This window comes from Kitasatospora sp. NPDC085895, from assembly GCF_040702125.1.
Lineage (GTDB): Bacteria > Actinomycetota > Actinomycetes > Streptomycetales > Streptomycetaceae > Kitasatospora > Kitasatospora arboriphila.
Genome location: NZ_JBFBJY010000049.1, coordinates 1 through 57,671, shown reverse-complemented (window position 1 = coordinate 57,671; position 57,671 = coordinate 1). Strand labels below are relative to the sequence as shown.

Sequence of the window (57,671 nt, the reverse complement as noted above, 5' to 3'; positions counted from 1 at the left end):
CCCGGGCCTGGCGGATCGGCGGGCGGATCTGGCGCTTCCTGGTGGTGCGGCCCTGGCGCTGGGTGCGGCGCGAGGTGTGGTGGCCGGCGAAGGCCGAGGTCGGGCGGGTGCTGCGGGAGGTCCGGCGGGCCCTGGTGGGGTGACCCGGTCCGGGCGGCGGGCCCGGGCGCGTACCCTTGTCCTGACAAGCAACCGGCCGGTACGGCCGGACGGGACACCGATCTAAGGACTGAGCAGCCCTGGCACGCCGCACGCCCGACGGTCCGCCGCCCGCGCCGACGGTGCAGCGCATCCGTCTCCGCTACACCAAGCGCGGCCGTCTGCGCTTCACCAGCCACCGGGACTTCCAGCGGGCGTTCGAGCGTGCGCTCCGCCGCTCGGCCGTTCCCATGGCGTACTCCGCCGGCTTCACCCCGCACCCCAAGGTCTCCTACGCCAACGCCGCCCCGACGGGCGTCGCCAGCGAGGCGGAGTACCTGGAGATCGGCCTCGCCGAGGCCCGTGACCCGGAGGAGCTCCGGGCCCGGCTCGACGGGTCGCTGCCGCTCGGCCTGGACGTCGTCGACGCCGTCGAGGTCCGCACCGCCAACTTCGTCGAGCGCCTGGAGGCCTCCGAGTGGCAGCTGCGACTGGCCGGCGTCGGGCAGGAGGAGGCGGCCCGCGCGGTCGCCGCGTTCCTGGCCGAGGAGGCCGTCGAGGTGCAGCGCACGACCAAGAACGGCGTGCGGGTGTTCGACGCCCGCGGGGCCGTCGCGTCGCTGCAGGTGCTCCCGTCGCAGGTGGGCGATGGTAACGACACTGGCACAGAGCGTGCCGACGATGTTCGTCCGGGCTCACCCTGTGCGATACTGCGGCTGGTAGTACGACATGCCACACCCGCCGTACGACCCGACGACGTTTTGTCCGGTCTCCGTGCGACGGCCGACCTGGCGCCGCCGGTCCCCGCTGAGGTGACCAGGCTGGCGCAGGGGCCGCTCGACGAGGAGACCGGCACGGTGACCGACCCGCTGGCGCTCGATCGCGCCGCGGCCCCGGCAGGCCGGTAGCGGCCGCAGGGCCGCGCGCCTCTGCCGACCGCCGAGTGGGCAGGGAGCCAGGGCTCACCACCGGGCCGTGGCTCCCAGGTCCCCGCGGCTTCCCAGGGGAGCGAGCGTCGTCGCACGCAGCCGGGCCCCCGCGGCCCGACCTGGACAACGAGAAGACTGGTCAGACCAGAAGACTTTCGGCATCCCGCACCGTGCGGGACGCCGAGCGAGACTACGAGCTCCTGTGCGGCCTCGCGTCCGCACGGCAGCACCGTGGAAGCCGGCACGCCATCACCGTGGCCGCCGTGAACCAGGTGCCGAGCCGTGCCCGGATGCGGAGCCCGGGGGCCTGACGGGAGATCCACCCGCATGCTCGAGAACACCGAACCGCAGTCCGCTGCGGAACCGGCCGACACCCCTGCCGACGGCGGTGCCGCGGCCCCGCCGCGCCGTCGTCGCCGTGCGGTCTCCCGCCCGGCCGGCGCCCCGCAGGGCGCCGCCGCCGAGGCGGCCGAGACCGTGCTGCCCGCCGAGCCGCAGCAGGACGGGGCCGCGGCCGCCGAGGCCCCGGCCGCCCCGGTCGAGGCGCCCGCCGCCGAGAAGCCGGCCCGGCCCCGCCGTACCCGCAAGCGCGCCGAGGCCCCGGCCGGCGCCCCCGAGGCCGCCGCGATCGTGGTGACCGAACCCGCCGCCGGCGCCGAGGAGCCCGCGGCCGAGGAGGCCGCCGCTCCGGTCGCCGAGGCGCCCGCCGCGGAGAAGCCCGCCCGGGCCCGCCGCACCCGCAAGCGCGCCGAGGCCCCCGTCGGCCCGCCGGCCGTCGAGGAGCCCGCGGCCGAGGAGGCCGCCGCTCCGGTCGCCGAGGAGCCGGTCGCCGAGGAGCCCGCGGCCGAGGAGGCCGCGCCCGCCCGCCGCACCCGCCGTCGCCGCGTGGTCGAGCAGGCCCCGGTCGTCGTCGAGGAGCCGGCCGCCGAGGAGCCCGCCGCGTCGACCGAGCCGGTCGAGGAGGAGGCCGAGGCCGCCGAGGAGCCCGCCGAGGCCGAGGCGCCCGCCGCCGAGGCCCCGGTCGCCGAGCCCGAGCCGTCGCACCGCGTCCGCCGCCGGGCGGTCCGCCCGTCCACCGCGCTCTTCCAGGCCCCGGTCTTCCAGGAGCCCGCTCCGTACGTCGCGCCGACTGCGCCCGCCGCTGCGGCCGCACCGGCCGCCGCCGCGGAGGAGGGCGGCAGCGAGGACGAGGAGTACGAGTACAGCGGCGTCGGCCGCCGCCGCCGGGTCCGCACCCCCGTCCGGGTGCAGACCCCGGCCCGTGCGCAGGCGCCCGCCCGTGCGCAGACCCCCGCCCGCGCCGAGGTCGCCCCCGCCGAGCAGGAGGCCCCCGAGGCCGCCGGCACGGGCCCCGAGCAGGAGGGCGAGTGGGAGGAGGACGGCCGTCCGTCGCGCCGCCGCCGCCGGGGCGGCCGTCGCCGCCGCCGCGGTGAGGGCGAGGAGCCGGAGGCCGCCGAGCTGTCGCAGGCCGAGGAGGACGCCTCCGCCGAGGAGGACACCTCCGGTGAGGCCGAGCCGGAGGAGGACGAGGACGAGGACGAGCTCGCCGCCGGGCTGTCCTCCTCGCGCCGCCGTCGCCGCCGCCGTCGCCGCAGCGGCGAGGGTGCCGCGGAGCCGGCCGAGACCACCGAGGACGGCGTCCGCACGGTGGTGAAGGTGCGCGAGCCGCGCCGCCGCTCCACCGAGCCGTCGTTCGACCCGGACGAGGTGCAGTCCATCAAGGGCTCCACCCGCCTGGAGGCCAAGAAGCAGCGCCGCCGCGAGGGCCGCGAGCTGGGCCGCCGCCGGGTGCCGATCATCACCGAGGCCGAGTTCCTGGCCCGCCGCGAGTCGGTCGAGCGCGTCATGGTGGTGCGCCAGAACGGCGAGCGCACCCAGATCGGCGTGCTCGAGGACGGCGTGCTGGTCGAGCACTACGTCAACAAGGAGCAGGCCACCAGCTACGTCGGCAACGTGTACCTGGGCAAGGTCCAGAACGTGCTGCCGTCGATGGAGGCCGCCTTCGTCGACATCGGCAAGGGCCGCAACGCGGTCCTCTACGCCGGCGAGGTCAACTTCGGCGCGCTGGGCGGCCACGGCGGCCCGCGCCGGATCGAGTCGGTCCTGAAGTCCGGCCAGTCCGTGCTGGTGCAGGTCTCCAAGGACCCGATCGGCCACAAGGGCGCCCGCCTGACCAGCCAGATCTCGCTGCCCGGCCGCTACCTGGTGTACGTGCCCGAGGGCTCGATGACCGGCATCAGCCGCAAGCTGCCCGAGAACGAGCGGGCCCGCCTCAAGCAGATCCTCAAGAAGATCGTCCCGGACGACGCGGGCGTCATCGTGCGCACCGCCGCCGAGGGCGCCAGCGAGGAGGAGCTGACCCGGGACGTCCAGCGGCTGCAGCAGCAGTGGGAGGACATCCAGAAGAAGGCCGCCACCGGCAACGCGCCGGTGCTGCTCTACGGCGAGCCGGACATGACCGTCCGGGTCGTCCGCGACATCTTCAACGAGGACTTCACCAAGGTCATCGTCAGCGGCGGCGACGCGTGGAACACCATCCACGACTACGTCTCCAACGTGGCCCCGGACCTCGCCGAGCGCCTCCAGCGCTGGACCTCGGACGTGGACGTCTTCGCCACCTACCGGATCGACGAGCAGCTGATGAAGGCGCTGGACCGCAAGGTCTGGCTGCCGAGCGGCGGTTCGCTGGTGATCGACCGGACCGAGGCGATGGTCGTCGTCGACGTCAACACCGGCAAGTTCGTCGGCCAGGGCGGCAACCTCGAGGAGACCGTCACCCGCAACAACATCGAGGCGGCCGAGGAGATCGTCCGCCAGCTGCGGCTGCGCGACCTCGGCGGCATCATCGTGATCGACTTCATCGACATGGTGCTGGAGTCCAACCGCGACCTGGTGCTGCGCCGCCTGCTGGAGTGCCTGGGCCGGGACCGGACCAAGCACCAGGTGGCCGAGGTGACCTCGCTGGGCCTGGTGCAGATGACCCGCAAGCGGGTCGGCCAGGGCCTGCTGGAGTCCTTCTCCGAGGCGTGCGTGCACTGCAACGGCCGCGGCGTCATCGTCCACATGGACCAGCCGCACACCCACGGCGGCGGCGGTGCCGCCCCGGCGGCCGGCGAGGCGGGCGGCGGCAAGCGCCGTCGGCGCGGCAAGGGCGGCGCCCAGGCCGAGCCGCAGGCCGAGGCCGCGGTCGCGACGGAGGCCCCGGAGGAGGCGCCCGAGGCGCTGGAGCTCCCCGAGGCCGCCGAGGCCGCCGAGGCCGCCGAGGCCGCCGAGGACATCGAGGTCGTCGACGTGCGCGCCGAGGAGCCGGCGCAGACCGCGCAGGCCCAGGCCGCTCCCGCGGAGACCGCCGAGGTGCCGGCCGAGGCCGTGGCGCAGGCCCCCGAGCCGGTCGCCGCCCCCGCGGGCCGCACCCGTCGCCGTGCGGTGCGCAAGGCGACGGCCCCCGCGGGTTCGCCGGCCGAGGCCGAGATCGTGGTGCTGCAGGCCCGGGCCGAGGCCGCCATGGAGGCCGCCCTGACCGCCGCCGGGCAGCAGGCCGTCGAGCCCGCCGCGGAGCCGGCCGCCGTCGAGGCGGTCGTGGAGGCGGCCGAGGCCGTCGCCGAGGCCGCGGAGGCCGTCGAGACCGCCGTGGTCACCGCGGAGGCCGCCGAGGCCGCCGGGGCGCCGGTCGAGGAGGAGGCCGCGGAGGCCGCGCCGAAGAAGCGCGCGACCCGCAAGACCGCCGCCAAGAAGACCGTGGCCGCGAAGAAGACCACCGCGGCCAAGAAGACCACCGCCCGCAAGACCGCCACCAAGCGGACGAGCGCGGCGGCCAAGAAGGCAGCGGCCGCCGAAGGTGACGGCGCCGCCGAGTGACGCCCCGCGCCCGGGGCGGCCGACGTGCCGCCCCGGGCCCGGTAGGGCCCGGTTTGCCCCCGCGCGGGCCGGTCCGTATTCTTGACCTTCGGCGTGTTACGCCATGCTCCCGAGCACATCACCTCCCGGATCCGTCCGCGGTTCCGGGGGAGGCCCCTGTGTCCGTACCCAGGGGCTGGCATCGGTGAGTTCCGACCGAGTACAGAAAGCAGGTACCGCATGTACGCGATCGTTCGCGCAGGCGGCCGCCAGCACAAGGTCGCCGTCGGCGACGTGCTGGAGATCGACCGCATCGAGGCCAAGCCGGGTGACTCGGTCGAGCTGTCGACCGTCCTGGTCGTCGACGGTGACGCCGTCACCTCCGACCCGTGGGTGCTCGGTGGCGTCAAGGCGCACGCCGAGGTCGTCGAGGAGACCAAGGGCGACAAGATCGTCATCCTCCGCTACAAGAACAAGACGGGTTACCGCCGTCGTCAGGGTCACCGCCAGAAGTACACCGCGGTGCGCATCACGAGCATCGACTCCGTCAGCAAGTAAGGGGATAGCGAGATGGCACACAAGAAGGGCGCAAGCTCTACCCGCAACGGCCGTGACTCGAACGCCCAGCGCCTCGGCGTCAAGCGCTTCGGCGGCCAGGTCGTCTCGGCCGGCGAGATCCTCGTCCGCCAGCGCGGCACCCACTTCCACCCGGGTGCCGGTGTCGGTCGCGGTGGCGACGACACCCTGTTCGCGCTGACCGCCGGTGCCGTGCAGTTCGGCAACCGCCGCGGCCGCAAGGTCGTCAACATCGTGGCCGTCGAGGCCTGAGTCTGACCCCACGTCAGGACTCGTCGTGAAGGGTGGGCCGGAATGTTCCGGTCCACCCTTCATGCTTTACCGCAGGACCCCATCTTTTCCGTCGTACTGGAGGCACACCCATGACCACCTTCGTGGACCGCGTCGAGCTGCACGTCGCCGCGGGTAACGGAGGCCACGGCTGCGCCTCCGTGCACCGGGAGAAGTTCAAGCCGCTCGGCGGGCCCGACGGCGGCAACGGCGGCGAGGGCGGCAGCGTCGTCCTCACCGTCGACAGCCAGATCACCACCCTGCTCGAGTACCACCACTCGCCCAAGCGCAAGGCCACCAACGGCAAGCCCGGCGCCGGTGGCAACCGCACCGGCGCCGACGGCCAGGACCTCGTCCTCGCGGTGCCGGACGGCACCGTGGTGCTCGACAAGAAGGGCAACGTGCTCGCCGACCTGGTCGGCCACGGCACCAGCTTCGTCGCCGCCGCCGGCGGCCGCGGCGGCCTCGGCAACGCCGCCCTCGCCTCCGCCCGCCGCAAGGCCCCCGGCTTCGCCCTGCTCGGCGAGCCCGGCGAGGCCCGCGACATCGTGATGGAGCTCAAGTCCGTCGCCGACGTCGCCCTGGTGGGGTACCCGAGCGCCGGCAAGTCCTCGCTGATCTCGGTGCTCTCCGCCGCCAAGCCGAAGATCGCGGACTACCCGTTCACCACGCTGATCCCCAACCTCGGCGTGGTCACCGCCGGCTCGACGGTCTACACGATCGCCGACGTCCCCGGCCTGATCCCCGGCGCCAGCCAGGGCAAGGGCCTGGGCCTGGAGTTCCTGCGCCACGTCGAGCGCTGCGAGGTGCTGGTGCACGTCCTCGACTGCGCCACCCTGGAGCCCGGCCGCGACCCGCTCACCGACCTGGAGACCATCGAGGAGGAGCTCGCCCAGTACGGCGGCCTGGAGGACCGGCCGCGCCTGGTCGCGCTCAACAAGGTGGACGTGCCGGACGGCCAGGACATCGCCGACCTCACCCGCGCCTCGTTGGAGGAGCGCGGCTACCGCGTCTTCGAGGTCTCCGCGCTCGCCCACAAGGGCCTGCGCGAGCTGAGCTTCGCCCTGGCGCAGATCGTCGCCGAGGCGCGCGCCGCCAAGCCGGTCGAGGAGTCCACCCGGATCGTGCTGCGGCCGAAGGCCGTGGACGACGCGGGCTTCACCATCACCGAGGAGGACGGCGTCTACCGCATCCGCGGCGTCAAGCCGGAGCGGTGGGTCCGCCAGACCGACTTCAGCAACGACGAGGCCGTCGGCTACCTCGCCGACCGCCTGGCCCGCCTCGGCGTCGAGCAGGAGCTCTGGAAGGTCGGCGCGCAGGAGGGCGACACCGTCGTCATCGGCCCCGAGGACGACGCGGTCGTCTTCGACTGGGAGCCGACCATGGCCGCCGGCGCCGAGATGCTCGGCCGCCGCGGCGAGGACCACCGCTTCGAGACACAGCGGCCCGCCGTCGACCGCCGCCGCGAGCGCCAGCGCGGCCGGGACGCCGCCGAGGAGGAGTACCGCGCGTTCGAGGCGCTCTCCTCCGGCCGCCAGGCCATCGAGGGCGACGACGAGGACTACTGAGTCCCGGCGTCCACCAGCTGAAAACCCCGACGGGCCCGCTGCGCGGATCGCGTAGATTGCGACCGGGCAGCGGGCTCGATCCAGCACGACCGGAGGACACTGATGACGGGTCAGACACTGCGGCAGGACGTCCTCGCCGCGCGGCGGATCGTCGTGAAGGTCGGCTCGTCCTCACTGACCACCGCGGCCGGCGGCCTGGACGCCGACCGGGTCGACGCGCTCGTCGACGCGCTCGCCAAGGTCCGCTCCCGCCCGGACGCCCCCGACGTCGTCCTGGTCTCCTCCGGCGCCATCGCGGCCGGCCTCGCCCCGCTCGGCCTCGCCAAGCGCCCCTCCGACCTCGCCCGCCAGCAGGCCGCCGCCAGCGTCGGGCAGGGCCTGCTGGTCGCGCGCTACACCGCCTCCTTCGCCCGGTACGGCATCCGGGTCGGCCAGGTGCTGCTGACCGCCGAGGACGCCAGTCGACGCTCGCACTACCGCAACGCCTACCGCACCCTCGACCAGCTGCTCGCGATGGGCGCGATGCCGGTCGTCAACGAGAACGACACCGTCGCCACCGCCGAAATCAGGTTCGGTGACAACGACCGACTGGCCGCGCTGGTCGCCCACCTCGTCCGCGCCGACCTGCTGGTGCTGCTCTCCGACGTGGACGCGCTGTACGACGGCAACCCGGCCAGGCCGGGCACCACCCGGATCGACACCGTGCGCGGCCCGCACGACCTCGACGGCGTCGAGATCGGCAGCGTCGGCAAGGCCGGCGTCGGCACCGGCGGCATGGTCACCAAGGTCGAAGCCGCCCGGATCGCCACCGGCGCCGGCATCCCCGTCGTGCTGACCGCCGCCAGCCACGCCGCCGAGGCCCTGGCAGGCCGGCCCGTCGGCACGCTCTTCCTGCGCACCGGCAGCCGCTCCGCCGACCGGCTCCTGTGGCTCGAACACGCCTCCACCCCGCGCGGCGCGCTCCACCTCGACGCCGGTGCCGTCGACGCCGTCGTCCTCGGCGGGAAGTCCCTGCTCCCGGCCGGTGTGACCAAGGTCGACGGCGACTTCACCGCGGGTGATCCCGTCGACCTTCTTGGCGAAAACGGCCACATCGTCGCCCGCGGACTGGTCAACTTTGATGCGAGGGAGCTGCCCCGTCTGCTCGGCCGGTCCACGCGGGAGCTGGCCCAGGAGCTCGGTGCCGCGTACGAGCGCGAGGTCGTCCACCGCGACGACCTGGTCGTCCTGCGCGGCTGACGGGGCCACCGGGGCCGGTGCAGCGGGCGGCGCCCGGGCAGGGGACGTCGCCGAACAGGAGGCCGCCGATGGCAAGCAGGCGCCCGGGAACACTGCCCGGGGAGACGTCCGCGCGGCGGCTCACCAGCATCGCGGGCGGCCGCGCCGACGGCGACCCGCCCGGTGAACCCCCGCAGTCCGTCCGGGAGTTGCACCCGCACGGCGAGGGCGAGGGCGAGACGGAGGAGCACGGCAGGCTCTGGCACGTCGTGCTGTCGGTGGCCGGCCGGGCCACCCCGATCGCGGAACTGCGGTCCGCCCTGGAACGGCTCGCGCACGACCACGCCTTCTTCCTGACCGCCCGCTACGCCGCCGACCACGCCGAGATCCGGTACTGGGAGCAGGCCCGCGACCTGCACGACGCCGCGGCCATCGCGCTGCGGCTGTGGGGCGAGCACAAGGCGTCCGCGAACTTACCGCCGTGGGAGATCGTGGGCCTGGAGGTCGTCGACCGCCCCACCTACCACCAGCGGGTGGCCGAGGGCTTCGGCGACCCGCCGCCGCACCTCGGCGGTGTGCACCCGTACTGACCTGCCGCGCCGCGGCCCGCGTCTCAGCCGACGAAATGCGGGCCGAGGCGGCGGCCGCGAGTCGCTACCCTTCAGGCATGACCAGCGACCACGCCACCACCGACAGCCCCGTCCTCGCCGTCGCGCGCCGAGCCCGTGAGGCGGCCGCCGCGCTCGCCCCGCTCCCGCGCAGCGCCAAGGACGCCGCGCTGCTGGCGATCGCGGACGCGCTGGTCGCCCGGAGCGCCGAGATCACCGCCGCCAACGCCGAGGACGTCGCCCGCGCCCGCGAGGCCGGCACCCCGGAGTCCACCGTCGACCGGCTCAGCCTCGACGTGCAGCGGATCGCCGCGATCGCCTCGGACGTCCGCGACGTGGTCGGCCTGCCCGACCCGGTCGGCGAGGTGGTGCGCGGCTACACCCTGCCCAACGGCCTCGACGTCCGGCAGGTCCGGGTGCCGCTCGGCGTGGTCGGCATCATCTACGAGGCCCGCCCCAACGTCACCGTCGACGCCGCCGCGCTCTGCCTGAAGTCCGGCAACGCCGTCCTGCTGCGCGGTTCCGCCTCCGCCTACCGCTCCAACACCGCCCTGGTCGAGGTGCTCCGCGACGCGGTCGCCTCGGCGGGCCTGCCCGCCGACGTGATCCAGCTGGTGCCCGGTGAGAGCCGGGACTCGGTGCAGGAACTGATGCGTGCCCGCGGCCTGGTCGACGTGCTGATCCCGCGCGGCGGCGCCTCGCTGATCCGCACCGTGGTCGAGGGCTCGACCGTGCCGGTGATCGAGACCGGCACCGGCAACTGCCACGTCTACGTCGACGCCCAGGCCGACCTGGCGATGGCGGTCGGCATCCTGCTGAACTCCAAGGCCCAGCGGGTCAGCGTCTGCAACTCCGCCGAGACCCTGCTCGTCCACCAGGACATCGCCGACGCCTTCCTGCCGCTCGCCCTGGAGGCGCTGGCCGGCGCCGGCGTCACCGTGCACGGCGACGACGCCGTGCTGAAGGCCGCCGAGGGCACCGCCGTCACCGCCGTCCCGGCCACCGACGAGGACTGGGAGGCCGAGTACCTCTCGTACGACATCGCGGCCGCCGTGGTGCCCTCGCTGGACGCCGCCGTGGCGCACGTCCGCCGCTGGTCCTCCGGCCACACCGAGGCGATCGTCACCACCTCGCAGGCCGCCGCCCGGCGCTTCACGCAGTTGGTCGACTCCACGACCGTGGCGGTCAACGCGTCGACCCGGTTCACCGACGGGGGTGAGTTCGGCTTCGGCGCGGAGATCGGCATCTCCACCCAGAAGCTGCACGCCCGCGGCCCGATGGGCCTGCCCGAGCTGACCTCCACCAAGTACATCGTCACTGGTGACGGCCACGTCCGCGGTGAGGCGCAGCAGACCGTCGGCTCCTGAGCCGACCGGCGCGCGCTCCGGGCGGTCGGGCCAACTGGCAGGAGCCCCAGACAAACCGCCCGCCCGGTAATACGCTGATTCCCGTGGCTGAGGATGTGGGGGGCTCGCCGTACCCCGACGGCGCCGACCACGGTGGTGCGGACGACGAGTTCGCCACCGTGGTGTTCGACGAGGCCTTCGTCCGGTCCGCGGCCGTGCACGAGCCGAGTGCCCTGGAGCGGCAGCTGGCCGCCGCCGAGGCCCGGGTCGAGCCGGAGACCGCGGGCCCGGCCCGGCCCTGGGACCTGATCGCACCGGAGATGGCCGGCACCGGCGACGTACTGCCGCTGGAGCTGCGCCCGCACCCGCGCGGTCTGGACGACGACCGGCTGTACCCCGATCCGTGGTCCGGCACCGACCGGGCCCGCCGCCGGGCCCGCTGGGCCCGGACGGTCGGCTGGGAGCCGCTGGGCCACGACGGGCGGCACGTCGCCCAGCAGCGCTGGCACCGGCCGGTCGCCTGGGTGCTGGCGGTGGTCATGGGGGTCGGCGTGGTGGCGGTCGCGGTGGCCGCGATCTACCGCGGGGCCAACGGGGCCGGCGAGTCGCCGCGGCGTCCGGAGACGGGTACGAGCAGCACGCCCGGTTCGCCGCCGGCCGTGCCGCTGCCCAGCGCCGTGGCGCTGCTGAGCGGCTGAGCGGGCCGGTGGCGGCGCCGCGCCGGGACGCGGGGCGGAGGCCGCCCGCCGGTCGAACCCTGGCCCGCCCGGTTCTACCCTGGTGCTATGGGTGACCCGCGCGAGCCTCCGGAGGGTGCGCCCGAGGGCGGTTCCGGCAGCGATGACGAGTTCCGGTCCGTCGTCTTCGACGAATCGTTCGTCCGGGCTGCCCGGATCCAGGAGCTGTCGGCCCAGGAGCGGCTCGGCGGGACGTACCGGGCGACCCGGCCGCGGGTCGGCCTCGGGCCCTTCGGCACGCTGCCGCGACAGGCGGTGGCGCTGCTGCTGGTCGTCTTCCTGGCCTTCGCGGCGGCGGTGTACTTCGGCGTCAGTTCACCGCACCGGCAGGCCGCGCCGCCGTCCGGCAACCAGCTGACCACCTCGCTGGTGGCGCTGAGCCCGACCGGGCCGGTGGCTGCGGTCGCCGATCCGGAGCACCCGTTCGCGGCGCTGCCCGCCGCCTACGGGGAGGGGACGACCGGGCTGGCGCTGCCGGCCGGCGCCGCCACCGCGCACTTCACCCGGTCGGACGTCAACCGGGCGCTCTCCGTGGTGCAGCGCTACCTCGTCGCGTCCGCGCTGGCCCCGGCGACCCTCGTCCAGGGGGAGACGGCCGAGGTACGGGCCCTCGTCACGCCGGGCGAGCAGGCGCAGTACGACGACAGCGTGAACACCCCGCAGGACGACCAGCACCACGCCGCCACCGGCTGGCTGGTCCGGTTCGACCCGGGGAAGGTCGCGCTGGCCGTCGACGGCGTGCGGACCTCCGGCGTCGTCCGGGTGGGCGAGGCCGACAGCGGGACGCTGGAGGTCACCACCGACCACACCTTCGTCTACGCCGTCCGGGCGGCCGGCACCTCGGACGGGCCGGTGAGCCTGGTCAGCGTCCGCCGGGAGCTGCGGTTCGCCTTCGACCGGCTGGACCTGAGCTCGGACCGGCTGCGGCTGGTCGACGCGGTGGTACAGGCCGGTCCGACCTCGTGCGGCGCCCCGATGAGCAGCTACCTGCAGCCGCTGCTGGCCGGCAGCACGGCGACCGCACCGCAGGCCGTCGACCCGGGCGACCGCAGCCGGCCGGCCTGGCAGGTGTGCGGGGCGCTCGGACCGCTGACCGGCGAGCCGGCCTCCGGGCGGTGAGCCCGCCCGTCCGGCCCGGGCGCCCCGCCCGGTGTCACTGCGGCACCGCCGCCGGTGTCAGTCCCGGCCGTCGCCGTCCGCGGCGCCCCCGTCCGAGCCGTCGGGGCCCGCGGAACCGCCGGAGCGGGCGCCCGCGAAGGTGTCCCGCAGCTTTCCGCCGACCGTGCCGACCCCGCCGGCCACGTCCCGCAGCAGGCCCATCAGCGGGTCCTTGCTCTCCTTGACGGACTGCGAGTAGGAGTCCGCGGCGGCCTTCCACTGGGCGCCCACCGAGGTCTGCGGGTCGTCGCCGCGGCGCGGGTAGGCGCCGGCCAGGATCGAGCGGTACTCGTCGCTCTCCGCCCACTTCTTCAGCTTGGCGACCCGGACCACCGCGAACGGGTGGGTCTGCGGCAGCACCTGCAGCAGCTTGAGCACGCCGTCGCGCAGGTCGCCCGCGCGCTCGTACTCCTCGGCCTGCTCCAGGAAGGCGTCGACGTTCATCTCCGCCAGGTTGTGGCCGCCGGCCAGCTTCATCAGGCCGCGCATCGAGGCCTGCAGGTCCTGCCCGGCCAGCAGGCCGGCCCGGTCGCAGGAGAGCTCCGCCTTGCGGAACCACTCCTTGAGCGCGGTGATCACGCCCATGATGGCGAGGTTGCCCAGCGGCAGCCAGGCGATCCGGGCGGCGATGTTGGTGAGGATCAGCAGCATCGTCCGGTACACCGCGTGGCCGGACATCGCATGGCCGACCTCGTGGCCGACGACGGCCCGCAGCTCCTCCTCGTCCAGCAGCTCCACCAGGCCGCTGGTCAGCACGATGATCGGCGTCTCCATGCCGATGCACATGGCGTTGACCGCCGGGTCCTGCGTGACGTACAGGTCCGGCACCTTCTCCAGGTCGAGCACGTAGGCGGCGTCCCGGACCATGGCGTACAGCTCCGGGAACTGACGCTCCGAGGTCTTCACCGCGGTGGCCAGGAACATCAGCCGGACGCTGCGCTCGGACACCAGGCCGGCGAGCTTCTTGAGGACGTCGTCGAAGCCGCTCAGCTTGCGCAGCGCCACGAGCGCCGACCGGTCGGCGGGGTGCTCCCAGGCCCGGGTGGAGATCTCCGGGAAGCGCTGCCGGCGCCGGCTGGGCGTGTTGCCGCCGTCCTTGGAAAAGTCGGTCATGTGTGAGTACCTCCTGGTCGTCGCCGGCACCGGCCCCCCGGCCGGCCCCCGCTGCTGTTGGCTCCAACGTCCGTGTGCGCGTACTCGTCCCCGGCGGTCCACCGTACGCCCGGGGGCGGTGCTCGGTGTCCGGAACGCCCCGGCTTACGCTGGTCGTCCGGAGCGAGGTCCGGACCGAGAGGAGCACCCCCGATGTCCCCTGCCACCCTGGCGCACCTGGCCGGACCGATCTCCAACGAGAACGGCCCCGGCCTGTTCCTGCGGATCATCGTGATCGGCTCCATCGTGGGCGTGGGCCTGCTGGCCTGGATCCTGGTCCGCGCGGGCCGCGACTGACCCGCCCGGCGGGCCGCCGCGGCCGCCCCGGCCGGGCCCCCACCTACGAGGGGTCAGACGCGGTGGGCCGCCGCGCGGTTGCGCAGGGCCCACCCGTACGATGAGGCCGCAGGCCGTACGGCCCGCACCCTCGTCCGCCCCCGAGCCGAGAAGGTCCTGCCGACCATGAGCACTGCTGCACTGCCCGCCCTGACCCAGCTCGCCGAGGGCGGCAACCACGAGAGCCTGAACCCCTACCTGACCGGCGGGTCCGCGCTGTTCATCCTGCTGCTGCTGCTCTTCCTGACCACCCGCTTCAACCGCGACCGCTGAGCCGGCCGCACACCGCGGGGGAGCGCCTGCACAGAAGCTGCGCGCTCCCTCCCGCGGACCTCTCCGGGCGGCTTGCCGCCCCGTGACGGGCGTCGCGTAAGGTGTGGCGGCATGGGACAGCAGGCCGGGAGCACCGGTGCGCCGAGGGCGCGTAAGCGCCTCGGCGTGATGGGTGGCACCTTCGACCCGATCCATCACGGTCACCTGGTCGCCGCCAGCGAGGTGGCGAGCGCCTTCCACCTCGACGAGGTCGTGTTCGTGCCGACCGGGCAGCCGTGGCAGAAGTCCGACCGGGACGTCACGCCGGCCGAGGACCGCTACCTGATGACGGTCATCGCGACCGCGGAGAACCCGCAGTTCTCGGTCAGCCGGATCGACATCGACCGCGAGGGTCCCACCTACACCGTCGACACCCTGCGCGACCTGCACGCCCTGCACCCGGACGCCGAGCTGTTCTTCATCACCGGCGCCGACGCGCTCGCGCAGATCATCTCCTGGCGCGACTCCGACGAACTCTTCGAGCTCGCCCACTTCATCGGCTGCACCCGCCCCGGGCACACGCTCTCGGACGCCGGCCTCCCGGTCGGCGGGGTCTCCCTGGTCGAGGTGCCGGCGCTGGCCATCTCCTCCACGGACTGCCGCAACCGGGTCGCCAAGGGCGAGCCGGTCTGGTACCTCGTCCCGGACGGCGTGGTGCGTTACATCCACAAGCGGGCGCTCTACGCGCCGGCCCGGCCTTGATCCCGGGAGGGACGGCGTGACCGGAACCGCAGGCGGAGGGCCGCAGGGCTACCAGCAGGACCCGTACGGCCAGGGCTACGACCCCTACGACCCGCAGGGCTGGCCCCAGGAGCAGCAGCCGCAGCAGGGCCACCAGCAGGGCCAGCAGTACGGCTACGACCCGTACGCCGGTTACCAGGAGCAGCAGCCGCAGGCCTACCAGCAGGACCCGTACGGCCAGGGCGCCTCCCCCCAGCCCGGGCAGTACCCGCAGCAGGGCCAGTACCAGCAGGGCGCGTACCAGCAGAGTCAGCAGGGCCAGCAGGGTTACTACCAGCACCAGCAGCAGCCGCAGGGCTGGGACCCGTACGCCGGCCAGGGCGGGCAGCAGGGCTGGGTGCAGGACCCGTACCAGCAGGGCGCCGCCCCGCAGCAGGCACCCGTGCCGCCGCCGCAGCAGCCCGGCCAGCAGCCGAACCAGCAACCCTTCGTGCAGCAGCCCGCGCGCCGCCCCCCGGTGCAGCAGCCGCCCCTCCAGCAGGTCTCCCCGGCGACCACCGGCGCCGCCACCGCGGGAACCGCCGGTGCCGCGGGTGCGACCGCCCGCGCCGCCGCGCCCGCCCGGCCCGCGCCGCCGTCCGAGCAGGTCGGCGGCAGCCGCCAGAACCGGCGCCCCGCCGCGGCCGGCGACAACTACGCCACCGGCGAGTTCACCTTCGTCGACGAGGAGGCGGAGGAGTCCGAGGACGTCATCGACTGGCTGAAGTTCGCCGAGTCCCGCAGCGAGGTCCGCGCCGAGCGCCGCCGCCGGCTGCGCAACCGGCTGATCGGGCTGGCCGTGGCCGCCACCGTCGTCGCCGGCGGCGTCGGCGGCTGGACGTGGTGGACCGGCCGGGACACCGGCGGATCCGCCGCGGCCGCCGCGGGCGGGCGCCAGGTCAACGTCGTCCACCTGCGCGACCTGCAGGGCAAGGTCAGCACCGCGCTGCTGGTCAACGACGCCTCCGGACACAAGGGCACCGTGCTGCTCATCCCGGACACCCTGCGGCTGCCCAACGACTCCACCGTCACCACGGTCGGCAAGGGCCTGGACGACATAGGCTCGTCCGGCACCCGGGAGGGACTGGCCACCGTGCTCGGCGCCCCGGTCGCCGGCACCTGGCGGCTGGACACCCCGTACCTGACCCTGCTGGTCGCCCAGCTCGGCGGCATCAAGGTCGACACCAACGCCGAGGTCAAGGCCGCCGACGGCAAGGTGCTCGCCTCCGCCGGCAAGGGCGTCAGTCTCAACGGCCAGGCCGCCGTCGCCTACGCCACGCTCCAGGCGCCCGGCGAGGACCGCGGCGCCCAGCTGGCCAGGTTCGGGCAGGTCATGCAGGCCGTGCTGCAGGCCATGCCCACCGACCTGGACGAGGCCACCGACGACGTGCACCGGATGAACGCGGTGCTCGACCCCTCGCTGCCGGAGAAGGCCCTGTCCGGCGTCCTCGCGCAGCTCGCCCAGCAGGGCAAGGACGGGCACCTCGCCACCCAGCTGCTCCAGGCCAAGCCGGACGGCACGCTGGACGAGGCCACCGCCGGACGGCAGGTCAAGGACGTGCTCGGCGGCACCATCAAGAACGCCGCCGCCACCGGCAGCACCCCCCGGGTGTCGGTGCTCAACGCCTCCGGCCTGGACAGGGCCGCCGAGTCCGCGTCGGTGCAGATCACCAACACCGGCATGGAGGTCGTGCCGAGCAGCGGCAAGGCCGGAACCGCCCAGGCCGCCAGTGAGATCCGCTACACCGACGACGCCCGCGCCGAGGCCGCGAAGACCCTGGCCGGTGCGCTCGGGCTCAGGCCGGAGGCGGTCAAGAAGGTCACCGACCCGCAGAACGCCGACCTCGTCGTGGTCCTCGGCAAGGACTACAAGCCCCTGTCCGACCCGAAGTCGGACCAGAAGACGGCCGACCCGAAGGCGAGCGGGGCGAAGACGACCGAGAAGCCCGCGCAGTAGTCCGGCCGGGCCCGCGCAGCGGCCGGGCCCGCGCCCCCGTCGGCGCCCGCCCCGGGCCCCCGGTCAATTCGATCGGGGGCCCGGGGCGTTCGTGAGATCCTGGAGGGGAAAACGCGTAGCCGAGCCGGAAGAACACCGTGACTGCCACTGACCGGAGCCAGGACCTGATCAACGTCGCCGCACAGGCGGCGGCCGAGAAGCTGGCGCACGACATCATCGCCTTCGACGTCAGCGACGTGCTGTCGATCACCGACGCCTTCCTGATCGCCTCCGCGGCCAACGACCGCCAGGTCCGGGCCATCGCCGAGGAGATCGAGGACAAGCTCCGCGAGGAGCTCGACGTCAAGCCCGTGCGCCGCGAGGGCGAGCGCGAGGGCCGCTGGATCCTCCTCGACTACCTGGACATCGTCGTGCACGTCCAGCACTCCGAGGAGCGCTCCTTCTACTCCCTCGACCGGCTCTGGAAGGACTGCCCCGAGCTGCCGCTGCCGGCCGACGCCCTGGCCACCCGCAACCGGCCGGAGGGCGCCCGCACCGACGCCGCGGGCAACGCGGTCGCCGAGGACGAGAGCTGAGCCGCGCCGCGCGGGGGCCGCGCATCGTCTTCTGGCGCCACGGCCAGACCTCCTGGAACCTCGAGTCGCGGTTCCAGGGCAGCACCGACATCCCGCTCACCGACCAGGGCATCTTCCAGGCGCAGCGGGCCGCCCGGCTGCTCGCCGGCCTGAAGCCCGACCTGTTGGTCTCCTCCGACCTGCAGCGGGCCGCCCGCACCGCGGCCGAGCTGGCCAAGCTGACCGGCCTGGAGGTGCACCAGGCCGAGGGCCTGCGGGAGACGTACGCCGGTGAGTGGCAGGGCCTGACCAACACCGAGATCCGGGCCCGCTACCCGGAGGAGTACGAGGCGTGGGCGCAGGGCCACCCGGTGCGCCGCGGCGGCGGCGAGCTGGCGGCCGAGGTCGCCGACCGCGCCGTCCCGGTGGTGCTGGCCGCGGTCGAGAAGCTGCCCGAGGACGGCACGCTCGTCGTGGTGTCGCACGGCGGCACCATCCGCACCATGATCGGGCGGCTGCTCGGCCTGGAGCCGGTGCTCTGGGAGCGGTTCGGCGGCCTGTCGAACTGCTGCTGGTCGGTGCTGGGCCAGGGGGTGCGCGGCTGGCGGCTGCTGGAGCACAACGCCGGCACCCTGCCGCAGCCGGTCATCGGCGACGAGACGTGAGCCCGCACCGGCAGGCGATTTCGCAGTTCGGGGCCTGACCGGCTAGAGTCTTCCTCGTTCGCAGCGAGGACGCCGACCGAGAGGGAGGCGGACGACACGGACTGCGGGGCTATAGCTCAGTTGGTAGAGCGCTTGCATGGCATGCAAGAGGTCTGGGGTTCAATTCCCCATAGCTCCACTCCGCACCAGCGGCCCGAGGCCGTTCGTGTCGCGGGGCTATAGCTCAGTTGGTAGAGCGCTTGCATGGCATGCAAGAGGTCTGGGGTTCAATTCCCCATAGCTCCACAGCAGTCCGAGAGGCCGCCACCCCGACGGGGATGGCGGCCTCCGACGTTTCCGGTCCCTTGTCCCCGACGGGCCGCCCGCTCAGGCGGCGCCGCGGCTGCGCTCCGGCTCGGTCGTGCCGTGGGTGCACTCCGGCCGGGCCCCGGCGGGCTCGGCCGCCATCCGCTCCAGCCGCCGCCGGTCCTCCGGCCCCTCCGGGGTGTAGACGACCAGGTAGACCTCCGGCCGGTCCGGGAGGGTCAGGTACGACGCCCGGACGTTCAGCACACCGACCCCGGCGTGCCGGAAGACCTTGCGGGTGGTCCGCGGCGGAGCCACCTCCTGCCGGTCCCACAGCTCCCGGAAGCGGTCGCTGGCCGCCGACAGGTCCCGCACGTACGCCTCCCAGACGGGCTCGCCCAGGTGTCGCCCGTACGCCGCCCGCAGCACCCCGACCATCCGGGGCAGCTCCTCGTCCCGGTTGAGGAAGGGGTTGCAGCAGTCCGGCACGGTGAACGCGCACCACATGTTGTTCCGCGGCCCGCCGGGCCGGGCCGGCCGGGTGGCCCGCGGAAAGAGCGCCTCGTACGCGGCGTTGTGGCGCAGCACGTCGAAACGGGTGTTGCAGACCGCGGCGGGCAGCGGGCCCAACTGGTCGAGGATGGCCTGGGTCGCGCCGTCGAACTCCGGATCGTCGGGCTCCGCAGGCGACGGCGGCCGCACCCCGGCGAGCCGGAACAGGTGGTCGCGCTCGGCCGCGTCCAGCCGCAGCGTGCGGGCCACCGAGGCCAGCACCTGCTCGGAGGCGTTGATCGGGCGGCCCTGCTCCAGCCACGTGTACCAGGTGACCCCGAGGCCGGCGAGCTGCGCCACCTCCTCCCGGCGCAGGCCCGGCGTGCGGCGCCGCAGGCCGGGCGGCAGGCCGACGTCCTCGGGTCGCACCCGGGCGCGGCAGGCACGGAGGTACTTGGCGAGCTCCTCGCGCCGGAGGTCCTTGCGGGGTACGGCGACGGTGTCCGGTTCCAGCACGGTCATGCCCCCATCGTGGCCGAGCACGGCCGCCGCCGACAGGTGCTGTCGGTACCAGGATCAGCAGGCTCTAACCACCGGTACCGGGCGCCACCGACGATCCCGGTATGACGGACGTACGGACTCCTGACCCCGCGAGCCCTCCGCTCGCCGGCCCCGCTCCCGCGGGTGCCGCCCCCGCGGGTGTTTCGCCTTCGGGTGTTTCGCCTTCTGGTGTTTCACCCGGGGGCGCCGCCCCGGTGCCCGCTGCCGCCGCCCCGGTGCCCGCTGCCGCCGCCCCGGTGCCCGCTGCCGCCGCGCGTGGCGGCTCCCGGCCCGGCCCGGTCCTCGGACTGGTGCTCTCCGGCCAGTTCATGGCCCTGCTCGACGTTTCGGTGGTCAACGTGGCCGCGCCGAGCGTCCGCTCCGACCTGCACGCCTCCGGCGCCGCCCTGCAACTGGTCATCGCCGGCTACACCATCGCCTACGCGGTGCTGCTGATCACCGGTGCCCGACTCGGCGCCCGCTACGGCTACAGCCGGATGTTCCGGCACGGACTGGCGGGCTTCACCGCGGCCTCGCTGGCCTGCGGGCTGGCCCCCGGCACCGGCTGGCTGATCGGCTTCCGGGTCGCCCAGGGCGTCGCCGCGGCCGTGATGGTGCCGCAGGTGATGAGCGTGATCCAGCGGCTGTTCACCGGCGCCGCCCGGGTGCGGGCGCTCGGCCTGTACTCGGCGGTGCTGGCCGGAGGCCTCGCGATCGGGCAGGTGGTGGGCGGGCTGCTCGTCAGCGCCGACCTGTTCGGCACCGGATGGCGGCCGGTCTTCCTGGTCAACGTCCCGCTCGGCCTGGTGCTGCTCGCGGCCTCCCGCCGGCTGCTACCGGCCCTCCCCGGCGACGCCGGCCGCGGCTTCGACCTGCCCGGCCTGCTGACCCTGGCGGCCGCCCTGGGCCTGCTGGTGGTGCCGCTGGTGCTCGGACACGAACTCGGCCGGCCCGGCTGGGGCTGGGCGATGCTCGCCGGCAGTGCCGCGCTGTTCGCCGTCTTCGCCGCGGTGGAGCGGCGGGTGGCGGCGCGCGGCGGGCAGCCGCTGATCGCCGGGCGGGTGCTCGGGGCGCCCGGGCTGCTGCCCGCGGCCGGGTCGATTTTCCTGATCATGGCCGGGTTCGCCGGGTTCATGTTCGCCTTCGCGCTGCACCAGCAGGCCGGACTCGGCAACAGCGCGCTGCGGGCGGGCCTGCTCTCGGTACCGGTGTCCGTGGGCTTCGGAGCGGCGAGCCTGCTCTGGCAGCGGACGCCGCGCCGCCTGCACCGGCTGCTGCCCGTGCTCGGCCTGGCCGTGGTCGCCCCCGGCTACGTGCTGGTCGGGCTGCTGCTGGGCGGGGGAGGGCCGGTCGGCCCCGTCGTGCAGACGGTGCTCGCCGTCACCGGGGTGGCAGCGGGCTGCGCCTACAGCCCGCTGTTCGCCCGGGCGCTCGGGCGGGTGGACCCGGCGGACGCCGCGGACGCCAGCGGCGTGATGGTGACGGTGCTGCAGCTCGGCCAGGTGATCGGGGTGACGCTGCTCGGGACGGTCTTCCTCGGCGCGGTCTCCTACCCGGCGTCCTCGGCGGCCTCCGGCCGTGCCCTGCTGGTCACGACCGCGGTCATCGGCGGTGCGCTGGTCGTGGCGGCAGGTCTCGCCGGCGTCACCGGGCGGGCCGGGAACGCCGGACGGGCCGGGCTGGCCGGGAGCGCCGTCGTGGAGGGTCGGACCGTGGCGGAGGGACGGGCCGCCGTGGAGGGGAGTGCCGTGCCGCGGGGGCGGGATGTGCCGGGCGGGCCGGTGGAGTGACCGGGCCCGGCCCGTCCTGCCCCTGCCGGCCGTGGGACGGCCGGTGCGGGCAGGACGGGCCGGGACGGCGATCCGGGGCCGGTCAGGCGGTGACCGGGAGGCGGCTCAGCAGCTCGCGGCCGTCCGCGCGGACGGCGGTGGCGAAGGTCAGCTTCAGGTCGCGCTCCTCGCCCGCGACCGAGAGGTGCGTGGTGAGCAGGAGGCCGAAGGCCGCCTTGGCGGCGGGCGAGGCGGTGACCGCCTCGCGGGGGAGTGCCATCACCAGCTTGTCGGGCTTGCCGCTGAGCTGGTCCACGCCGAAGAAGAGCAGCCGTCGGTCGGTCAGCGCCAGGTACACCGGACGAGGGGTGGCGATCGCGGTCACCGTACCGGCCGTCAGCACACCCACCACGGCGGTGGTGGCCAGGCGGCGGGCCGCGGAGACCGTGCCGACCTTGGTCAGGGTGGCGAACTCGACCTGCTCGTCGGCTATCAGCAGCGGTCCGGCAGCCTTGAGCAGTTGGTTCCGGCGGCGGTTGTTCATGGTGCTCCTCGGTGCGCGACCGGCCTGATGGTCGGTCATCGACGGGCAGCCTACGGATGCCGATGCACAAGCGGAGTCTTTGATTCCGTAAATTCTTCGTCAAGTGCCGGGCGACTTGCCCGAATCCGTACGGATTCGCACCATCGGTCCCGCGTCCGTACCCTTCGCCCGCCGCCTACGATCGCCGCCCATGAGCACCGAACCGCTCTTCGACCCGGCTGCCGCGCTTCCCGAGGCCGGCGCCGTCCGGTCCGCCGCCGAGCGGGGTGACTGGTCGGCCGTCCGCGCCGTGTTCGCCGACTGCCGGGAGGAGTACGGCCCGCTCGTCCTCTCCGGCCAGGTCGTCGCCGTGCCCGGCGTCGAGCACCTGTTGCGCCAGGTGCTCGCCCACCACCCCGGCGATCCCCTGGCCACCGCCCTGCTCGCCGACCGGCTGATCCACGTCGGCTGGCAGGCCCGCAGCACCCGGCGCGCGCAGGACGTCACCCCCGAGGGCTGGCGCGAGTTCCGCGCCCGGCTCAACGAGGCCGAGCAGTTGCTGATCGGCGCCGTCGCCCGCAACCGCGGCGACGCGCTCGCCTGGATGCTGCGGATGACGATCTCCCGCGGGATCTCCCTGGGCACCAGCGAGACCCGTCGCCGGTACCGCGCCCTGACCCGTCTCTCCCCGCACCACTACGCGGGGCAGCGCAGCCTGCTCCAGCAGCTGCTGCCCAAGTGGGGCGGCAGCTGGGAGGACGCGCACGCCTTCGCCCGCGACTGCTTCCGCGCCGCACCGCCCGGCAGTCTCAACGGCGCCCTGCTGGCCATGTACCACGCGGAACGGGCCGGCTCCCTGGAACGGGCCGAGCGGAACGCGTACGCCGCCCGCGCCGACGTCCGCCACGAACTCGCCGAGGCCGCCCACGGCTCCGTGCTGCACCCCGACTGTCGGATCCGGTTCGGCCGGATCACCGCCCACAGCTCCTTCGCCCTGCTCGCCTCCCTCGGCGGCGACCGGGCCGCCGCCCGGACGCACTTCCAGGCCATGGGCCCGTACGGCAGCACCGAACCGTGGGAGTGGTTCGACAACACCCCGGAACGCACCTTCCGGGAACACCGCGACCGCGCCCTGGGAGGCTGAGCCGTGATCCACCGCTTCGAGGTCGACGGCGTACCGGCCCTGCACGCCCCGCGGCCCGGCCGCACCACCGCCGGCCTGGTCTTCCGGGTCGGCAGCGCCGACGAGACCCTCGCCCGCGCCGGCATCACCCATCTCGTCGAACACCTCGCCCTGCACCGCAGCGGCGTCCAGGTGCACCGCTTCAACGGCGCCACCGGGCAGCTGCACACGCACTTCCTCCTGGAGGGCGACGACCAGGAGATCCGGTCCTTCCTGCAGAGCGTCTGCGAATCGCTGACCGCCCTGCCGATGGACCGCCTGGAGACCGAGAAGGCGATCCTGCGCACCGAGGAGGCCGGCCGCGGCACCGGCGCCGCCGAGGCGACCGGCCTGTGGCGCTACGGAGCCCAGGGCCACGGCCTGGTCAGCTACCCCGAGTGGGGCGTGCCCGGCCTCGACCCGCAGACCGTCCAGCACTGGGCCGACACCTGGTTCACCCGCGAGAACGCCGTCCTCTGGGTCGCCGGCGAACGGGTGCCGGACGGCCTGCGGCTGCCGCTGCGCCCCGGCCGCCGGATGCCCGCGCCGCAGCCGACCTCCGCCCTGCCCGAGACCCCGGCGTACTTCGCCGCGGGGCAGGGACAGGTCCTGTTCGACACCGTGCTGCCCCGGACCGCCGCCGCCGACCTGTACACCGCCTGCCTGGACCGCGAGTTGTTCCAGGACCTCCGGCAGGACGGCGGCCTCTCCTACACCGCCGGCGCCGACCACGCGCACCGCGGCGACGGCGTCCTCACCGTCACCGCCCTCGCCGACGCCCTGCCCGAGCAGCAGGACGCCGTGCTCGGCGGCTTCGTCGACGTGCTCGCCAGGCTCGCCGTCGCGGGCGTCGACCCGGACACCCTCGACGCCCTGCGCCGCCGCGCCGACGCCGCGCACACCGCCCCCGACACGGACGCGGCCCGCCTGCCCGGCTGCGCCGCCGACCTGCTGCTCGACCTGCCCGTCCGCAGCCTCGACGAGATCCGCGCCGAACTCGCCGCCGTCACCGCCGAGGACGTCCGGACGGTCGCTCAGCAGGCCCTCGGCAACGGCCTCCTGCGCGTGCCCGCGGGACGGCGTGCGGACTGGGCCGGTTACCAGGCCGCGCCGCTCCACTCCGTCGCCGCCGTCGAGGGCAACCGCCACCGCTCCCGCGAGGCCGGCGGACCCGACCTGGTGATCGGCCGGGCCGGTGTCAGCCTCGTCCGCGAGGGCGAGGCCGCGACCGTCCGGTACGACGCCTGCGCCGCCTACCTCGCCTGGCCCGACGGCGGACGGCGGCTCATCGGCACCGACGGCATCTGCGTCGAGGTCGAACCCGGCTGCTTCGCCGTTGATGCCCACACCCTCGCCGGGATCGACGCCGCGGTGCCGTACCACGCGTACGTCCGGATGCCACCGCGGGCGGCGCCCGCCCGGCCCTCCCGCTCCGGTCCTGCCGGGGGTCCGGGTGCCGGTGCCGGGGCGGGCACGGCCGTCCGCTCGTCGCCGGCGCAGCTCGCCGTGAACATGGTGCTCACACTCGTCGCCGGTCTGTTCCTGCTGTTCGCCCTCGGCGGGGCCCTCGGCGCGGACGACGAGTCGCGGAGCGACCCGGTCTACTGGGGCGTGCTGGTGGTGGCCGCGGGCATCGCGGCGGCGCTGCTGCGCAGTGTGTGGCGGCGCAGTCGGCCGCGGCGGGCCTGAGGCTGGATCGCGGGGCGGGCGGCTCCGGCGCTACGGGGGGCGGGGCTGCGGGGCGGGTCGACAGCACGGCGGGGCTGCACCGGCCGCCGGGGTTGCCCGGGCCGCCGGGGTTGCCGGCCGGAGCGCCCTGGTGCGGGCTGCAGGGCGGGCGCGACCTGTCGGGTCGCGAACCGTCGGGGCGGGGCGCCCGAAACGGATTAGGGGAGCACCCCGGTGACCGTGTAAAGTGGTGCGTGTCGCCGGGGGAGAACGCCGGGGGCCGCAGCAAGGGGCTATAGCTCAGTTGGTAGAGCGCTTGCATGGCATGCAAGAGGTCTGGGGTTCAATTCCCCATAGCTCCACAGCAAGTGAAAGGCCGTTCCCTCAGGGAGCGGCCTTTCGCCGTTCCCCGGTAGGTGCGACCGTCTTCACCCGTGGACCCTCCCGGCCCGCTACGGTCGAAGCATGGCCGACCTGGTGCGCAAACGGAACGAAGAGCTCGCCCGGATACTCCACCAGCTCGGGTGGAGCCCCGAGCGGCTCGCTCGCGAGGTGAGCGCCGTCCTGCCCGCCGGCCTGGCGATCAGTGCCACCGCGCCCTACAAGTGGCGCGACCGCGGCATGGTGCCGCGTGCTCCGCACGACCAGACCGTCTGCGAGGTGCTCGGCCGCGCCGTGGGCATCGCCGTCACCTACGAACAGCTCTGGGGCCGCATGGGCAGCGGCCGCGGCGCCAAGATCCTCTCGCCGCGGCTGCTCACCGACCCGTGGACGGCCGACACCGCGCAGACCGCCCTCCGGGAGGCCGGCGCCGACGCCGCGCCCGTTCGGCTGACCGACCTCTTCCGCGGCGACGAACTCGAACAGGCGGCCCGGCACTGGGCCTCCCCGCCGCCCGAGGTCACCGGCGGGGTCGGCGCGCTGCGCATCGCCCCCGAACAGCTCGCCGACCTGCGGCTCTCCTACGAGAGCAAACGGCGTCTGGAACGCGCCTACGGCGGCGGACTCATCCTCGACCTCGCCAAGGCCGAACTCGCCATGGTCGGCAAGCTGCTGGAACTCGGCGCCTACGACGAGAAGCTCGGCCGGGAGCTCTACGGTGCCGCCGGACGGCTCGCCAGGTTGGTCGGCTGGGCCAACTACGACATGGGCAACGACGCCGCGGCCCAGCGTGCCTTCGTCGCCGCACTGCGGGCCGCGCACGTCTCCGGCGACCCGCGGCTGGGCGTCGGCGTGGTCGGCTGCCTCGCCGTGCAGGCGACGTACAACTCCGGCGGGCGCGGACTCGATGCCGTGGCCATGCTCTCCACCGCGCTGCGCGCCGCCGACGAGGTGCTGACCCCCCGTGAACGGGCGCTGCAGCTCGGACGGATCGCCCGTGCCCACGGCCGGAAGGGCGAGCAGATCAGCGCCGAGGCCGTCGCCGAGCGGGCCTTGCAGGCGCTCGACGGTGTCGACGACCACGCACACGAGCGTGCCGACCTCGCCGGGATGGTGGGGGAGATGCACCTCTTCCTGGGGGACTTCGAGCGTGCGCAGCGGATGCTCGGCGAGGCGGTCGCCGCGCTGCCGGCCGAGCGTGCCCGGACCAGGGCCCTGCTGATGGTCCGGCTCGCGGAGGCGTACCGGCGCACCGGAGAGCGGGAGGAGGCCGCCCGGATCGCCGACGAGGCGCGGCTGCTCGCCGCCGGCATGCAGTCCGCACGGGTGGCGCGCGCCCTGCGTGCCTTCGACGCCGCCGCGCGGGAGGAGGTGCCGCTCGCGGGATGAGGGAGGGCGCGGGACGACGGGGAGGTCTCCGCGACAGCACGCGCGGGCTCCGGCCCGGGTGGGTCGCGGCCCCGGGCGGGGCCCGGGTGGGACGTCCGCCGGCCCGGCGTGGGCCCCGCGTGCGGTGTTCCCCGGCCCGGGGCCGTCCCGGTGGGTGGCCCGCGGGTGGAATGCACCGCGGGGTGTACGGGCCGTTGCGGTACCCTGACCCCATGCGAACCGTGCGCCTGCTCCTTAGCCGGCCGCGCTGACCAGGACCGGCCCGGGGCCGGAGTCGGCGTGGCGACCCCTCCTGCGAGGGGTTTTTTGCTTTCCGAGTACGTGCTGTTCCGAGTGTGTGCCGCTGGTTCGCCACTGATGACGACGGAGCCCGAAGGACCATGAGCGAGACGACGACCCCTGCTTCCGGCGCGGCCGAGGCCGCTTCCGAGCCCTTCCGCTACGGTGCCGCGCTGGCGGCCGAGATCGAGTCCCGCTGGCAGGACCTGTGGGAGAAGGAAGGGACGTTCAACGCCCCCAACCCGGTCGGCCCGCTGGCCGAGGGCGCGGGCGGCGACGTCGCCGCGAAGCCGCACAGCTTCATCATGGACATGTTCCCGTACCCGTCCGGTGCCGGCCTGCACGTCGGCCACCCGCTGGGGTACATCGCCACCGACGTGTACGCCCGCTACCAGCGGATGACCGGCCACAACGTGCTGCACACCCTGGGCTACGACGCGTTCGGCCTGCCCGCCGAGCAGCACGCCGTCGCCACCGGCCAGCACCCCCGGATCACCACCGAGGCGGCCATCGCCAACATGCGGCGCCAGCTGCGCCGACTGGGCCTGGGCCACGACTCGCGGCGCTCCATCGCCACCATCGACCCGGACTACTACCGCTGGACGCAGTGGATCTTCCTGCAGATCTTCAACTCCTGGTACGACGAGGCGGCCGGCAAGGCCCGCCCGATCGCCGAGCTGGTCGCGCGGTTCGAGTCCGGTGAGCGCGAGGTGCCGGGCGGCCGCGCCTGGACCGAGCTGTCCGCCGTCGAGCGCGACGAGGTGCTGGGCGAGTACCGGCTGGCCTACGCCAAGGAGGTGCCGGTCAACTGGTGCCCCGGCCTGGGCACCGTGCTGGCCAACGAGGAGGTCACCGCGGACGGCCGCTCCGAGCGCGGCAACTTCCCGGTGTTCAAGTCGAAGCTGCGCCAGTGGATGATGCGGATCACCGCGTACTCCGACCGCCTGATCGCCGACCTGGACATGCTGGACTGGCCCGAGGCGATCAAGCTGCAGCAGCGCAACTGGATCGGCCGCTCCGAGGGCGCCCGGGTCGACTTCGCCGCGCCCGGCGGCGAGGCGATCACCGTCTTCACCACCCGCCCGGACACCCTGTTCGGCGCCACCTACATGGTGCTGGCGCCCGAGCACGGCCTGGTCGACGCGATCGTCCCGGCCGCATGGCCCGGGGGCGTGCCCGCGGACTGGACCGGCGGAGCCGCCACCCCGGCCGACGCCGTCGCGGCCTACCGCGCCGAGGCCGCCGCCAAGTCGGACGTCGAGCGCCAGGTCGACGCCAAGATCAAGACCGGTGTCTTCACCGGCGCCTACGCGACCAACCCGGTCAGCGGCGAGCAGGTCCCGGTCTTCATCGCCGACTACGTGCTGATGGGCTACGGCACCGGCGCGATCATGGCCGTCCCGGCCCACGACCACCGCGACTTCGCCTTCGCCCGCGCCTTCGGCCTGCCGATGCGCTGCGTGGTCGAGCCCACCGACGGTCGCAGCGAGGACCCGCACGCCTGGGACGACGCCTTCGACACCTACGACTCGGTGATCGTCAACTCGGCCCACGACGACCTGTCGCTGAACGGCCTGAGCGTCGTCGACGCCAAGGCCGCCGTCACCCGCTGGCTGGTCGGCCGCGGCATCGGCGAGGGCACCGTCAACTACCGTCTGCGCGACTGGCTGTTCAGCCGCCAGCGGTACTGGGGCGAGCCCTTCCCGATCGTCTACGACGAGGACGGCGCCATGCACGCGCTGCCCGAGTCGATGCTGCCGGTCGAGGTGCCCGAGGTCGAGGACTACTCGCCGCACACCTACGACCCGGACGACGCCGCCTCCACCCCGAAGACCCCGCTGTCCCGCAACGAGGCGTGGGTCGAGGTCGAGCTGGACCTGGGCGACGGCCCGAAGAAGTACCGCCGCGAGACCAACACCATGCCCAACTGGGCCGGTTCCTGCTGGTACGAGCTGCGCTACGTCGACCCGGCCAACGCCGAGAAGGTCGTCGACCCGGCCAACGAGGCGTACTGGATGGGCCCCACCGCCGACAAGCCGGCCGGTGGCGTCGACCTGTACGTCGGCGGCGCCGAGCACGCGGTGCTGCACCTGCTGTACGCCCGCTTCTGGCACAAGGTGCTGTTCGACCTGGGCCACGTGTCCTCCGTCGAGCCGTTCCACAAGCTGTTCAACCAGGGCATGATCACCGCCGACGTCTACCGCGACGCACGCGGCTTCCCGGTGCCCGCCGCCGAGGTCGAGGAGCGCGACGGCGCGTACTTCTGGCAGGGCGAGCCGGTCAAGCGCGAGGCCGGCAAGATGGGCAAGTCCCTGAAGAACGCCGTCGCCCCCGACGAGATCGCCGACGAGTACGGCGCGGACACCCTGCGCCTGTACGAGATGTCGATGGGCCCGCTGGACGTCTCCCGCCCGTGGGACACCCGCGCCGTCGTTGGCTCGTACCGCTTCCTGCAGCGTCTGTGGCGCAACGTCGTCTCCGAGACCACCGGCGAGCTGGTCGTCACGGAGGAGGAGCCGGACGAGGCGACCCTGCGCGCCCTGCACAAGGCGATCGACGGCATCCGTGCGGACATGGCCGGCCTGCGCTTCAACACGGCCGTGGCCAAGGCGATCGAGCTGAACAACTTCCTGGTCAAGCGGGGCTCCACGCCGCGCAGCGTGGCCGAGCAGATCGTGCTGATGGTCGCCCCGCTGGCGCCGCACATCGCCGAGGAGCTGTGGCAGCGCCTGGGTCACCGCGAGTCGCTGGCCTTCGCCGACTACCCCGTCGCCGACCCGGCCTACGTCGTCGACGAGACGGTCACCTGCGTCGTTCAGATCAAGGGCAAGGTCAAGGCCCGCCTGGAGGTCGCGCCGACCATCACCGACGCGGAGCTGGAGACGCTGGCGCTGGCCGACCCGGCCGTGGTGGCCGCGCTGGGCGACGCCCCGGTGCGCAAGGTCATCGCGCGTGCGCCGAAGCTGGTGAACATCGTCACCGGCTGACGCCGACCGCTCGTTCCCGGGCCGGGCTCCCCACCAGGGGCGCCCGGCCCGGGCGTTCTCCGGCAGGCCCGGGATCACTCCCCGGCGGCCGGCCGGGAGGGCGGGACGGCCCCGTGCAGGCGGTCGGCGAGGGCCGCGACGTGTGCCACCAGCTCCGGCGGCTCGTGGACGGTGAACCGGTGCCCCAGCAGCGCCAGGTGGAGCGCCAGCCCGTCCAGCGAGTTGGAGCCCGCCCGCAGGGTGCAGCTCCGCCCGTCGATCGGCTCGACCACCGCCGAGGTCGGCGTGGTCCTCGTGACGACCTCCTCGGCCGGCGCGTGGACCGTGCAACGGGCCTGGTAGCGGTACTGGCCGACGGCGACCTCCCAGGACGCCCAGCGCCGGACGTCCTGCTCCGGAGGTTCCCTCGGGACGAACCGAGGCCCGTGCGGCGGGCGCAACGTGATCCGGTCGACGCGGAAGTTCCGCCAGTCCGCCCGGGCGGTGTCCCAAGCAACCAGGTACCAGCGGGTGCCGGAGTGCACCAGCCGGTGCGGTTCGGCGTCCCGACGGCCCTCCTCGCCGTCGTGCGTCCGGTAGTCGAAGCGCAGCCGCTCGTGCGCCCGGCAAGCGGCGGCGATCGCGGTGAGCACCTCGGCCTGCACCACCGGGCCGTTCCCCGGCACGGCCACCGTCGCGTCGGCCAGCGCATCCACGCGGTGCCGCAGTCTGGAGGGCATCACCTGCAGCAGCTTCGCCAAGGCACGCACCGAGGACTCCTCGATGCCGGAGACCGTGCCGCCCGCCGCCGTCCGCAGCCCCACCGCCACCGCGACCGCCTCGTCGTCGTCCAGCAGCAGCGGAGGCATCTCCGCCCCCGCACCGAGCCGGTAGCCGCCGGCGGTGCCCGGCGTCGAGTCCACGGGATAGCCCAGGCCCCGCAGCTTGTCGACGTCCCGCCGTACCGTCCGCACGTCGACACCGAGCCGGTCGGCCAGGTCGGCCCCCGACCAGTCCCGGCGGACCTGGAGCAGGGACAGCAGACGCAGCAGGCGGGCGGAAGTCTCCAGCATGCGGCCATCCTGGCAGTCGATGCGGACAGCTACTGTCCTCGGCGGTGCGTTCGCTAGGGGGAACGGCCCCGGAAGAGCCCCGACCCGGGCCCTGAGCTCTCCCTGATCTCTCAGGTGCGCACGGCCTCCGGGGTCCGACCGGACCCTTCCGGCGGCTACCGTGGATATTCCAGGGCGGCCGCGCGGGCCGCGTCCGGCGAGCGGTGTCGGTGGGCACCGCGGAAGGTGGGGTAGGGATGGACGCGATCGGCGTGGTGATCGCCCTGGTGATGCTGTTCCTGGTGACCGCCGGAGTCATGGCCGTCGTCGGCACGGTCAAGGCGGCCAAGGCGGTCGCCGCCAAGGTGGAGAAGCACGAGGCCCACGCGCGGCGCGCCGTGGAGAACGCCGCCCTGAGGGCGAAGACCTTCACCAAGCCGGGCTCCCAGGGCCAGCTCGCCTCCGTCCGTCTCTCGGTGCGCACCTCCCTGGACGCCACCCGACAGGTCCTTGAGTCCGGCCTCGCCGCGGACGGCCAGCTCGCCGAGTCCCTCCAACTGCTCGACCGCCTCGACGCGCATGCCGCGGAGCTCGACCAGGAGATGCGCATCCTCGAACGCGAGCCGGACGGCGCCCGGCTGGCCGCCAAGCTCCCCGAGCTGCGCGAGCGGGCAGGCCGGATCACCCACTCCGCCGAGACCATGCGCTGGGCGGCCCAGGACCGCATGCGCCGCTTCGCCGACGACGACCTGGCCCGACTCAGCCGCGAGTGCGAGAACGAAGCCGGGGCACTGCGGCACTGGGACCGGGTGGCCGGTCCCGAGGACACGGGCGCGGCCGGTGCGGGTCCGGACGGTGTCGCCTCAGCCAACGGGACTGCGGCGGCCCGGTCCGAGGACGCCCAGCGGAAGGGCCTCACCGCCGGGAACCGCCTGCGGGCAGAGGACGTGCTCGGTCTCGGCGACCCCCTCAACCGGCTCGCCGACCGGCTGCGCAAGCCGAACACCGGTGGAGCATAAGGCTCCTGCCGGTTCCGGCTCGGTAGGGCCGCCCGTTCGGGGCAGGTCCGCTGCTGCTGCGGGGTGTCTCTGCCGGCGGCCTGCGCTGTCATCTGCGCCGGTCGCGGAGTAACCTCCGGCACATGCCCGGCCACCTCGCCCTCGTCACCGATTCCACGGCCTACCTGCCCCAGGACGTCGTCGACCGCCATCGGATCGAGGTCGTCCCGCTCTCCGTCGTCGTGGGCGACGAGGTCCTCACCGAAGGCGTCGAGATCTCGCCCAAGGACGTCGCCGAGGCGCTGCGCGCCAAGCGCAGAGTCACCACCTCCCGTCCCAACCCGGAGAGCTTCGCCGCCGCCTACCGGGCAGCCGCCGAGGCGGGTGCCACCGGTGTCGTCTCCGTCCACATCTCCTCCGAACTCTCGGGTACGTACGAGGCCGCCAAACTCGCCGCGGCCGGGGCGGAGATCCCGGTCGAGGTCGTCGACAGCCGACTGGTCGGCATGGCCCTCGGCCACTGCGTTCTGACGGCCGCACAGGCTGCCGAGGCAGGCCTCGGGCCCGCGGAGGCCGCCGCCGAAGCCGTCCGCCGGTCGTTGCTGAGCAGCGGCTTCTTCTACGTCGACACGCTCGAGCACCTGCGCCGCGGCGGCCGCATCGGTGCCGCTCGCGCACTGCTCGGCTCGGCCCTCGCGGTGAAGCCGCTGCTCCACCTCTCCGGCGGTCGGATCGAACCGCTGGAGAAGGTGCGGACGGCATCACGGGCGATCGCCAGGCTGGAGGAGATCGCCGTGGAACGCGCCGGCGACGCCGAGGTCGACATCGCCGTCCACCACCTCGCGGCCGAGGACCGTGCGGAGCCGCTGGCCGAGCGCCTGCGCGAACGGGTGCCCGGACTGCGCGACCTCTACGTGGGTGAGGTCGGCGCCGTCATCGGTGCCCACGTCGGCCCCGGCCTGCTGGCCGTCGTGGTGTCGCCCCGCTGACGGAGCGGCAGCTCCGGTGGCGAGGTGAGGCACCTCCGGTGGTGAGGTGCGGCGGCCCTCGCTGCCGCCCCGCCCTTACCGCCGCCCCGCCCTTACCGCCGTCCCGTCCTCGCTGCCCCGGCCACCCCGCCGTCCCTGCTGCTGTTCCCGCCGGCGGTACGGCTGTGCCCCTCGTGGCTCCGCTGCGTGGCGGCTCCGACCCGGCTGACGAACGAAGCCGCCCGGCAGGTTCCCGGCCTCCTCCTTTTCATCCTTGTGAGGGAAGGGAGTTGTCCACACCCCCGAGTTGTCCACAGACCGGCGGCGAGGTGTGCATCGCGGACCGCGGGCATTCGTACCGTCCTCGCATGAAGCACACGACCCGCGGCGCAGCACGGCGCCGAGAGACGGCCGAAACCGTCCGGCGGCGACTCGCCGCCCTGTTTTCCGCAGCCCTGCGCGGCAGCAAACCGACTCGTGCCCCGGCCGGCACACATGGCGGAGCCGCGGGAGGTGGTCCCGGAGACGGCGCCGACTCCGCCCCGTCCAGGTCCCCGGCCGGGTCGGCGGCACCGGCCGGGCGGACCGTACAAGGCGGACCTTCCGCACCGGGTGGGCATGCGGTACCGGGCGCCGCGCGTACCGCAGGTGCTGCGAGCACCGCGTCACCGCCCGTGGCGGCGGCGTCCGGTCTCCGGGGTGACCGGCCGCCGCGCGGGCACCGGTTCACCGTCCGCAGGTTCGGCTCCGACGCGCCCTCGGGCCCCGGACGATCGCCCCGCCGCCGGTCCGTGCGGGACGGGCCGCCCCTCTCCGCCCCGAACGCAGGGCTGCCGCCGCCGGAGACCTCCTCGCCCTTCGGCGCCGCGGCCGGCCCGTCCACCGTCCCACCCGACCTCCCGAAGTCGCCCTCGGCCCGGCGGCTCGCCTTCTCCCTGCCGGCCGGGCTGATGCTGGACCGCAGGGCCGCGCTGGGCCTCGCGGCACTGCTCCTGCTCGCAGTCGGCTACGCCGTCCAGCACTTCTGGCTGAGTCGCCCCGAGCCGGTCGCCGTCCCCACCGTGAGCGGCAGCGCTGCGCCCGCCACGGGAGGCCCGCACCCCACAGCGGCCGGGACGACGGCCCAGCCCGGAGCGCCGGCGCCCACCGTGGTGGTGGACGTGGCGGGCAAGGTCCAGCATCCGGGCCTTCGAACCCTGCCGACCGGCTCCCGCGTCGCCGACGCCCTTCGGGCAGCAGGAGGAGCCCTCCCCGGTACCGAGACCGACTCCCTCAACCTCGCCCGGGTGCTCAGCGACGGCGAGCAGATCCTGGTCGGTGTACCGACCGGTCAGGGGGCGCCCGGCGTCACCACGGGCGGACTGGTCAGCCTCAACCGGGCGACCGCCGAGCAGCTGGACACCCTGCCCGGTGTCGGGCCGACGCTCGTCCAGCGGATCCTGCAGTACCGCCAGACGCACGGTCCGTTCCGCTCGGTCGACCAGCTCCGTCAGGTGCCTGGCATCGGCCAGCGCAAGTTCGACGACATCAAGGGCCTGCTGACGCTCTGACAGCAGCTCTTCCGGATCGGAACAGGCCGGTTCGTGTCGTCCTCACCGGCCGTACCGGGTCCTCGCGCGGCTCACCCCTGCACCGAGAAGACCGCCCGCTCTGAAAGGAGGCACGGCGATCACTGCCACCTTCGCCCCGACGGCCGCCCCGCCGGACCGGACACACTCACTCGCCACCGGTCCCCGTGAGCCGGCGGGTCCGAGTCGGCGGCCGGCAGATCTGCGGCTACTACTGCCCGCGCTCACCGCCTGGGCTGTGACCTCCGCCGTACTCGCGGTGGATCCGGTCCACCACCCGCCGCTCGTCGTCACAGCGGTGGTCGCTGCCGGAGCAGCCCTGTTCCTGCTCCGGCAGCGAGCCGCAGACGGCACCCGCCGAGTCGCTCCGTCGACCGCAGCCGTCCTGCTGTCAGCAGCAGCGGCCACGCTGACCACCGTCCTGCACACCGCCGACCTCCACCGCGGCCCGATCCCCGATCTCGTGCGACCGTCCTTGACCGTGCAAGCCGCCGCCCCGTCGAAGCCGTCAACCGAGCAGACCGCAGTCTCGTCGGGCGGCGCCAGCACGCCGGCCGGCCCAGCCGCACCCGACACCGGAGCCAGAGCCGGAGCCGCACCCGGCACCGCGGCCTCGCCGAAGGCGGCTGCCACGGCAGCCGTCACCGCGGTAGGCTCGGGCCCGCCGACCATCCCCGGCTCGCCGGAGTCCAGCGCCCACACCGCCGAGGCCAAGGGAACTTCCCCTGTCGAGCTGTCGGTGGACCTCACCGTCGCCGGTGACCCGACGCCACGAACGGGGCGGGTGCACGGCACCACGCCGGGGCAGGCCGTACTGACCTTCGACGCAGTGGTGGACCGCGTACGGTTCCCCATGGACCCCGGCCGCTCCGCCATAGCCGTGCACACACCGGTCACCGTGCTCGTCCGGGCACAGGACATCGCTGCTTGGCGCGGGCTCGTTCCCTCGACCAGGGTTGCGGCCGGAGTCCGTGCGACCGCCCCCGGCGAGCGCGATCACGACTCGGCAGCTCGCCTGGTGGCGCTGGGGCCGCCGCGTCTGTTGGCCCCACCCGGCCGATCCCAGCAGCTCGCGGCGGAGCTGCGCTCGGGCCTCCGTGAGGCAACCGACCACCTGTCGCCCGACATCCGGGGCCTCCTGCCGGGGCTGGTGGTGGGCGACACCTCGCGCCTTCCCGACGACCTGCGCGAGGCGTTCCGTACCACCGACCTCGGGCACCTGACCGCGGTCAGCGGGGGAAATCTGGCGATCCTCCTCACCGTCCTGCTCGGAGCGTCCCGCAAGGAGGACGAGGGCAGCCGCGGCGGTCTGGCCGGTCTGTTCGGCCTGTCCATCCGGACTACCGCGCTGGTGGGCACGGGACTGACCCTCGTCTTCGTGACCGTCTGCCGTCCCGAGCCGAGCGTTCTCAGGGCGGCCGCCACCGGGCTCCTCGGACTGCTCGCCCTCGCCACCGGCCGTCCCCGCCAAGGCGTGCCGGCCCTCGCCGGGGCGGTCCTGCTCCTGGTGCTCCTCGATCCCTACCTCGCCCGCTCCTACGGCTTCCTGCTCTCCACCCTGGCCACTGCAGGTCTCCTCACGCTCGGGCCGCGTTGGACGGAAGCGTTGTGCCGAAGGGGCTGGCCGACGTTCCTTGCCACCGCGACCGGCGCCACCGCAGCCGCCCAGGCCCTGTGCGCCCCGGTCGCCATCCTGCTCGCCCCGCGGGTCAGCCTCGTGGCCGTCCCCTGCAACCTGCTCGGCGAGGCCGCAGTGGCCCCGGCCACCCTGCTCGGCTTCGCGGCGCTCGCAGCCGAGCCGTTCGCTCCGGATGCGGCCCGCGTGCTCGCGGACCTCGCGGCCGTCCCCACCGGGTGGCTGGCTGCGGTCGCCCGACAGGGCGCCGCAGTGCCCGGTGCGCTGCTGGACTGGCCCGACGGCCTGACGGGGGCACTGCTCCTGGCGGCCACCACGATGGCCCTGTGCTGGGGTGTACCCCCGTTGCTGTCGGCCCGCCGCGCCGCCTCCCGCAAGGTCCGGACCGCCCTGGCGGCCGGAGTCGTCCTGGCCCTCGCGGCCGTTCTGCTGCGACCGCCGACCGTCACCCGGATCGCCACCGGCTGGCCGCCGGCCGGGTGGCGCCTGGCCATGTGCGACGTCGGTCAGGGCGACATGGCCGTGCTCCCGCTCGCCTCCGACACCGCCGTGGTCGTGGACACCGGGCCGGACCCGGAAGCCGCCGACAACTGCCTCCGAGAGCTCGGGATCTCCCGGATCGCCTTGCTGATCCTCACTCACTTCCACGCCGACCACGTCGAGGGGGTGCCCGGCGTGCTGCACGGGCGTACGGTCGCCGCGCTCCAGGTGACCCTGCTGGGCACGCCACCCGGTGAGCAGGCCCGCGTGCTGGGATGGGCCTCCGCGGCGGGCATCCCCCTCCTGCAGGCCCGCCGTGGGGAGCACCGCGCTGCGGGACCGGACCTCGCCTGGGACGTCCTGTGGCCCGACGACTCCCTCGGACCTTCCACTCCCGGAGCCAACAACGCCAGCGTCGCACTCCTCGCCACCGTGGGGCCGCCCGGGGACCAGCTGCGGCTGGCCCTGCTCGGCGACCTCGAACCACCGGCCCAGGCGGCACTGATGCAGCGCGGCCCACCGGGCCGGGTCGACGTCCTCAAGGTGGCCCACCACGGCTCCGCCAACCAGGACTGGGACCTCACCGGTGCCTTGCACCCGACGTTGGCACTCATCTCCTGCGGCCACGACAACCCGTACGGGCACCCCGCCCCGCGCACCGTCGATCGGCTGAGCGCACTGGGAGCCACGGTGCTGCGGACCGATCGGGCCGGAGACATCGCAGTCCTCGGCGGCCATCGGCACCTCCGGATGGCCACCCACCCGCACCACCACCGGAGCTGAGCCGGCATGACCCACCGCACCACCACCCGGACGGCCGTTCCCCGGGCAACCGTTCCCCGCAGGACCGTTCCCCGTACGACTGTTCCCCGGGAGCCGTCACCGGACGGCTCCCGGGGACTCCCGCCCGCGACGTCACCGGACTTCGTTGTGCTCCGTGGCCGTTCCACCGGCCCCGGCCGCTCCACCGGTTCCGCCCGCCCTGCCGGCCCCGTCGGCGTTGGTGTCGAAGCGTTCGGTGCCGACCACACGGAGCAGTTCCAGGCATCCGGCCGCCGTGGTGCCGGGTGCCGGGGTGAACAGCAGCAGCCGCTGGTCCTCGGTCGGCGTCAGCAGCGCCTCGCAGTCCAGACTGATCGGGCCTATCGCCGGGTGCACCACGCACATCCGGCTGGTCCGACGCACAGCCACCTCGTGCAGCTCCCACAGCCGGGCGAACTCCTCGCTCGCTGCCGCGATCCGAGCCACCAGTGCCTCGGCCGCGGCATCCCGCGACCGCCGGGCCACCGCGGCCCGCAGGTCGGCGACGTGCACCCGGCTCCAGTGGTCGCGTTCCTCCTCCGGGTACGCCTGGCGCACCGTCGGGTCGGTGAACCAGCGCCAGACCACGTTGCGGTCGTCCTCGCGGAGCGAGCAGACACTGCCGAAGAGCGCGGTGGCCATGGCGTTCTGGGCGAGCAGATCGCCGAGGTCGCTGACGATCTGAGCCGGTGTCTCCTTCAGCTGGTCCAGCAGGTGGAGCAGCGCGGGGCGGACGTGCTCCCCGGCCTGTCGCCCGGCCGGTGGCCGATGCCCCGCCAGCAGGTGCAGGTGGTCCCGCTCGTCCTCCGACAGCCGCAGGGCCCGGGCGAGCGCGGCGAGCATCTGGACGGACGGCTGCGGGCCGCGGGCCTGTTCCAGGCGCGTGTAGTAGTCGGCCGACATGCCGGCGAGTTGCACGACCTCCTCACGGCGCAGGCCCGGCGTACGGCGGCGCGAGCCGGCGGGCAGCCCGACGTCCTGTGGGCTCAGCCGCTCGCGGGAGCGGCGGAGGAAGTCTGCGAGCTCACGACGGTCCATCTCCATGATCCCCATGATGCTGTGGCCGGAGGGCGGGTAGCCAGGGTCTGCCGATACCACCCTTCCCTGCCGGAGGTGAATGCCGCGGATCGTGCGACCCGGCAGCCACCGCGTCCCGCAGCCCCGGCCTCACAGCCGGACGTCGAGCCCCCCGCCGCTGCACCCACCGCACCCGGCCTTGCCCCGAACCCCATCGGCGAGCCGGGCCGACCACCGCCGATCCGCCGGCCCACTGCCCCGAGGGGTCCACCCGGTGCGTGGCCTCAGTCCTCCTCGCGCCAGCCGTCCTGGGCATCCGCGACGGCGTCGAGTTCGGCGAGCAGGGCGGGGGTCCAGCCGTCCTCGGGGGCCTCGAACACCAGCAGCCACTGGGCGTCCTCGGCGTCGTCCTCGCCGGCGAGCGCGTCCCGGACGAGCTCCGGATCGTCGAGGTCGGGGCAGCGGGCGACGAGGTCCTCGCGGGCCTCGTCGGCGGCGTCGCGGTCGGGTAGGACGAGCAGTTGGCGGGCACGGTTCTTGATCACCGCACCATTCTGCAACCGCCCGCAGGGGCGTACGGTCCGGGGGTGTCACCGCACCGTGCGATCCTGGTACGCGATGGCCAGGAAGAGTGCACCCGACGACCTGCTCGCCCCGCTGACCCTCGCGGTCGGCCAGGAGGAGCTGCTGCTCGACCGCGCCGTGGCCGAGGTGGTGGCCGCCGCGAAGGCGGCGGACCCCGACACCGACGTCCGGGACCTCGCGCCGGGCGCCCTGCAGCCGGGCAGTCTCGCCGAGCTGACCACGCCCTCGCTCTTCGCCGAACGCAAGGTCATCGTCGTCCGGGCCGCCCAGGACCTCTCCGCCGACTCGGTGAAGGAGGTCAAGGCGTACATCGAATCGCCCGCCGACGAGGTGATCATGGTTCTCGTCCACGCGGGCGGCGCCAAGGGCAGGGGACTGCTGGACGCGGCGAAGAAGGCCGGCGGCCGCGAGGTGCAGTGCGCCAAGCTGACCAAGAACGGCGACAAACTCGCCTTCATCCGCAACGAGTTCCGCCGGCTCGGCCGTGCGGCGGCCCCGGAGACCTGCCAGGCGCTGCTGGACGCACTCGGCAGCGACCTGCGCGAGCTGGCGGCCGCGTGCAGTCAGCTCACGGCCGACATCGAGGGGACGATCGACGAGGCCGCGGTCGCCCGCTACTACAGCGGCCGGGCCGAGGCCACCGGCTTCGAGGTGGCCGACCTCGCGGTGACCGGCCGCGCGGCGGAGGCGTTGGAACGGCTCCGCTGGGCCCTGGCCGTGGGGCAGCCGCCCACCGGCATCACCTACGCGCTGGCCTCCGGCGTTCGGAGCATCGGCCGACTGGCCTCCGCAGGCCGGTCGATGCGCCCCGCCGACCTCGCCCGCGAGCTCGGCATGCCGCCGTGGAAGGTCGACCGCGTCCGCCAGCAGATGCGTGGGTGGACGGGCGACGGCGTCGCCGCCGCCCTGACCGCCGTCGCCGAGGCGGATGCTGCCGTCAAGGGCGGTGGCGACGATCCCGCCTACGCCCTGGAACGCGCTGTGGTCGCCGTGGCCCGCGCGGCCCGATCCGGCGCCCGCCAGTACTGACGGTCACCCGCTACTGCCAAACACCTGCGGGTTGCCCGTCGGCAGCGGACTGCCACGGGTGGCACCGCCACGGGTGCCACCGCCGACGGTGGCACGGCCGACAGTGGCCCGGCCGACCCTCACACGGCCGACCCGCGACGCTGCCCGGCTGCCGCCTCAACCGCCGAGTGCCCGCAGCACCGCCCGGCTGTCGACCACCAGCGCCTGCCGGATCTGCTCCCGGTCCGGCACCGTCGTCTTGCCTTCCTGGAACGACCCCGACCAGCTCAGGTAGTACGTCAGGCCGCGATCCCTGACGTACAGCACATGGGTGATGTAGTGCCAGCCGGAGTCCGAACTGCTCGGGTCGTCCAGGTAGCCGAGGTAGGCCTCCTGCCCGAGATCGGGGACCGAGGTGATCTGGTACTTCCGCTGCTGCAGGCCCGACCGCTGCGCCTCGAACTCGGGCTCGGGGTCGACCGCCTTGTGCAACTGCGCCTCGACGTACAGGGAGACGTAGTCGGTGTCCGCACCGGTCTTCTTGAGGTACTGGCTGCAGTACATGTCGTCGAGGGCGGGATGCCGGGTCGCGTAGTGGTACGGCTTGCCGTACTGCGAGGGGTAGAGCTGCTCGAACGAGGTCAGCTTGGCCGTCGTGCAGATGTCGCTGACCAGGTGGTACGGGCCCGGACCCGGCGCCTTGCGTCCGGTGGCCACCAGCGAGGGCACCGTCAGCACGGCGGTGGCCCACACGGCGGACGCCACCAGGACGCCGCCCACCCCCCACAGCAACCCTCTTCGCGCGCCGCCACCGTTCGGACGCCCCGAGCCGGAACCCCCGGGAGCGGCCCCGCCGGTGGCGGTCGCCGCGCCGGCTCCGCGCATGCCGCCCGGCCCGACGGCTCCGCCCGGTGCCGCCACCCCGCCCGGCGCTGCCGTGCCGACTGCACCGCCGAAGCCGCTGTAGGGGCCGGGTCCGTACGGGCCGGGCCCGGTGGCGCGGGAGGCCCCGGTGTGCGGTGGCGGCGGTGGTGTCGACATCGGAGCCCCCAGTGGCCGTCCGGCGAGATGGTAGGACCGAACCATACCGGCCAGCAGGTCGTGACAGAGAGTTGCCGTTCGGCCGCACCGCGTGCCGTTTCCGTCGATGTTCGGTGATCGACGCCCGACGTCCCCTGCGGTCGAGGTCCCTGCGCTCGACGTCCCTGCGGTGCCGGCCTGGTGGTGCAAAAGCAGATTGCCCGCCCGGTGGGTACCGGACGGGCAATCTGTGAGGTGCCGGTGGACCGGCGCCTCGGTGGAGCTGTGTGTACCGCACCCGCGTGGCGAACGCAGGCCGCGTGCGGTACGGAGTCGTGCGTCTCGGGGCTCCGGGTAGAGGGCCGGTGCGTTCCGAGAGGGGTGGTCGACGGTGCGGGTAGAGGGCCACGATCTCGCCGACCTCCGGGGCGGGCCCGGGGTGGGGCCGTCACCGCCCGAGGCGGTGGGGTGTCCGCGACAATCAGGCGGCGTTGACCAGCTTGGTGATCGCCGACTTCTTGTTGGCGGCCTGGTTCTTGTGGATGACGCCCTTGCTGGCGGCCTTGTCGAGGGCCTTGGCGGCCTCGCGGGCCAGCACGGTGGCCTTCTCGTTCTCGCCGGCGGCAGCGGCCTCACGGGCCTTGCGGATCGCGGTCTTCAGCGAGGACTTGACGGCCTTGTTGCGCAGGCGCGCCTTCTCGTTGGTCTTGTTGCGCTTGATCTGGGACTTGATGTTCGCCACGAATGAGCCTCAGTCTGTGTGGAACGGTCTCGACGGGTTGCACCGGAGCGGCTTCGGACCAGCTGAGAGGGCATGCCGAAACCAGGTGCAGCGCCCCACGCTACCAGGGGCGGTCGGCCGTCCCCAAACCGGACGCCCCGCCGGATGCCCCACCGGGCTCCCCACCTGAGGGTGCCCCTTGGAACCCGCAGCGGGGGAGCCCCGTCCCGGCCGCGGGCCCCCGCCCCGCCGGAGGGGGCCGCTCATGAGGAGGCCGCGTCCCGTCACCGGTCCGACGGCCCGACTGGCCCGGCCGGTCCTGCCGTCAGCACCGGCTCCCCGTAGTGCTCCACCACGGGGAACGGCTCGTAGAAGTGGTGCAGCAGCTCCCGCCACCGCAGGTACTCGGCGGAGCCGCGGAAACCCTCGGTGTGGTCGGCGAGCATCTCCCACTCCACCTGCAGCAGGAAGCGCGAGGTGCCGCCCTCGTCCAGGCAGCGACGCAGCTCCAGCGAACGGAAGCCGCGCTGGACGGCGATCAGCGGCCGGGCCTCGGCGAAGGCCGCGAGGAAGGCCTCCTCCTCGCCGGGCCGGACGTTCAGCAGCGCGCTTTCGAGGATCATGGACGGCCATCCTTCCGGATCCCCGCGCCCTCGGGGAACGCCGCACCCGGGTGCGGCCCCGCACCCGACCCACCCCCGCCGAAGGGCCCGCGGACCGCCCCCGGTCGCACCTCCGACCGGCCCGCGGACCGCCCCCGACCCGTCTCCGACCCGTCTCCGACCCATCCCCGACCGGCTCGCCGCCACGGCGGCTCGGGCTCGTGGGAGGATAGGGAGAGCCATTATCGATCGGACGAGACCGTCCGGTCCCCGGGAAGCCGGTCAGCGATGACCTGGACACCCCGGCCCCCGGACCACACGGAGAATCGGACCAAGGTGCCCGCGACCCCCAGCAATGTGCCAGAGCCCAGCCGGACCGACCCGGCGGTGATCCGCAACTTCTGCATCATCGCCCACATCGACCACGGCAAGTCGACCCTCGCCGACCGGATGCTGCAGATCACCGGTGTTGTCGACCCGCGGCAGATGCGCGCCCAGTACCTCGACCGCATGGACATCGAGCGCGAGCGCGGCATCACCATCAAGTCGCAGGCCGTCCGCCTCCCGTGGGCGCCGAAGACCGGCGCGAACGCGGGCACCACGCACATCCTCAACATGATCGACACCCCGGGCCACGTGGACTTCACGTACGAGGTGTCCCGCTCCCTGGCGGCCTGCGAGGGCACCATCCTGGTGGTCGACGCGGCCCAGGGCATCGAGGCGCAGACCCTCGCCAACCTCTACCTGGCGCTGGAGAACGACCTCACGATCATCCCGGTCCTCAACAAGATCGACCTGCCGGCCGCCCAGCCCGAGAAGTACGCGGCGGAGATCGCGCACATCATCGGCTGCGACCCGGAGGACGTGCTCAAGGTCAGCGCCAAGACCGGCCTCGGCGTCGAGGACCTGCTGGACCACATCGTCGACAACATCCCGGCCCCGGTCGGCGTCAAGGACGCCCCGGCCCGAGCGATGATCTTCGACTCGGTCTACGACTCCTACCGCGGCGTGGTCACCTACGTCCGTGTGGTCGACGGCCAGCTGACCAAGCGCGAGCGCATCGCGATGATGTCCACCGGCGCCACCCACGAGCTGCTGGAGATCGGCGTCATCTCGCCCGAGCCGAAGGTCGCCGACGGCCTCGGCGTCGGCGAGGTGGGCTACATCATCACCGGTGTGAAGGACGTCCGGCAGTCCAAGGTGGGTGACACGATCACCTCCATGCACAAGGGTGCCACCGTGCCGCTCGGCGGCTACAAGGACCCGCGCCCGATGGTGTTCTCCGGCCTCTACCCGCTGGACGGCTCGGACTACCCGCTGCTGCGCGACGCCCTCGACAAGCTGCGCCTCAACGACGCCGCGCTCGTCTACGAGCCGGAGACCTCGGTGGCGCTCGGCTTCGGCTACCGCTGCGGCTTCCTCGGCCTGCTGCACCTGGAGATCATCCGGGAGCGCCTGGAGCGCGAGTTCAACCTCGACCTGATCTCCACCGCCCCCAACGTGATCTACCGCGTGATCATGGAGGACGGCAGCGAGCACACCGTCACCAACCCGAGCGAGTTCCCCACCGGCAAGATCGCCGAGGTGTTCGAGCCGGTCGTGCGCGGCACCATCCTGGCGCCCAACGAGTTCGTCGGCGCGATCATGGAGCTCTGCCAGTCCCGCCGCGGCAGCCTCCAGGGCATGGACTACCTCTCCGAGGACCGCGTCGAGCTGCGCTACACCCTGCCGCTCGCGGAGATCGTCTTCGACTTCTTCGACCAGCTGAAGTCCAAGACCCGTGGCTACGCCTCGCTCGACTACGAGCCCATCGGCGAGCAGTCGGCCAACCTGGTGAAGGTCGACATCCTGCTGCACGGCGACGCGGTGGACGCCTTCTCCGCGATCGTGCACAAGGACAAGGCCTACAACTACGGCGTCATGATGGCGGGCAAGCTGCAGAAGCTGATCCCCCGCCAGCAGTTCGAGGTGCCGATCCAGGCCGCCATCGGCTCCCGGGTCATCGCCCGCGAGACCGTCCGCGCGATCCGCAAGGACGTCCTCGCGAAGTGCTACGGCGGTGACATCTCCCGCAAGCGGAAGCTGCTGGAGAAGCAGAAGGAGGGCAAGAAGCGCATGAAGATGGTCGGCCGGGTGGAGGTCCCCCAGGAGGCCTTCATCGCCGCGCTGTCCACCGATGCGGAAGCCCCCAAGGAGAAGAAGTAGCGGTACCGCGTACGGCGGAGGCCGCCGCCCGGGCGAACCGGGTGGCGGCCTCCGCCGTTCTCCGCGCAGGGGGCGCGCTCACTTCACGTGCGTCTGGCTTCACGTGCGTCTCACTTCACGTGCGTGAGCTTCTCCGGGTTCACCACCACGTACGCCTCGGTGATCCGGCCGTCCGCGACGGTGAAGGCGATCACGCCGGCCACCACGCCCGGCGAGGAGTGGATCACCAGGCCAGGTTCGCCGTTGACCCGGGCGAAGGAGACCGTCGCCTCGGCGCTCATGAACTTCGCCACCAGGCCGACCACCAGCCGGGAGACCCGGTCGGCGCCGACGATCGGCCGCACGCCCGCGCTGACCACGCCGCCGCCGTCCGAGTGCCAGACGACGTCCGGGTCGAGCACCGCCAGCAGCGCCCGGAGGTCGCCGCCGGCCGTGGCCGCGGCGAAGGCGCTCACCGCCTGCCGGTGCTCGGCCGGGTCGACGGTGCTCCGGCGGCTGCCGTCCTTCACCCGCCGCCGCGCCCGGGAGGCGAGCTGGCGGGCGGCCTGAGGGCTGCGCTCCAGGGTGGCGGCGATCTCGTCGAAGCCGATCGAGAAGACGTCGTGCAGGACGAAGGCCGCTCGTTCGGCCGGGGTGAGCTGCTCCATCACGGTGAGCACCGCCATCGACACCGACTCGCCGAGCTCGGCGAGGTCGGCGGGGGAGCTCTCGTCGGCGACCAACGGCTCGGGCAGCCACTCGCCGTAGTACTCCTCGCGGCGCACCCGGGCCGAGCCGAGCTGGTCGTAGCAGAGCCGGGTGACCACGGTGGTGAGGAAGGCGCGGGGTTCGGCCACCGCGGCGCGGTCGGCGGACCGCCAGCGCAGCCACGCCTCCTGCAGCACGTCCTCGGCGTCGGCCACCGAACCGAGGAGCCGGTAGGCGACGGCGCCCAGGTAGCGCCGGTAGGTCTCGAACGGGTCGGCGAGCGCCGCATCGGTGTCGGTCACCCGGCCACGCTAGCGCGATCTTGCCCGGGCGGGACGGACGTCCGCCGCACCCACGGCCATGACCTGCCCCACAACACCGGCCCGGACACGCCTCGGGGGAGGCCCGGTGTTCCCGGACCTCCCCCGACGCCCGGCACGCCGTCGCGGCGGCCCGGCTCAGTCGACCTCGGCCACCGCCTCGGCGAACTGCGCCTGGTAGAGCCGCGCGTACGCGCCCTCCGCCGCGATCAGCCCGTCGTGCGAGCCCTGCTCGACGATCGAGCCGTTCTCCATCACCAGGATCACGTCGGCGTCCCGGATGGTGGAGAGCCGGTGCGCGATCACGAAGCTGGTGCGGCCGGTGCGCAGCCGCGCCATGGCCTTCTGGATGAGCACCTCGGTGCGGGTGTCGACCGAGCTGGTCGCCTCGTCCAGCACCAGGATGGAGGGCTGGGCGAGGAACGCCCGGGCGATGGTGATCAACTGCTTCTCGCCCGTGCTGACGCCGGTGCCCTCGTCGTCGATCACGGTGTCGTAGCCGTCCGGCAGGGTGCGGACGAAGCGGTCGACGTGGGCGGCCTTCGCGGCCTCCACCACCTGCTCGCGGGTGGCGCCCGCGGCGCCGTACGCGATGTTGTCGGCGATGGTGCCGCCGAACAGCCAGGTGTCCTGGAGCACCATGCCGATGCCGGAGCGCAGCTCCTCACGGGACATCGCGGCGATGTCGACCCCGTCCAGGGTGATCCGGCCGCCGCTGACCTCGTAGAACCGCATCAGCAGGTTGACCAGGGTGGTCTTGCCCGCGCCGGTCGGGCCGACGATGGCGACGGTCTGGCCGGGCTCGACCTTCAGCGACAGGCTCTCGATGAGGGGCTTCTCCGGCTCGTAGCTGAAGGCGACGTCCTCGAAGGCGACCCGCCCGGCCAGCTCCGCGGGGCGCTCCGGCATGGCCGGCTCCGGGGTCTGCTCGGGGGCGTCGAGCAGTTCGAAGACCCGCTCCGCGGAGGCCACGCCGGACTGCACCAGGTTCGCCATCGAGGCGACCTGGGTGAGCGGCTGGCTGAACTGCCGGGAGTACTGGATGAAGGCCTGCACGTCGCCGATGGAGAGCGCGCCGCTCGCCACCCGCAGACCGCCGACCACCGCGACCAGCACGTAGTTGAGGTTGCCGATCAGCATCATGGCCGGCTGGATGATGCCGGAGATGAACTGGGCCCGGAAGGCGGAGTCGTACAGCGCCTCGTTCTCGCGGGCGAAGACCTCCGCGGCCTCCTTCTGGCGGCCGAAGGTCTTCACCAGGGTGTGGCCGGTGTACATCTCCTCGATGTGGGCGTTGAGCGCACCGGTCGTCTTCCACTGGGCGACGAACTGGGGCTGCGCCCGCTTGCCGACCCGGGCGGCGACGACGACCGACAGCGGCACCGAGATCAGTGCGATCACGGCCAGCAGCGGGGAGATCCAGAACATCATGCCCAGCACGCCGACGATGGTGAGCAGGGAGTTCACCACCTGGCCCATGGTCTGCTGCATGGACTGGCCGATGTTGTCGATGTCGTTGGTGACCCGGCTGAGCACCTCGCCGCGGGGCTGGCGGTCGAAGTAGCTGAGCGGCAGCCGGGCGATCTTCGCCTCGACGTCGGCGCGCAGCCGGAAGACCGTCCGCTGGATGGCGGTGGTGGCGAGCCTGCCCTGGACGATGCCGAAGACGGCGGAGGCCACGTAGATCGCCAGCACCCAGAGCAGCACGGTGCCGATGGCGTCGAAGTCCATGCCCTGGCCGGGGGTGAACGGCACGGTGGAGAGCATGTCGGCGATGCCGCCCTCGCCCTTCGCCCGGAGCCCCTCCAGCACCTGCTGCTTGGTGGCACCGGCCGGGGCCTGGGCGCCGACCACGCCGGCGAAGATCAGGTCGGTGGCGTGGCCGAGGACGTACGGGCCGGCGACCGCGCAGCCGATGCTGACGGCGCCGAGCGCGAGGACGCCGTACAGCAGCGGGCGTTCCGGGCGGAGCAGGCCGAGCACTCGCCGGCCGGAGCCCTTGAAGTCCATGGACTTCTCGGCGCCCTGGCCGCCCATGAAGCGGCCGGGTCCGGCAGGGCCGCGCCGGGCGGCGGCCTCCTGCGAGGCGCTGCGCTGGGGCTTCTGGCCGGGGGTGGTCACGCCGCCTCCTGTTCGGTGAGCTGGGAGAGGACGATCTCCCGGTAGGTCGGGTTGTCGGCCATCAGCTCCCGGTGGGTGCCACTGCCGACGACGGCGCCCTCGTCGAGCACGATGATCCGGTCCGCGTCGCGGATGGTGGAGACCCGCTGGGCGACGATGACGACCGTGGCGTCGGAGGTCTCGCTGGCCAGGGCCCGGCGCAGCTTGGCGTCGGTGGCGTAGTCGAGGGCCGAGAAGGAGTCGTCGAAGAGGTAGATCTCCGGCTTGCGGACGAGCGCGCGGGCGATCGCCAGGCGCTGCCGCTGGCCGCCGGAGACGTTGGAGCCGCCCTGGGAGATCGGGGCGTCCAGGCCCTCCGGGAACTTCTCGACGAACTCCTTGGCCTGGGCGGTGGCCAGTGCCTCCCAGAGTTCGTCGTCGGTGGCCTCGGGCCGGCCGTAGCGGAGGTTGGAGGCGACGGTGCCGGAGAAGAGGTAGGGCTTCTGCGGGACCACGCCGATGACCTCGGACAGCCGGGACGGGTCGATCTCCCGGACGTCCACGCCGTTGACCAGGACCTGGCCGCCGGTGGCGTCGATGAGCCGGGGGACGAGGCCGAGCAGGGTGGACTTGCCGGAGCCGGTGGAGCCGATGATCGCGGTGGTCTCGCCGGGGCGGGCGAGGATGTCGATGCCGCGCAGGACGGGCGCCTCGGCGCCGGGGTAGCGGAACTCGACGTCGCGCAGTTCCAGCCGGCCGCGGCCGTCGAGCTCGGTCACCGGGGCGGTGGGGGCCACGATGCTCGACTCGGTGGTGAGGACCTCCTGGATGCGCTCGGCGCAGACCTCGGCGCGCGGCACCATCATGAACATGAAGGTGGCCATCATGACGCTCATGAGGATCTGCATGAGGTAGGAGAGGAAGGCCGTCAGCGCGCCGATCTGCATCCCGCCGCTGTCGATCCGGTGGGCGCCGAACCAGAGCACGGCGACGCTGGAGATGTTCACCACGGACATCACGGCGGGGAACATGAAGGCCATCAGGCGGCCGACGCGCAGCGACACGTCGGCGAGGTCCTGGTTGGCGCCGCCGAACCGCTCCTGCTCGTGGCCGTCCTTGACGAACGCCCGGATCACCCGGATGCCGGTGATCTGCTCGCGCAGTATGCGGTTGACGCCGTCGATGCGCTGCTGCATGCCGCGGAACTGCGGGCGCAGCTTGCGGACCAGCAGGACGACCACGATGCCGAGCAGCGGGACGACGGCGAGCAGCAGCGCGGAGAGCGGGACGTCCTGGTTGAGCGCCATGACGATGCCGCCGACGCACATGATGGGCGCGGCCACCATCAGGGTGAACGCCATCAGCACCAGCATCTGGATCTGCTGGACGTCGTTGGTGGTGCGGGTGATCAGCGAGGGGGCGCCGAACTGGCCGAGCTCGCGGGAGGAGAAGCCCTGGACCCGGTCGAAGACGGTGGCGCGGATGTCCCGGCCGATGCCCATCGCCGTCCGGGCGCCGAAGTAGACGGCGCAGATCGAGCAGACCGCCTGGGCGAGCGAGACGGCGATCATCACGCCGCCGATCTGCAGGATGTAGCCGGTGTCGCCCTTGATCACGCCGTTGTCGATGATGTCGGCGTTCAGCGTGGGCAGGTACAGGGCACCGATGGTGGAGACGAGCTGGAGGAGGACCAGCAGCAGGATCGGTTGGCGGTAGGGCCCCAGGTGGGCCCGCAACAGTCTGATCAGCACCGTGACACTCTCGTCCTCGACGCGGATGCGCGCATCCTCATTTAGGTCTACTCGCGACTGGGTATTTCGTGCTAGGACCGCCCCAGTCGCCGGGGCGGACCCTCCTGCACTGCAGCTCCGACGGTGTGCCAGCTGTCCGGACCCCCTTACGGAACGGCCGATCACGCCCTAGGCTGCTGCCTGGTTCTTGTTACTTGCTGGTTAACAAGGCGGGCCGGGCCAGGCTGCCCCCACGGCCGCCCGTCCCTCACCCTCGGCCACCCGCCCCCCGGAGGTCCTCGTTGAGTTCCGTGCAGTCCATGATCGAGCGGCGTCCGCCCTCCGTGGCCCATCTCTTCCTCAGCAGGGTAAGGGCCACGCCCGACGGTGAGGCCTACCGGTACCCCGTGCCGGTCGACGAGCATGCCGCCGACGGCGCGCCCGGTGCCGAGCAGTGGCGCTCGCTGACCTGGGCGCAGACCGCGGAGCGGGTCAGAGCGGTCGCGGCGGGCCTGATGTCGCTCGGTATCGAGGCGGAGGACCGCGTGGCGGTCTCCTCGACCACCCGGGTCGAGTGGATCATCGCGGACCTCGGGAACATGTGCGCCGGCGCTGCCACCACCACCGTGTACCCCAGCACCAATGCGGACGAAACGGCGTTCATCCTCGCCAACTCGGCCAGCCGGGCGATGTTCGCCGAGAACGAGAAGCAGCTCACCAAGGCGGTCGAGCGGAAGGCCGAGCTGCCGGCCCTCGAAACGGTGATCCTCTTCGACGCCCCCGCCGGTGAGCCGGAGACGGCCGGGCTGACCGTGATCACCCTGGCGGAGCTGGAGGAGCGCGGCGCCGCGTACCTCGTCGACCATCCCGACGCGGTCGACAAGGCCGTCGACGCGCTGGAGCCCGAGCAGCTCGCCACCCTCATCTACACCTCCGGCACCACCGGCCGCCCCAAGGGCGTGCGCCTGGTGCACGACTGCTGGTCCTACGAGGGCCTGGCCCAGGAGGAGAGCGGGCTGCTGCGCGCCGACGACGTGCAGTTCATGTGGCTGCCGCTGTCGCACGTCTTCGGCAAGACGCTGATCTCCGGCCAGATCGCCACCGGCCACGTGATGGCCGTGGACGGCCGGGTGGACCGGATCATCCACAACCTGCCGGTGATCCGCCCGACCCTGATGGCCTCCGCCCCGCGCATCTTCGAGAAGGTCTACAACGGCATCGCGGGCAAGGCCCGGGCCGAGGGCGGCGCCAAGTACAAGATCTTCCAGTGGGCCGCCAAGGTCGCCCGCGACCACGCCCGCACCACCCAGGCCAACCAGATCGCCACCGGCCGGGCCACCGCGCCGTTCGCGCTGGACCTCCAGCACAAGATCGCCGACAAGCTGGTCTACGCCAAGATCCGCGCCGCGTTCGGCGGCCGGATGCGCGGCTCGGTCTCCGGCAGCGCCGCGCTCGCCCCCGAGATCGGCTTCTTCTTCATGGGCGCCGGTGTGCCGATCCTGGAGGGCTACGGCCTGACGGAGACCTCCGCCGGCTCCACCGTCAACCGCGACGGCGCGACGCGCGTCGGCACGGTCGGCCTGCCGCTGCCCGGCACCGAGGTCCGGATCGCCGAGGACGGCGAGATCCTGCTCCGCGGCCCCGGCGTCATGCGCGGCTACCACCAGCTGCCCGAGCAGACCGCCGAGGTGCTGGAGCCGGACGGCTGGTTCCACACCGGCGACATCGGCGAGCTCGACAAGGACGGCTACCTGCGGATCACCGACCGCAAGAAGGACATGTTCAAGACCTCCGGCGGCAAGTACGTCGCCCCCAGCGAGGTCGAGGGCAAGTTCAAGGCCATCTGCCCGTTCGTCAGCAACATCCTGGTCATCGGCAACCAGCGGAACTTCTGCACCGCGCTGATCGGCCTGGACGAGACCGTGCTCATGCCGTGGGCCGCCGAGCACGGCCTGGCCGGCAAGGGCTACGCCGAGGTGGTCGCCGCACCGGAGACCCAGCGGCTCATCGAGGGCTTCGTGACCCGCCTCAACGGCGAGCTGCAGCGCTGGCAGACGATCAAGAAGTTCACCCTGCTGCCGCGCGACCTGGACATCGAGCACGGCGAGCTGACCCCCAGCCTCAAGATCAAGCGGCCGGTGGTCGAGCGCGAGTACGCCGACGCCATCACCGAGATGTACGCCGGATCCAACGAGGCCTGACCGGACCCGCACCAGGTGTGACGTCCGCCGTCCCGTACGGCTCCGGGGCAACCCGAGCCGTACGGGACAATGGGGTCATGCCCTCCGCACTCCCCGACGGCGAACCGGTGCCGTCCGACGGCTCGCTGCCCGCCCACGCCCTCACCGGGCTCGGCACCCGGCCGTTCGGCTTCTACCTGCACGTGCCGTACTGCGCCAGCCGCTGCGGCTACTGCGACTTCAACACCTACACCGCCACCGAACTGCGCTCCTCCGGCGCGGTCGCCTCGCAGGAGACGTACGCCGACAACGTGATCGCCGAGATCCGGCTCGCCCGGAAGGTCCTCGGCGACGCCGACCTGCCCGTGCGGACCGTCTTCCTCGGCGGCGGCACCCCCACCCTGCTGCCCGCCCGCGACCTGGTGCGGATGCTCGCCGCGCTCCGCGAGGAGTTCGGGCTCGCCCCGGACGCCGAGGTCACCACCGAGGCCAACCCGGAGTCCGTCGGCCCCGCGTACCTGGCCGAGCTGCGCGAGGGCGGCTACAACCGGATCTCCTTCGGCATGCAGAGCGCCCGCAAGCACGTCCTGCAGGTGCTCGACCGCCACCACACCCCCGGCCGCCCCGAGGCCTGCGTCGCCGAGGCCCGCGAGGCCGGCTTCGACCACGTCAACCTCGACCTCATCTACGGCACCCCCGGCGAGTCCGACGACGACTGGCGGGCCTCGCTCGACGCCGCGATCGGCGCCGGCCCCGACCACGTCTCCGCCTACTCCCTGATCGTCGAGGAGGGCACCCGGCTCGCCGCCCGCGTCCGCCGCGGCGAACTCCCGATGATCGACGACGACGTGCACGCCGACCGCTACCTCATCGCCGAGGACGCCCTCGGCCGGGCCGGCTACTCCTGGTACGAGGTCTCCAACTGGGCCACCACCCCCGAGGGCCGCTGCCGGCACAACGAGCTCTACTGGACCGGCGCCGACTGGTGGGGCGCCGGGCCCGGCGCCCACAGCCACGTCGGCGGCGTCCGCTGGTGGAACGCCAAGCACCCCGCCGCCTACGCCCAGGCCCTCGCCGAGGGCCGCACCCCCGCCCTCGGCCGGGAAGTGCTCGCCGAGGAGGACCGCCGGGTGGAGCGCGTCCTGCTGGAACTGCGCCTGGTCGACGGCTGCCCGCTCGACCTGCTCACCGAGGACGGCCGCAAGGCCGCCCTGCGCGCCCTGGAGGAGGGCCTGCTCGACCCCGACGCACACGCCGCCGGCCGGGCCGCCCTGACCCTGCGGGGACGCCTGCTGGCCGACGCCGTCGTCCGCGACCTCGTCGACTAGAAGGGCTGACCGCGTAGGGCGCGTGGAGGTACCCCACGCGCCCCTACGGGGTCTCCGTCGCCGTCACGAAGTCGATCAGTTCTTCGACGCGGCCGAGCAGGGCGGGGTCGAGGTCGCGGTAGGAGTCGACCGAGGCGAGGATGCGGCGCCAAGCCGCGGGCGGGTCCACCGGCCAGCCCAGCCGGCGGCAGACGCCCTCCTTCCACACCTCGCCGCGCGGCACCTGCGGCCACGCCCCGATGCCCACCGCGGCGGGCTTCACGGCCTGCCAGACGTCGACGTACGGGTGGCCCACCACCAGCACCGCGTCGCCGGAGACCCGCTCGGCGATCCGGTGCTCCTTGGTGCCCGGCAGCAGGTGGTCGACCAGGACGCCGAGCCGCCGGCCCGGACCCGGGGCGAACTCCGCCACGATCGCCGGCAGGTCGTCGACGCCCTGCAGGTACTCCACGACGACGCCCTCGATCCGCAGGTCGTCGCCCCAGACCCGTTCGACCAGCTCCGCGTCGTGCCGCCCCTCCACGTAGATCCGCGACTCCCGGGCGACCCGGGCGCGTGCCCCCGGCACGGCGATCGACCCGGAGGCGGTCAGCCGCGGCCCGGCGGCGGGCGCCGGCGCGGAGGGCCGCACCAGGGTCACCACGCGGCCCTCCAGCAGGAAGCCGCGCGGCACCATCGGGAACACCCGGTGCTTGCCGAACCGGTCCTCCAGGGTGACCGTCAGGCCCTCCGCGGTCTTCTCGCAGCGCACCACCGCCCCGCAGAAGCCGGTCGCCGCCTCCTCCACCACCAGGTCCCGCTCGGCGGGCACCTCCGGAGCCGGCTGCTGCCGCTTCCACGGCGGGGTCAGATCGGGGCCGTACTGCCTGCTGCGCATGGACGGGAGTCTACGAGCCCGACACCCGGTCATCCCCCGTCCGGCGCAAGGCGTGCCGGGCCCGCCCCCGCGCCCCCGAGAGCCCCCGCACGCGGTGGAGGAGCCGTGGGCCTCAGTCGGTGAGGCCCGGGGCGCCCCAGACCGGGAACCAGCGGGAGAGGTCCGACTCCAGTCGCAGGTCGTTCCCGAGCATCGCCTTGACCTGCAGTTCCAGCGGGCTGTTGCGCTTCTCGCCGCCGCCCGGCATCGGTGCGAACGGGTAGAAGGTGCCCCGCTTGTAGAGGTAGACCAGTGCCAGCGAGCGGCCCTCCGCGTCGCGGAAGCCCACCAGCGAGCACAGCAGTTGCGGGCCGAAGCCGTGCGCCTCCAGCTCGCTGTTGACCGCGTGCAGGTCGTTCACCAGGTCCGGCAGCTCGTCCGGGGTGTGCCGGGCGAGCAGCCAGGAGTACCCGTAGCCGTCCCGGGAGCCCTCCACCGGGACGCCGCCCCGGTCGGTGTCGGCGTCCAGCAGGGCCCGGACCTGCTGCTTCACCTCCTCGAAGGCGCCGCCCTCGACGGCCGCGAAGCAGACCGAGCCGAGCCCGGTCGGCCGGAACCCGGCCGCCGCCTCCAGGGTCAGCGCGGCCGACGGGATGCCGAACAGCTGGTCCAGGTCCGGCTTCACCGGCTTGCTCCGGCCCAGCAGCGCGTCCAGGAATCCCACGGTGCGGTCCTCTCCGGCCGTCAGCGGCCGAGCTCGGCGGAGATCCGGGCCAGCTGCTCCAGCCGCTTCTCCAGCGAGGGGTGGGTGGAGAAGAGCTGGGTCGCGGCCTCCCGGGCGCTCAGCGCCGGGGCGAAGTAGAAGGCGTTGTACGGCTGGGCCTTGCGCAGGTCCTCCGTCGGGATCGCGGCGATCTGCCCGGTCACCTTCGTCAGCGCCGAGGCCAGCGCGCTCGGCCGGCCGGTCAGCTGGGCCGCCGAGCGGTCCGCCGCCAGCTCCCGGTAGCGCGACAGCATGCGGGTCAGCAGGAAGCTCAGCGCGTACACCACCATGCTCACCAGCGGGACGATCACCAGGGCGATCGCCGTGTTCGGGTCGTTGCTGTTGCGGTTGTTGCCGAGGAATCCGCCGTACAGGGCGATCCGGGTGGTCACGCCGGCCAGCACGCCGAGGAAGCCTGCCACCGTCATCACCGCCACGTCCCGGTGCGCCACGTGCGAGAGCTCGTGCGCGAGGACGCCCTCCAGCTCCTCCGGCTCCAGCCGGCGCAGCAGGCCGGTGGTCACGCAGACCACGGCCTTCTCCGGTTTGCGGCCGGTGGCGAAGGCGTTCGGCATGTCGTTGCGGGCGACCGCGACCCGCGGCTTCGGCATGTCGGCCAGCGCGCACAGCCGGTCGATCGTGCCGTGCAGCTGCGGGTACTCCTCGGGGGACGCCTCGTGGGCGCCCATCGCCTTCTCGGTGATCTTGTCGCTGAACCAGAACTGCACGACGAACAGCCCGCCCGACAGCAGCAGGACGAGCGGCCAGGCGCCGCGCAGTATGACGATCAGCAGCCCGGTGAACCCCACGTAGACCAGGCCGATGAGGAACATCGTCGTGACCATCCGGCCGGTGAGGCCGCGGTCCGGCGCGAAGCGGGAGTGCTGCCGTGACGACGACATCGCTGCTCCTTCGGTAGCTCGCTGCCTTCGATGCTGCCACTCACCGGCGCGCCGGGCACTGCCCGCGGCCCCGAGATCGGTCGAGGATCACGCGGGAGGCCCGTTCCTGCCGTCGGGGGTGGGCCTTACACTGGCAGGTACGAATCTGGCACTCTGCCTTCCGGAGTGCCAAGGGTCGGATCGGTCACCAGGTCCAACGGGCGAAGACGGAGGTGCGTGCCCCGTGGCCAACGAGCGCAGGGACGAGCGTCTCATCGACACGCGTGCTGGCGTGCGCCCGCTCGACGAGCGCAGGCTCGCCGTGCTCCGGGCGATCGTCCAGGACTACGTGGGCACCGAGGAGCCGGTCGGGTCCAAGGCACTCGTCGAGCGGCACAACCTCGGCGTCTCGCCGGCGACGGTCCGCAACGACATGGCGGCGCTGGAGGAGGACGGCTTCATCCACCAGCCGCACACCAGCGCCGGCCGCATCCCCACCGACAAGGGCTACCGCCTGTTCGTCGACCGGCTGGCCGAGGTCAAGCCGATGACCGCGCCCGAGCGGCGCGCGATCCGGCACTTCCTCGAGGGCGCCGTCGACCTGGACGACGTCGTCGCCCGCACCGTCCGGCTGCTCGCCCAGCTCACCCGGCAGGTCGCCGTGGTGCAGTACCCGTCGCTGACCCGCTCCACCGTGCGGCACATCGAACTGGTCGCGCTGGCACCCGCGAAGGTGATGCTCGTCCTGATCACCAACACCGGTCGGGTGGAGCAGCGCATCGTCGACTGCCCCGGCCCCGTCGGCGAGACCGTCCTGGCGGACCTGCGGGCCAAGCTCAACGCCAACGCGTCCGGCCGCCGGCTGCCGGACGTCCCCGCGGCGCTGGAGGACCTGCCGAACGCCTTCGAGCAGGGCGACCGGCCGGTCGTCTCCACCGTCCTCGCCACGCTCTTCGAGACCCTCGCCGAGCAGAACGAGGAGCGCATCATGCTGGCCGGCACGGCCAACCTGACCCGCTTCGGGCACGACTTCCCGCTGACCATCCAGCCGGTGCTGGAGGCGCTGGAGGAGCAGGTGGTGCTGCTGCGCCTGCTGGGTGAGACCGCGGAGTCCGGGATGACCGTCCGGATCGGCCGCGAGATCGACTACGAGGGCCTCAATTCCACGTCCGTGGTCTCCGTCGGTTACGGTTCGGGCGACCAGAGCGTGGCAAAGCTGGGTGTGATCGGTCCGACCCGGATGGATTACCCGGGCACAATGGGGGCGGTGCGAGCGGTGGCACGGTACGTGGGTCAGATCCTGGCCGAGTCGTAACAGCGTGCTGCGCCAGGCGGCGCAGCCGGTCGGACGCAAGCACTTCCAGAAGCGGAACAAGCGGAGCATTTGGTGGCCACGGACTACTACGCGGTACTCGGCGTCCGACGGGATGCGGGGCAGGACGAGATCAAGAAGGCGTTCCGGCGCCTCGCACGCGAACTGCACCCGGACGTCAACCCGGACCCGAAGACCCAGGAGCGGTTCAAGGAGATCAACGCCGCGTACGAGGTCCTCTCCGACCCCGCCAAGCGGCAGGTCTACGACCTCGGCGGCGACCCGCTGTCGCCGAACGGCGGCGGTGGCGCCGGGGCGGGCGGCTTCGGCGCCGCGGGCTTCGGCTTCTCCGACATCATGGACGCCTTCTTCGGCGCCGCCGGCGGCCAGCGCGGCCCCCGCTCGCGGACCCGCCGCGGCCAGGACGCCATGATCCGCCTGGAGATCACCCTGGAGGAGGCCGCCTTCGGCACCACCAAGGAACTCCAGGTCGACACCGCCGTCACCTGCACCACCTGCTCCGGCGAGGGCGCCGCACCGGGCACCTCCGCGCAGACCTGCGACATGTGCCGCGGCAAGGGCGAGGTCTCCCAGGTCACCCGGTCCTTCCTCGGCCAGGTCATGACCTCCCGCCCCTGCCCGCAGTGCCAGGGCTTCGGCACCGTCGTGCCGACCCCGTGCCCGGAGTGCGCCGGCGACGGCCGCGTCCGCGCCCGCCGCAACCTCACCGTCAAGATCCCCGCCGGTGTCGACAACGGCACCCGGATCCAGCTGGCCGGCGAGGGCGAGGTCGGCCCCGGCGGCGGCCCGGCCGGCGACCTGTACGTCGAGATCGCCGAGACCAGCCACGCGGTGTTCCAGCGCCGCGGCGACGACCTGCACTGCACCGTCACCATCCCGATGACGGCCGCCGCGCTCGGCACCCAGGTGCCGCTGCAGACCCTCGACGGGCTGGAGGAGGTCGACATCCGGCCCGGCACCCAGTCCGGGCAGTCGATCCCGCTGCACGGCCGGGGCATCACGCACCTGCGCGGCGGCGGCCGGGGCGACCTGATAGTGCACGTCGAGGTGCAGACGCCGACCAAGCTCGACCCGGAGCAGGAGGAGCTGCTGCGGCGGCTCTCCATGCTGCGCGGCGAGGAGCGCCCGTCCGGCCAGTTCGCACCGGGCCAGCAGGGCCTCTTCTCCCGCCTCAAGGACGCCTTCAACGGTCGCTGACCAACGCCGGCCACCAAGGTGCCGCTGCAGACCCTCGACGGGCTGGAGGAGGTCGACATCCGGCCCGGCACCCAGTCCGGGCAGTCGATCCCGCTGCACG

At 73.5% G+C, this 57,671-nt stretch carries 47 protein-coding genes and 3 tRNA genes (1 of these 50 running past the window's edge); 35 read left to right on the top strand and 15 right to left on the bottom strand.

Annotated features, from left to right (window positions below; all coding sequences use genetic code 11):
- The 11 genes from AB0442_RS26640 to AB0442_RS26590 all read left to right on the top strand — a co-directional run.
- Window positions 1-143: the final stretch of a hypothetical protein gene (locus AB0442_RS26640; protein WP_366165876.1), read on the top strand. Its footprint begins 664 nt before the window's first position; only the last 143 of its 807 coding nucleotides appear in the window; the start codon falls outside the window, past its left edge; it ends in the stop codon at window positions 141-143.
- A 138-nt stretch (window positions 144-281) separates the two neighbouring features.
- Window positions 282-1,046, top strand: a complete 765-nt coding sequence (locus AB0442_RS26635; protein ID WP_366165875.1) for a TIGR03936 family radical SAM-associated protein — start codon at window positions 282-284, stop codon at window positions 1,044-1,046.
- Window positions 1,047-1,394: 348 nt separating this feature from the next.
- Window positions 1,395-4,925, top strand: a complete 3,531-nt coding sequence (locus tag AB0442_RS26630; protein ID WP_366165873.1) for an Rne/Rng family ribonuclease — start codon at window positions 1,395-1,397, stop codon at window positions 4,923-4,925.
- Window positions 4,926-5,144: 219 nt separating this feature from the next.
- Window positions 5,145-5,462, top strand: coding sequence for a 50S ribosomal protein L21 (gene rplU, locus AB0442_RS26625; RefSeq protein WP_030270532.1), 318 nt, complete (start codon window positions 5,145-5,147; stop codon window positions 5,460-5,462).
- A gap of 12 nt (window positions 5,463-5,474) precedes the next feature.
- Entirely contained in the window at window positions 5,475-5,732 is a 258-nt protein-coding gene (rpmA, locus tag AB0442_RS26620; protein ID WP_030058248.1) for a 50S ribosomal protein L27, read from the top strand.
- Between the two features lie 110 nt (window positions 5,733-5,842).
- Entirely contained in the window at window positions 5,843-7,318 is a 1,476-nt protein-coding gene (gene obgE / locus AB0442_RS26615) for a GTPase ObgE (RefSeq protein WP_363540111.1), read from the top strand.
- A gap of 102 nt (window positions 7,319-7,420) precedes the next feature.
- On the top strand, window positions 7,421-8,557 hold the full coding sequence (proB, locus tag AB0442_RS26610) for a glutamate 5-kinase (RefSeq protein ID WP_344625684.1): 1,137 nt from the start codon (window positions 7,421-7,423) through the stop codon (window positions 8,555-8,557).
- Between the two features lie 68 nt (window positions 8,558-8,625).
- A complete protein-coding gene (locus AB0442_RS26605) occupies window positions 8,626-9,126 on the top strand; it encodes a hypothetical protein (protein ID WP_366165871.1) in 501 nt (166 codons plus the stop codon).
- Window positions 9,127-9,203: 77 nt separating this feature from the next.
- On the top strand, window positions 9,204-10,511 hold the full coding sequence (locus tag AB0442_RS26600; RefSeq protein ID WP_366165870.1) for a glutamate-5-semialdehyde dehydrogenase: 1,308 nt from the start codon (window positions 9,204-9,206) through the stop codon (window positions 10,509-10,511).
- 83 nt (window positions 10,512-10,594) lie between these two features.
- A complete protein-coding gene (locus tag AB0442_RS26595) occupies window positions 10,595-11,188 on the top strand; it encodes a hypothetical protein (protein ID WP_366165868.1) in 594 nt (197 codons plus the stop codon).
- Between the two features lie 87 nt (window positions 11,189-11,275).
- The gene (locus AB0442_RS26590; protein WP_366165867.1) at window positions 11,276-12,346 is read left to right on the top strand and encodes a hypothetical protein; all 1,071 of its coding nucleotides are present in this window, start codon (window positions 11,276-11,278) and stop codon (window positions 12,344-12,346) included.
- 57 nt (window positions 12,347-12,403) lie between these two features.
- On the opposite strand, the gene AB0442_RS26585 is transcribed toward AB0442_RS26590, so the two are convergent.
- The gene (locus AB0442_RS26585) at window positions 12,404-13,498 is read right to left on the bottom strand and encodes a M48 family metallopeptidase (RefSeq protein ID WP_366165865.1); all 1,095 of its coding nucleotides are present in this window, start codon (window positions 13,496-13,498) and stop codon (window positions 12,404-12,406) included.
- Window positions 13,499-13,690: 192 nt separating this feature from the next.
- Here AB0442_RS26585 and AB0442_RS26580 point away from each other — a divergent pair, with 192 nt between their 5' ends.
- From AB0442_RS26580 to AB0442_RS26545, 8 genes are all read left to right on the top strand, one after another.
- Window positions 13,691-13,834 carry a hypothetical protein gene (locus AB0442_RS26580; protein ID WP_363540099.1) on the top strand — a complete coding sequence of 48 codons (144 nt, stop codon included), beginning with the start codon at window positions 13,691-13,693 and terminating at the stop codon, window positions 13,832-13,834.
- Window positions 13,835-13,999: 165 nt separating this feature from the next.
- Window positions 14,000-14,146 carry a hypothetical protein gene (locus AB0442_RS26575; protein WP_199922936.1) on the top strand — a complete coding sequence of 49 codons (147 nt, stop codon included), beginning with the start codon at window positions 14,000-14,002 and terminating at the stop codon, window positions 14,144-14,146.
- 111 nt (window positions 14,147-14,257) lie between these two features.
- Entirely contained in the window at window positions 14,258-14,887 is a 630-nt protein-coding gene (gene nadD, locus AB0442_RS26570; protein WP_363540097.1) for a nicotinate-nucleotide adenylyltransferase, read from the top strand.
- A 16-nt stretch (window positions 14,888-14,903) separates the two neighbouring features.
- Window positions 14,904-16,862, top strand: coding sequence for a LytR C-terminal domain-containing protein (locus tag AB0442_RS26565; RefSeq protein ID WP_366165863.1), 1,959 nt, complete (start codon window positions 14,904-14,906; stop codon window positions 16,860-16,862).
- Between the two features lie 137 nt (window positions 16,863-16,999).
- Complete coding sequence (gene rsfS / locus AB0442_RS26560; protein WP_366165862.1) at window positions 17,000-17,437, top strand: ribosome silencing factor; 438 nt, start codon at window positions 17,000-17,002, stop codon at window positions 17,435-17,437.
- Window positions 17,434-18,081: a histidine phosphatase family protein gene (locus AB0442_RS26555; RefSeq protein WP_366165879.1), complete on the top strand. Its 648-nt coding sequence runs from the start codon at window positions 17,434-17,436 to the stop codon at window positions 18,079-18,081. The genes rsfS and AB0442_RS26555 overlap by 4 nt, the downstream gene beginning before the upstream one ends.
- Window positions 18,082-18,186: 105 nt before the next feature.
- Window positions 18,187-18,259, top strand: a tRNA-Ala gene (locus AB0442_RS26550).
- A gap of 34 nt (window positions 18,260-18,293) precedes the next feature.
- Window positions 18,294-18,366, top strand: a tRNA-Ala gene (locus tag AB0442_RS26545).
- A gap of 81 nt (window positions 18,367-18,447) precedes the next feature.
- On the opposite strand, the gene AB0442_RS26540 is transcribed toward AB0442_RS26545, so the two are convergent.
- Window positions 18,448-19,380: a helix-turn-helix transcriptional regulator gene (locus AB0442_RS26540; RefSeq protein WP_366165860.1), complete on the bottom strand. Its 933-nt coding sequence runs from the start codon at window positions 19,378-19,380 to the stop codon at window positions 18,448-18,450.
- A gap of 233 nt (window positions 19,381-19,613) precedes the next feature.
- Between AB0442_RS26540 and AB0442_RS26535 the strand changes: the two genes are divergently transcribed.
- On the top strand, window positions 19,614-21,188 hold the full coding sequence (locus AB0442_RS26535) for an MFS transporter (protein WP_366165859.1): 1,575 nt from the start codon (window positions 19,614-19,616) through the stop codon (window positions 21,186-21,188).
- Between the two features lie 82 nt (window positions 21,189-21,270).
- Here AB0442_RS26535 and AB0442_RS26530 read toward each other — a convergent pair whose 3' ends face one another.
- Window positions 21,271-21,750, bottom strand: coding sequence for a hypothetical protein (locus tag AB0442_RS26530; protein WP_366165858.1), 480 nt, complete (start codon window positions 21,748-21,750; stop codon window positions 21,271-21,273).
- A gap of 151 nt (window positions 21,751-21,901) precedes the next feature.
- Here AB0442_RS26530 and AB0442_RS26525 point away from each other — a divergent pair, with 151 nt between their 5' ends.
- From AB0442_RS26525 to leuS, 5 genes are all read left to right on the top strand, one after another.
- Window positions 21,902-22,834, top strand: a complete 933-nt coding sequence (locus tag AB0442_RS26525; RefSeq protein WP_366165856.1) for a hypothetical protein — start codon at window positions 21,902-21,904, stop codon at window positions 22,832-22,834.
- A 3-nt stretch (window positions 22,835-22,837) separates the two neighbouring features.
- Window positions 22,838-24,541: an insulinase family protein gene (locus AB0442_RS26520; RefSeq protein ID WP_366165855.1), complete on the top strand. Its 1,704-nt coding sequence runs from the start codon at window positions 22,838-22,840 to the stop codon at window positions 24,539-24,541.
- Window positions 24,542-24,809: 268 nt separating this feature from the next.
- A tRNA-Ala gene (locus AB0442_RS26515) sits at window positions 24,810-24,882 on the top strand.
- A gap of 103 nt (window positions 24,883-24,985) precedes the next feature.
- Complete coding sequence (locus AB0442_RS26510; protein WP_366165853.1) at window positions 24,986-26,290, top strand: hypothetical protein; 1,305 nt, start codon at window positions 24,986-24,988, stop codon at window positions 26,288-26,290.
- 380 nt (window positions 26,291-26,670) lie between these two features.
- Window positions 26,671-29,556: a leucine--tRNA ligase gene (gene leuS / locus AB0442_RS26505; RefSeq protein ID WP_366165852.1), complete on the top strand. Its 2,886-nt coding sequence runs from the start codon at window positions 26,671-26,673 to the stop codon at window positions 29,554-29,556.
- 74 nt (window positions 29,557-29,630) lie between these two features.
- Here the strand turns inward: leuS and AB0442_RS26500 are convergent, their stop codons facing one another.
- Window positions 29,631-30,608, bottom strand: a complete 978-nt coding sequence (locus AB0442_RS26500) for a YafY family protein (protein ID WP_366165850.1) — start codon at window positions 30,606-30,608, stop codon at window positions 29,631-29,633.
- 236 nt (window positions 30,609-30,844) lie between these two features.
- Between AB0442_RS26500 and AB0442_RS26495 the strand changes: the two genes are divergently transcribed.
- From AB0442_RS26495 to AB0442_RS26480, 4 genes are all read left to right on the top strand, one after another.
- Window positions 30,845-31,606, top strand: coding sequence for a hypothetical protein (locus tag AB0442_RS26495; protein ID WP_363540080.1), 762 nt, complete (start codon window positions 30,845-30,847; stop codon window positions 31,604-31,606).
- Window positions 31,607-31,728: 122 nt separating this feature from the next.
- The gene (locus AB0442_RS26490) at window positions 31,729-32,574 is read left to right on the top strand and encodes a DegV family protein (RefSeq protein WP_366165848.1); all 846 of its coding nucleotides are present in this window, start codon (window positions 31,729-31,731) and stop codon (window positions 32,572-32,574) included.
- Window positions 32,575-33,344: 770 nt separating this feature from the next.
- A complete protein-coding gene (locus AB0442_RS26485) occupies window positions 33,345-34,103 on the top strand; it encodes a ComEA family DNA-binding protein (protein ID WP_366165846.1) in 759 nt (252 codons plus the stop codon).
- Between the two features lie 256 nt (window positions 34,104-34,359).
- The gene (locus AB0442_RS26480; RefSeq protein ID WP_366165845.1) at window positions 34,360-37,020 is read left to right on the top strand and encodes a ComEC/Rec2 family competence protein; all 2,661 of its coding nucleotides are present in this window, start codon (window positions 34,360-34,362) and stop codon (window positions 37,018-37,020) included.
- A 132-nt stretch (window positions 37,021-37,152) separates the two neighbouring features.
- On the opposite strand, the gene AB0442_RS26475 is transcribed toward AB0442_RS26480, so the two are convergent.
- On the bottom strand, window positions 37,153-38,082 hold the full coding sequence (locus AB0442_RS26475; protein ID WP_366165843.1) for a helix-turn-helix transcriptional regulator: 930 nt from the start codon (window positions 38,080-38,082) through the stop codon (window positions 37,153-37,155).
- Window positions 38,083-38,339: 257 nt separating this feature from the next.
- Window positions 38,340-38,600 (bottom strand): hypothetical protein, encoded by a 261-nt coding sequence (locus AB0442_RS26470; protein ID WP_344625661.1) that lies wholly within the window; start codon window positions 38,598-38,600, stop codon window positions 38,340-38,342.
- A 73-nt stretch (window positions 38,601-38,673) separates the two neighbouring features.
- On the opposite strand from AB0442_RS26470, the gene holA reads away from it, so the two are divergent.
- Window positions 38,674-39,669 carry a DNA polymerase III subunit delta gene (gene holA, locus AB0442_RS26465; RefSeq protein ID WP_366165841.1) on the top strand — a complete coding sequence of 332 codons (996 nt, stop codon included), beginning with the start codon at window positions 38,674-38,676 and terminating at the stop codon, window positions 39,667-39,669.
- Between the two features lie 156 nt (window positions 39,670-39,825).
- Here holA and AB0442_RS26460 read toward each other — a convergent pair whose 3' ends face one another.
- The 3 genes from AB0442_RS26460 to AB0442_RS26450 all read right to left on the bottom strand — a co-directional run bounded on the left by AB0442_RS26460 (window position 39,826) and on the right by AB0442_RS26450 (window position 42,012).
- Window positions 39,826-40,413, bottom strand: coding sequence for a hypothetical protein (locus tag AB0442_RS26460; RefSeq protein WP_366165840.1), 588 nt, complete (start codon window positions 40,411-40,413; stop codon window positions 39,826-39,828).
- A gap of 736 nt (window positions 40,414-41,149) precedes the next feature.
- Window positions 41,150-41,410, bottom strand: a complete 261-nt coding sequence (rpsT, locus tag AB0442_RS26455; RefSeq protein WP_030270581.1) for a 30S ribosomal protein S20 — start codon at window positions 41,408-41,410, stop codon at window positions 41,150-41,152.
- A gap of 263 nt (window positions 41,411-41,673) precedes the next feature.
- Window positions 41,674-42,012, bottom strand: coding sequence for an antibiotic biosynthesis monooxygenase (locus tag AB0442_RS26450; RefSeq protein ID WP_366165839.1), 339 nt, complete (start codon window positions 42,010-42,012; stop codon window positions 41,674-41,676).
- 315 nt (window positions 42,013-42,327) lie between these two features.
- Between AB0442_RS26450 and lepA the strand changes: the two genes are divergently transcribed.
- Window positions 42,328-44,196: a translation elongation factor 4 gene (gene lepA, locus AB0442_RS26445; RefSeq protein ID WP_363540061.1), complete on the top strand. Its 1,869-nt coding sequence runs from the start codon at window positions 42,328-42,330 to the stop codon at window positions 44,194-44,196.
- 110 nt (window positions 44,197-44,306) lie between these two features.
- Here the strand turns inward: lepA and AB0442_RS26440 are convergent, their stop codons facing one another.
- The 3 genes from AB0442_RS26440 to AB0442_RS26430 form a co-directional block, all read right to left on the bottom strand.
- A complete protein-coding gene (locus AB0442_RS26440; RefSeq protein WP_366165838.1) occupies window positions 44,307-45,185 on the bottom strand; it encodes a sigma-70 family RNA polymerase sigma factor in 879 nt (292 codons plus the stop codon).
- 156 nt (window positions 45,186-45,341) lie between these two features.
- Window positions 45,342-47,240 (bottom strand): ABC transporter ATP-binding protein, encoded by a 1,899-nt coding sequence (locus AB0442_RS26435; protein ID WP_366165878.1) that lies wholly within the window; start codon window positions 47,238-47,240, stop codon window positions 45,342-45,344.
- Between the two features lie 80 nt (window positions 47,241-47,320).
- Complete coding sequence (locus AB0442_RS26430) at window positions 47,321-49,054, bottom strand: ABC transporter ATP-binding protein (protein WP_366165837.1); 1,734 nt, start codon at window positions 49,052-49,054, stop codon at window positions 47,321-47,323.
- Between the two features lie 281 nt (window positions 49,055-49,335).
- Between AB0442_RS26430 and AB0442_RS26425 the strand changes: the two genes are divergently transcribed.
- Window positions 49,336-51,234 carry an AMP-dependent synthetase/ligase gene (locus AB0442_RS26425; RefSeq protein WP_366165835.1) on the top strand — a complete coding sequence of 633 codons (1,899 nt, stop codon included), beginning with the start codon at window positions 49,336-49,338 and terminating at the stop codon, window positions 51,232-51,234.
- Window positions 51,235-51,311: 77 nt separating this feature from the next.
- Window positions 51,312-52,541 (top strand): radical SAM family heme chaperone HemW, encoded by a 1,230-nt coding sequence (hemW, locus tag AB0442_RS26420; protein ID WP_366165833.1) that lies wholly within the window; start codon window positions 51,312-51,314, stop codon window positions 52,539-52,541.
- 43 nt (window positions 52,542-52,584) lie between these two features.
- Here hemW and AB0442_RS26415 read toward each other — a convergent pair whose 3' ends face one another.
- The 3 genes from AB0442_RS26415 to htpX all read right to left on the bottom strand — a co-directional run bounded on the left by AB0442_RS26415 (window position 52,585) and on the right by htpX (window position 55,062).
- Window positions 52,585-53,418 carry a DUF3097 domain-containing protein gene (locus tag AB0442_RS26415; protein ID WP_344625652.1) on the bottom strand — a complete coding sequence of 278 codons (834 nt, stop codon included), beginning with the start codon at window positions 53,416-53,418 and terminating at the stop codon, window positions 52,585-52,587.
- Between the two features lie 112 nt (window positions 53,419-53,530).
- Window positions 53,531-54,121, bottom strand: a complete 591-nt coding sequence (locus tag AB0442_RS26410) for a hypothetical protein (RefSeq protein WP_363540050.1) — start codon at window positions 54,119-54,121, stop codon at window positions 53,531-53,533.
- A 20-nt stretch (window positions 54,122-54,141) separates the two neighbouring features.
- Window positions 54,142-55,062 (bottom strand): zinc metalloprotease HtpX, encoded by a 921-nt coding sequence (htpX, locus tag AB0442_RS26405; protein ID WP_363540048.1) that lies wholly within the window; start codon window positions 55,060-55,062, stop codon window positions 54,142-54,144.
- Between the two features lie 271 nt (window positions 55,063-55,333).
- Here htpX and hrcA point away from each other — a divergent pair, with 271 nt between their 5' ends.
- Together hrcA and dnaJ are read left to right on the top strand one after the other, a co-directional pair.
- On the top strand, window positions 55,334-56,356 hold the full coding sequence (gene hrcA, locus AB0442_RS26400; RefSeq protein WP_344625687.1) for a heat-inducible transcriptional repressor HrcA: 1,023 nt from the start codon (window positions 55,334-55,336) through the stop codon (window positions 56,354-56,356).
- A 72-nt stretch (window positions 56,357-56,428) separates the two neighbouring features.
- On the top strand, window positions 56,429-57,571 hold the full coding sequence (gene dnaJ / locus AB0442_RS26395; protein ID WP_263105448.1) for a molecular chaperone DnaJ: 1,143 nt from the start codon (window positions 56,429-56,431) through the stop codon (window positions 57,569-57,571).
- Window positions 57,572-57,671: the final 100 nt, after the last annotated feature.

Excerpts from the sequence above, each read along its gene's own strand:
- AB0442_RS26415 (WP_344625652.1), bottom strand. The coding sequence starts at position 53,418 with ATGCGCAGCAGGCAGTACGGCCCCGATCTGACCCCGCCGTGGAAGCGG.
- AB0442_RS26495 (WP_363540080.1), top strand. The coding sequence starts at position 30,845 with ATGGACGCGATCGGCGTGGTGATCGCCCTGGTGATGCTGTTCCTGGTG.
- rplU (WP_030270532.1), top strand. The coding sequence starts at position 5,145 with ATGTACGCGATCGTTCGCGCAGGCGGCCGCCAGCACAAGGTCGCCGTC.
- proB (WP_344625684.1), top strand. The coding sequence starts at position 7,421 with ATGACGGGTCAGACACTGCGGCAGGACGTCCTCGCCGCGCGGCGGATC.
- AB0442_RS26590 (WP_366165867.1), top strand. The coding sequence starts at position 11,276 with ATGGGTGACCCGCGCGAGCCTCCGGAGGGTGCGCCCGAGGGCGGTTCC.
- htpX (WP_363540048.1), bottom strand. The coding sequence starts at position 55,062 with ATGTCGTCGTCACGGCAGCACTCCCGCTTCGCGCCGGACCGCGGCCTC.
- AB0442_RS26600 (WP_366165870.1), top strand. The coding sequence starts at position 9,204 with ATGACCAGCGACCACGCCACCACCGACAGCCCCGTCCTCGCCGTCGCG.
- AB0442_RS26605 (WP_366165871.1), top strand. The coding sequence starts at position 8,626 with ATGGCAAGCAGGCGCCCGGGAACACTGCCCGGGGAGACGTCCGCGCGG.
- AB0442_RS26510 (WP_366165853.1), top strand. The coding sequence starts at position 24,986 with ATGGCCGACCTGGTGCGCAAACGGAACGAAGAGCTCGCCCGGATACTC.
- AB0442_RS26580 (WP_363540099.1), top strand. The coding sequence starts at position 13,691 with ATGTCCCCTGCCACCCTGGCGCACCTGGCCGGACCGATCTCCAACGAG.
- rpmA (WP_030058248.1), top strand. The coding sequence starts at position 5,475 with ATGGCACACAAGAAGGGCGCAAGCTCTACCCGCAACGGCCGTGACTCG.
- AB0442_RS26500 (WP_366165850.1), bottom strand. The coding sequence starts at position 30,608 with ATGCTGGAGACTTCCGCCCGCCTGCTGCGTCTGCTGTCCCTGCTCCAG.
- hemW (WP_366165833.1), top strand. The coding sequence starts at position 51,312 with ATGCCCTCCGCACTCCCCGACGGCGAACCGGTGCCGTCCGACGGCTCG.
- AB0442_RS26540 (WP_366165860.1), bottom strand. The coding sequence starts at position 19,380 with ATGACCGTGCTGGAACCGGACACCGTCGCCGTACCCCGCAAGGACCTC.
- leuS (WP_366165852.1), top strand. The coding sequence starts at position 26,671 with ATGAGCGAGACGACGACCCCTGCTTCCGGCGCGGCCGAGGCCGCTTCC.
- AB0442_RS26525 (WP_366165856.1), top strand. The coding sequence starts at position 21,902 with ATGAGCACCGAACCGCTCTTCGACCCGGCTGCCGCGCTTCCCGAGGCC.
- AB0442_RS26585 (WP_366165865.1), bottom strand. The coding sequence starts at position 13,498 with ATGACCGACTTTTCCAAGGACGGCGGCAACACGCCCAGCCGGCGCCGG.
- AB0442_RS26435 (WP_366165878.1), bottom strand. The coding sequence starts at position 47,240 with ATGGGCGGCCAGGGCGCCGAGAAGTCCATGGACTTCAAGGGCTCCGGC.
- holA (WP_366165841.1), top strand. The coding sequence starts at position 38,674 with ATGGCCAGGAAGAGTGCACCCGACGACCTGCTCGCCCCGCTGACCCTC.
- AB0442_RS26450 (WP_366165839.1), bottom strand. The coding sequence starts at position 42,012 with ATGATCCTCGAAAGCGCGCTGCTGAACGTCCGGCCCGGCGAGGAGGAG.
- AB0442_RS26630 (WP_366165873.1), top strand. The coding sequence starts at position 1,395 with ATGCTCGAGAACACCGAACCGCAGTCCGCTGCGGAACCGGCCGACACC.
- AB0442_RS26490 (WP_366165848.1), top strand. The coding sequence starts at position 31,729 with ATGCCCGGCCACCTCGCCCTCGTCACCGATTCCACGGCCTACCTGCCC.
- obgE (WP_363540111.1), top strand. The coding sequence starts at position 5,843 with ATGACCACCTTCGTGGACCGCGTCGAGCTGCACGTCGCCGCGGGTAAC.
- AB0442_RS26530 (WP_366165858.1), bottom strand. The coding sequence starts at position 21,750 with ATGACCGACCATCAGGCCGGTCGCGCACCGAGGAGCACCATGAACAAC.
- AB0442_RS26575 (WP_199922936.1), top strand. The coding sequence starts at position 14,000 with ATGAGCACTGCTGCACTGCCCGCCCTGACCCAGCTCGCCGAGGGCGGC.
- nadD (WP_363540097.1), top strand. The coding sequence starts at position 14,258 with ATGGGACAGCAGGCCGGGAGCACCGGTGCGCCGAGGGCGCGTAAGCGC.
- AB0442_RS26475 (WP_366165843.1), bottom strand. The coding sequence starts at position 38,082 with ATGGAGATGGACCGTCGTGAGCTCGCAGACTTCCTCCGCCGCTCCCGC.